45 protein-coding genes, 9 tRNA genes, 1 pseudogene and 1 riboswitch are annotated in these 56,340 nt (G+C 72.4%); of the genes and pseudogenes, 32 read left to right on the top strand and 23 right to left on the bottom strand.

Annotated elements, in window-relative coordinates:
• The first annotated feature begins 261 nt into the window (after positions 1–261).
• The 5 genes from ACFV46_RS31920 to ACFV46_RS31900 all read left to right on the top strand — a co-directional run bounded on the left by ACFV46_RS31920 (position 262) and on the right by ACFV46_RS31900 (position 6,069).
• Positions 262–2,247, top strand: a complete 1,986-nt coding sequence (locus tag ACFV46_RS31920) for a sigma-70 family RNA polymerase sigma factor (protein ID WP_385500786.1) — start codon at positions 262–264, stop codon at positions 2,245–2,247.
• A gap of 121 nt (positions 2,248–2,368) precedes the next feature.
• The gene (locus ACFV46_RS31915) at positions 2,369–2,875 is read left to right on the top strand and encodes a SigE family RNA polymerase sigma factor (protein ID WP_385500785.1); all 507 of its coding nucleotides are present in this window, start codon (positions 2,369–2,371) and stop codon (positions 2,873–2,875) included.
• A gap of 8 nt (positions 2,876–2,883) precedes the next feature.
• Positions 2,884–3,459 (top strand): hypothetical protein, encoded by a 576-nt coding sequence (locus ACFV46_RS31910; RefSeq protein ID WP_385500784.1) that lies wholly within the window; start codon positions 2,884–2,886, stop codon positions 3,457–3,459.
• Positions 3,460–3,586: 127 nt separating this feature from the next.
• Entirely contained in the window at positions 3,587–4,801 is a 1,215-nt protein-coding gene (locus ACFV46_RS31905; protein WP_385500788.1) for a glycosyltransferase, read from the top strand.
• Positions 4,798–6,069: a hypothetical protein gene (locus tag ACFV46_RS31900; RefSeq protein ID WP_376729995.1), complete on the top strand. Its 1,272-nt coding sequence runs from the start codon at positions 4,798–4,800 to the stop codon at positions 6,067–6,069. Before ACFV46_RS31905 ends, ACFV46_RS31900 begins: the two co-directional genes overlap by 4 nt.
• A 19-nt stretch (positions 6,070–6,088) precedes the next feature.
• Here ACFV46_RS31900 and ACFV46_RS31895 read toward each other — a convergent pair whose 3' ends face one another.
• On the bottom strand, positions 6,089–8,176 hold the full coding sequence (locus ACFV46_RS31895) for an asparagine synthase-related protein (protein WP_283288023.1): 2,088 nt from the start codon (positions 8,174–8,176) through the stop codon (positions 6,089–6,091).
• 736 nt (positions 8,177–8,912) lie between these two features.
• On the opposite strand from ACFV46_RS31895, the gene ACFV46_RS31890 reads away from it, so the two are divergent.
• The 4 genes from ACFV46_RS31890 (at position 8,913) to ACFV46_RS31875 (ending at position 14,046) form a co-directional block, all read left to right on the top strand.
• A complete protein-coding gene (locus ACFV46_RS31890; protein WP_361928646.1) occupies positions 8,913–10,337 on the top strand; it encodes an MFS transporter in 1,425 nt (474 codons plus the stop codon).
• A gap of 89 nt (positions 10,338–10,426) precedes the next feature.
• The gene (lhgO, locus tag ACFV46_RS31885) at positions 10,427–11,635 is read left to right on the top strand and encodes an L-2-hydroxyglutarate oxidase (RefSeq protein ID WP_376729997.1); all 1,209 of its coding nucleotides are present in this window, start codon (positions 10,427–10,429) and stop codon (positions 11,633–11,635) included.
• 88 nt (positions 11,636–11,723) lie between these two features.
• Positions 11,724–12,575 carry a tRNA (guanosine(46)-N7)-methyltransferase TrmB gene (gene trmB, locus ACFV46_RS31880; protein ID WP_376729998.1) on the top strand — a complete coding sequence of 284 codons (852 nt, stop codon included), beginning with the start codon at positions 11,724–11,726 and terminating at the stop codon, positions 12,573–12,575.
• 133 nt (positions 12,576–12,708) lie between these two features.
• Positions 12,709–14,046: a PrsW family intramembrane metalloprotease gene (locus ACFV46_RS31875; protein WP_385500783.1), complete on the top strand. Its 1,338-nt coding sequence runs from the start codon at positions 12,709–12,711 to the stop codon at positions 14,044–14,046.
• Positions 14,047–14,050: 4 nt separating this feature from the next.
• Here the strand turns inward: ACFV46_RS31875 and ACFV46_RS31870 are convergent, their stop codons facing one another.
• From ACFV46_RS31870 to ACFV46_RS31855, 4 genes are all read right to left on the bottom strand, one after another.
• Positions 14,051–14,995 (bottom strand): aldo/keto reductase, encoded by a 945-nt coding sequence (locus tag ACFV46_RS31870; RefSeq protein WP_385500782.1) that lies wholly within the window; start codon positions 14,993–14,995, stop codon positions 14,051–14,053.
• A gap of 148 nt (positions 14,996–15,143) precedes the next feature.
• Positions 15,144–16,160: a M23 family metallopeptidase gene (locus ACFV46_RS31865; protein WP_385500781.1), complete on the bottom strand. Its 1,017-nt coding sequence runs from the start codon at positions 16,158–16,160 to the stop codon at positions 15,144–15,146.
• Positions 16,161–16,171: 11 nt separating this feature from the next.
• Positions 16,172–16,329: riboswitch (cyclic di-AMP (ydaO/yuaA leader) on the bottom strand.
• Between the two features lie 313 nt (positions 16,330–16,642).
• Positions 16,643–16,716 (bottom strand) — tRNA-Met (locus ACFV46_RS31860).
• 87 nt (positions 16,717–16,803) lie between these two features.
• Positions 16,804–17,937 carry a dihydrofolate reductase family protein gene (locus tag ACFV46_RS31855; protein ID WP_385500780.1) on the bottom strand — a complete coding sequence of 378 codons (1,134 nt, stop codon included), beginning with the start codon at positions 17,935–17,937 and terminating at the stop codon, positions 16,804–16,806.
• A gap of 81 nt (positions 17,938–18,018) precedes the next feature.
• Between ACFV46_RS31855 and ACFV46_RS31850 the strand changes: the two genes are divergently transcribed.
• The 3 genes from ACFV46_RS31850 (at position 18,019) to ACFV46_RS31840 (ending at position 19,975) form a co-directional block, all read left to right on the top strand.
• The gene (locus ACFV46_RS31850) at positions 18,019–18,534 is read left to right on the top strand and encodes a MarR family transcriptional regulator (RefSeq protein WP_361928627.1); all 516 of its coding nucleotides are present in this window, start codon (positions 18,019–18,021) and stop codon (positions 18,532–18,534) included.
• 121 nt (positions 18,535–18,655) lie between these two features.
• Positions 18,656–19,300: a GTP cyclohydrolase II gene (ribA, locus tag ACFV46_RS31845; protein ID WP_385500779.1), complete on the top strand. Its 645-nt coding sequence runs from the start codon at positions 18,656–18,658 to the stop codon at positions 19,298–19,300.
• Between the two features lie 180 nt (positions 19,301–19,480).
• Complete coding sequence (locus tag ACFV46_RS31840) at positions 19,481–19,975, top strand: hypothetical protein (protein WP_385500778.1); 495 nt, start codon at positions 19,481–19,483, stop codon at positions 19,973–19,975.
• 151 nt (positions 19,976–20,126) lie between these two features.
• On the opposite strand, the gene ACFV46_RS31835 is transcribed toward ACFV46_RS31840, so the two are convergent.
• The 4 genes from ACFV46_RS31835 to ACFV46_RS31820 form a co-directional block, all read right to left on the bottom strand.
• A tRNA-Lys gene (locus ACFV46_RS31835) sits at positions 20,127–20,199 on the bottom strand.
• 236 nt (positions 20,200–20,435) lie between these two features.
• Positions 20,436–22,568, bottom strand: a complete 2,133-nt coding sequence (locus tag ACFV46_RS31830) for a DEAD/DEAH box helicase (RefSeq protein ID WP_385500777.1) — start codon at positions 22,566–22,568, stop codon at positions 20,436–20,438.
• A gap of 256 nt (positions 22,569–22,824) precedes the next feature.
• The gene (locus ACFV46_RS31825; protein WP_385500776.1) at positions 22,825–23,361 is read right to left on the bottom strand and encodes a hypothetical protein; all 537 of its coding nucleotides are present in this window, start codon (positions 23,359–23,361) and stop codon (positions 22,825–22,827) included.
• A gap of 98 nt (positions 23,362–23,459) precedes the next feature.
• On the bottom strand, positions 23,460–23,810 hold the full coding sequence (locus ACFV46_RS31820; protein ID WP_007493488.1) for a metallopeptidase family protein: 351 nt from the start codon (positions 23,808–23,810) through the stop codon (positions 23,460–23,462).
• 85 nt (positions 23,811–23,895) lie between these two features.
• On the opposite strand from ACFV46_RS31820, the gene ACFV46_RS31815 reads away from it, so the two are divergent.
• From ACFV46_RS31815 to ACFV46_RS31785, 7 genes are all read left to right on the top strand, one after another.
• Positions 23,896–25,467 (top strand): metallophosphoesterase, encoded by a 1,572-nt coding sequence (locus ACFV46_RS31815; protein ID WP_385500775.1) that lies wholly within the window; start codon positions 23,896–23,898, stop codon positions 25,465–25,467.
• A gap of 80 nt (positions 25,468–25,547) precedes the next feature.
• Positions 25,548–25,620, top strand: a tRNA-Glu gene (locus ACFV46_RS31810).
• A gap of 37 nt (positions 25,621–25,657) precedes the next feature.
• Positions 25,658–25,732: transfer RNA gene (locus ACFV46_RS31805), tRNA-Asp, on the top strand.
• A 24-nt stretch (positions 25,733–25,756) separates the two neighbouring features.
• Positions 25,757–25,830, top strand: a tRNA-Phe gene (locus ACFV46_RS31800).
• Positions 25,831–25,940: 110 nt separating this feature from the next.
• On the top strand, positions 25,941–29,918 hold the full coding sequence (gene hrpA / locus ACFV46_RS31795) for an ATP-dependent RNA helicase HrpA (RefSeq protein ID WP_385500774.1): 3,978 nt from the start codon (positions 25,941–25,943) through the stop codon (positions 29,916–29,918).
• A gap of 119 nt (positions 29,919–30,037) precedes the next feature.
• Positions 30,038–30,112: transfer RNA gene (locus tag ACFV46_RS31790), tRNA-Asp, on the top strand.
• A 290-nt stretch (positions 30,113–30,402) separates the two neighbouring features.
• Positions 30,403–30,651 (top strand): DUF6274 family protein, encoded by a 249-nt coding sequence (locus tag ACFV46_RS31785; RefSeq protein WP_385500773.1) that lies wholly within the window; start codon positions 30,403–30,405, stop codon positions 30,649–30,651.
• Positions 30,652–31,144: 493 nt separating this feature from the next.
• Here the strand turns inward: ACFV46_RS31785 and bldC are convergent, their stop codons facing one another.
• Positions 31,145–31,351: a developmental transcriptional regulator BldC gene (gene bldC / locus ACFV46_RS31780; protein WP_003949541.1), complete on the bottom strand. Its 207-nt coding sequence runs from the start codon at positions 31,349–31,351 to the stop codon at positions 31,145–31,147.
• Positions 31,352–31,943: 592 nt separating this feature from the next.
• A complete protein-coding gene (locus ACFV46_RS31775; RefSeq protein WP_385500771.1) occupies positions 31,944–32,786 on the bottom strand; it encodes a hypothetical protein in 843 nt (280 codons plus the stop codon).
• A gap of 252 nt (positions 32,787–33,038) precedes the next feature.
• Between ACFV46_RS31775 and ACFV46_RS31770 the strand changes: the two genes are divergently transcribed.
• Both ACFV46_RS31770 and ACFV46_RS31765 read left to right on the top strand, forming a co-directional pair.
• A complete protein-coding gene (locus ACFV46_RS31770) occupies positions 33,039–34,136 on the top strand; it encodes a Glu/Leu/Phe/Val dehydrogenase dimerization domain-containing protein (protein WP_361928601.1) in 1,098 nt (365 codons plus the stop codon).
• Positions 34,137–34,454: 318 nt separating this feature from the next.
• Positions 34,455–34,709: a DUF3073 domain-containing protein gene (locus ACFV46_RS31765; protein ID WP_062673355.1), complete on the top strand. Its 255-nt coding sequence runs from the start codon at positions 34,455–34,457 to the stop codon at positions 34,707–34,709.
• A 75-nt stretch (positions 34,710–34,784) separates the two neighbouring features.
• Here the strand turns inward: ACFV46_RS31765 and purM are convergent, their stop codons facing one another.
• From purM to ACFV46_RS31750, 3 genes are all read right to left on the bottom strand, one after another.
• Positions 34,785–35,873 (bottom strand): phosphoribosylformylglycinamidine cyclo-ligase, encoded by a 1,089-nt coding sequence (purM, locus tag ACFV46_RS31760; protein WP_361928599.1) that lies wholly within the window; start codon positions 35,871–35,873, stop codon positions 34,785–34,787.
• Positions 35,874–35,915: 42 nt separating this feature from the next.
• Complete coding sequence (purF, locus tag ACFV46_RS31755; RefSeq protein WP_361928596.1) at positions 35,916–37,445, bottom strand: amidophosphoribosyltransferase; 1,530 nt, start codon at positions 37,443–37,445, stop codon at positions 35,916–35,918.
• 61 nt (positions 37,446–37,506) lie between these two features.
• Positions 37,507–38,301, bottom strand: coding sequence for an META domain-containing protein (locus tag ACFV46_RS31750; RefSeq protein WP_376730010.1), 795 nt, complete (start codon positions 38,299–38,301; stop codon positions 37,507–37,509).
• Positions 38,302–38,447: 146 nt separating this feature from the next.
• Here ACFV46_RS31750 and ACFV46_RS31745 point away from each other — a divergent pair, with 146 nt between their 5' ends.
• Positions 38,448–39,179 (top strand): peptidase E, encoded by a 732-nt coding sequence (locus tag ACFV46_RS31745; RefSeq protein WP_361928590.1) that lies wholly within the window; start codon positions 38,448–38,450, stop codon positions 39,177–39,179.
• On the opposite strand, the gene ACFV46_RS31740 is transcribed toward ACFV46_RS31745, so the two are convergent.
• Complete coding sequence (locus ACFV46_RS31740; protein ID WP_361928588.1) at positions 39,169–39,966, bottom strand: sterol carrier family protein; 798 nt, start codon at positions 39,964–39,966, stop codon at positions 39,169–39,171. The genes ACFV46_RS31745 and ACFV46_RS31740 overlap by 11 nt on opposite strands.
• Positions 39,967–40,098: 132 nt before the next feature.
• Between ACFV46_RS31740 and ACFV46_RS31735 the strand changes: the two genes are divergently transcribed.
• Positions 40,099–40,683 (top strand): Uma2 family endonuclease, encoded by a 585-nt coding sequence (locus ACFV46_RS31735; protein ID WP_361928586.1) that lies wholly within the window; start codon positions 40,099–40,101, stop codon positions 40,681–40,683.
• Positions 40,684–40,736: 53 nt separating this feature from the next.
• Here ACFV46_RS31735 and purL read toward each other — a convergent pair whose 3' ends face one another.
• From purL to purS, 3 genes are read right to left on the bottom strand one after another with little or no spacing between them, the layout of a single operon-like run.
• A complete protein-coding gene (purL, locus tag ACFV46_RS31730; protein ID WP_361928583.1) occupies positions 40,737–42,995 on the bottom strand; it encodes a phosphoribosylformylglycinamidine synthase subunit PurL in 2,259 nt (752 codons plus the stop codon).
• The gene (gene purQ, locus ACFV46_RS31725; RefSeq protein ID WP_361928580.1) at positions 42,992–43,672 is read right to left on the bottom strand and encodes a phosphoribosylformylglycinamidine synthase subunit PurQ; all 681 of its coding nucleotides are present in this window, start codon (positions 43,670–43,672) and stop codon (positions 42,992–42,994) included. The genes purL and purQ overlap by 4 nt, the downstream gene beginning before the upstream one ends.
• Positions 43,669–43,932 (bottom strand): phosphoribosylformylglycinamidine synthase subunit PurS, encoded by a 264-nt coding sequence (gene purS, locus ACFV46_RS31720; RefSeq protein WP_055624957.1) that lies wholly within the window; start codon positions 43,930–43,932, stop codon positions 43,669–43,671. Before purS ends, purQ begins: the two co-directional genes overlap by 4 nt.
• A gap of 335 nt (positions 43,933–44,267) precedes the next feature.
• Between purS and ACFV46_RS31715 the strand changes: the two genes are divergently transcribed.
• From ACFV46_RS31715 to ACFV46_RS31675, 9 genes are all read left to right on the top strand, one after another.
• Complete coding sequence (locus tag ACFV46_RS31715; protein WP_062673371.1) at positions 44,268–44,585, top strand: Lsr2 family protein; 318 nt, start codon at positions 44,268–44,270, stop codon at positions 44,583–44,585.
• A gap of 158 nt (positions 44,586–44,743) precedes the next feature.
• A tRNA-Gly gene (locus tag ACFV46_RS31710) sits at positions 44,744–44,815 on the top strand.
• Positions 44,816–44,895: 80 nt separating this feature from the next.
• Positions 44,896–44,968 (top strand) — tRNA-Gly (locus ACFV46_RS31705).
• Positions 44,969–45,103: 135 nt separating this feature from the next.
• On the top strand, positions 45,104–46,063 hold the full coding sequence (locus tag ACFV46_RS31700) for an ABC transporter ATP-binding protein (protein ID WP_385500770.1): 960 nt from the start codon (positions 45,104–45,106) through the stop codon (positions 46,061–46,063).
• The gene (locus ACFV46_RS31695) at positions 46,060–46,836 is read left to right on the top strand and encodes an ABC transporter permease (protein ID WP_385500769.1); all 777 of its coding nucleotides are present in this window, start codon (positions 46,060–46,062) and stop codon (positions 46,834–46,836) included. The genes ACFV46_RS31700 and ACFV46_RS31695 overlap by 4 nt, the downstream gene beginning before the upstream one ends.
• 18 nt (positions 46,837–46,854) lie before the next feature.
• Entirely contained in the window at positions 46,855–48,081 is a 1,227-nt protein-coding gene (locus ACFV46_RS31690) for a sensor histidine kinase (RefSeq protein ID WP_385500768.1), read from the top strand.
• Positions 48,078–48,692 (top strand): response regulator transcription factor, encoded by a 615-nt coding sequence (locus ACFV46_RS31685; RefSeq protein ID WP_361928570.1) that lies wholly within the window; start codon positions 48,078–48,080, stop codon positions 48,690–48,692. The genes ACFV46_RS31690 and ACFV46_RS31685 overlap by 4 nt, the downstream gene beginning before the upstream one ends.
• 22 nt (positions 48,693–48,714) lie before the next feature.
• Positions 48,715–48,790 (top strand) — tRNA-Gly (locus tag ACFV46_RS31680).
• Between the two features lie 68 nt (positions 48,791–48,858).
• Positions 48,859–49,302, top strand: a complete 444-nt coding sequence (locus ACFV46_RS31675) for a glutaredoxin domain-containing protein (RefSeq protein WP_385500767.1) — start codon at positions 48,859–48,861, stop codon at positions 49,300–49,302.
• Positions 49,303–49,309: 7 nt separating this feature from the next.
• Here the strand turns inward: ACFV46_RS31675 and ACFV46_RS31670 are convergent, their stop codons facing one another.
• The 5 genes and pseudogenes from ACFV46_RS31670 to ACFV46_RS31650 form a co-directional block, all read right to left on the bottom strand.
• The gene (locus tag ACFV46_RS31670) at positions 49,310–50,209 is read right to left on the bottom strand and encodes a phosphoribosylaminoimidazolesuccinocarboxamide synthase (protein WP_361928564.1); all 900 of its coding nucleotides are present in this window, start codon (positions 50,207–50,209) and stop codon (positions 49,310–49,312) included.
• 105 nt (positions 50,210–50,314) lie between these two features.
• Positions 50,315–51,805: a N,N-dimethylformamidase beta subunit family domain-containing protein gene (locus ACFV46_RS31665; RefSeq protein WP_376730018.1), complete on the bottom strand. Its 1,491-nt coding sequence runs from the start codon at positions 51,803–51,805 to the stop codon at positions 50,315–50,317.
• 378 nt (positions 51,806–52,183) lie between these two features.
• Entirely contained in the window at positions 52,184–53,947 is a 1,764-nt protein-coding gene (locus ACFV46_RS31660; RefSeq protein ID WP_376730019.1) for a hypothetical protein, read from the bottom strand.
• Between the two features lie 354 nt (positions 53,948–54,301).
• A complete protein-coding gene (gene purD / locus ACFV46_RS31655) occupies positions 54,302–55,555 on the bottom strand; it encodes a phosphoribosylamine--glycine ligase (protein ID WP_385500765.1) in 1,254 nt (417 codons plus the stop codon).
• Positions 55,556–55,658: 103 nt separating this feature from the next.
• Positions 55,659–56,340: pseudogene (locus ACFV46_RS31650) on the bottom strand (DNA polymerase III subunit gamma and tau); the annotation flags it as partial.

Genomic DNA, 56,340 nt, shown 5'->3' with positions numbered 1-56,340 from the left:
TGGACGTGTACGGGGAGCACCGACCCACCGCTTCCCTCGAACACGGCCGTGGACACACCCGGGCGTTCCAGGCCGGGCCGTCAACTGCCGTGCGTGCAACGGCCGTTGAGTATTCCCCGAAGAGGGGCATGTTCATGCCGTTCCGCGGCGAGTCCCCACGGACGGGTGGTTGTCCGTCAGCGCCCGTTCCGGGCAAAACCTGATGTGGCACCCTGACCCGGTGTCCGGGACTGGTGGAGCTGGCAGCGGGGGCTTTCCGCGATGAGCGTTGACGGGTGGGACGAGTCGCGGGACGACGGCGACGCGGCGACCCCACAGGTGCCGAGTCAGGGCGGCCGTCCCGACGTCCCGTCGCAGGGTGACGCCCCGGACGACCGCGCGCCGCGCGCGGAGGGCAACGTCCCGGCGCAGCGCGACCGGCGCGAGGACAGCACCACGCCCCCGCACATGCCGCCGCCCTCGGACGTCGACCTGATCGGCCGGATGCGGGCCGGCGACGACAGCGCCTACGAGGAGCTGTACCGCCGCCACGCGCAGGCCGTCCGACGGTACGCGCGCACCTGCTGCCGTGACGCGCACACCGCCGACGACCTGACGGCCGAGGTGTTCGCCCGCATGCTCCAGGCGGTGCGCTCCGGCTCCGGCCCCGAGCACGCCGTACGCGCCTATCTGCTCACCTCGATCCGGCGGGCCGCCGCGGACTGGACGCGGTCGTCGCGCCGGGAGCAACTGGTCGACGACTTCGCCGTGTTCGCGGCGCAGTCGGCGCGGTCCGCCGAGCTGTCCGACGACGACACCCTGGACCTCGGCGCGGACGTGCGGGCCATGCACGAGGCCGAGCAGTCCCTGGCCATGCAGGCGTTCCGGTCGCTGCCCGAGCGCTGGCAGGCGGTGCTGTGGCACACCGAGGTCGAGGACGAGTCGCCGAGCGAGGTCGCCACGCTGTTCGGGCTCGACGCCAACGGCACGCGGGTGCTGGCCAGTCGGGCCCGCGAGGGGCTCAAGCAGGCCTACCTCCAGGCCCATGTCAGCGCCAGCCTGGCCCGGGACGGGGAGTGCGCCCGCTACGCCGACCGGCTCGGCGCGTTCGCCCGCGGCAGTCTGCGCACCCGGGCCGAACGCGGCCTGCGCAAGCACCTGGACGAGTGCGCCCGGTGCCGGCTGGCCGCGGGTCAGATCAAGGAGGTCGCCGGAGGCATCCCGGCGGTCGTCCCGGTCGCGGTCATCGGCTGGTTCGGGGCCGCCGGGTACGCCAAGGTGGCCGCTCTCGTCGCCGGGGGCGCCGGAGCGGGCGCGGCCGGTGCCGCGGGAGCCGCGGCGGCCGGCGGCGGGGGCGCGGCGAGCGGCGCGGGTGCGGGTGCGGGTGCCGGTGCCGCGGGCGGCGGGTCGTCCGGTGGCGCGGGCGGAGGCGGCGGGGCCGCCGCGTCCGAGGGGCTGGGTGCGCCGCTGAAGGCCGGGATCGCGGCCGGAGTCGTCGCGGTCGGTGTGGCGGCGGCGATCGTGTTCGCGCTGATCGGGCACGACAAGCCCGCCGGGAAGACGGACGCCAAGCAGCCGCCGGTGCCCTCCCCCGTCGTCGAGGGGACACCGACGGCGCGACCGCCCCGGGTCGAGAGCCCCGAGCCCTCGCGGCCGAAGGCTCCCGCGCCCGCGCCCAGGACCACGCCGGAGCCGGCCCCGTCACCCACGCCCACTCCCACCTCCACGCCGACGCGCAGGCCCGGCCCGACACCGACCCCCTCGCCCACGCCCACGCGCACCCCGGCGCCGACCAAGCCGGCACCCACCCCCACGCCCCCTCCCCCACCGGCTCCGGTCGAGTACCGGTGGAACGAGCTGGCGTACGACGTCGGCGGCGACGGCAGTGGGCCCGAGATGCGGCTGGCCGAGAGCAGCTGGGTGTGGCAGCGCCGGGGTCTGTCGATCGCGGGCCGGCGCTACGAGCACGGCGTCACCGTCCACGGCCGGTCCTCCGTCACCATCGACCTCAACCGGCGGTGCACCGCCTACGAGGCACGGGCCGGCGTCGACGACTCGACGCTGGGGCTCGGCAGGTTCACCTTCTCGGTGCGGGCCGACGGGGTCCGGTTGTGGAGCTCCGGCACGGTGAAGGCGGGGGAGGCCGCGGTGCCCGTCCAGGTGGACCTCACCGGGCGCCGGACCGTGCAGCTCGTCGTGGAGCCCCACAGCACCTTCGGCACGCTGCTCCCGGTGGACTGGGCGGACTCCACGTTCCGCTGCGCCTGACGCCGTGCGGGAGCACCCGGATCCGGTGTAACCCGGATCACACGCATCGAGTGCATCGTTTCGCGTCGCCCAGTGTCTTTCCCTGAATGTAGGGGGCCGGTGGCGACAGGGGACGGTGGGCGTGGAGCAGAGTCGGGCCGAAGGGTTCGACGGGTTCGTGGCAGCTCGCTGGTCGGCGTTGTTCCACCTGTCCCGTCTCCTCGTGGGTGGTGATCGGCACCGGGCCGAGGACCTGCTCCAGGACGCGATGGTCAAGCTGTGGTTCGTGTGGCCCCGGATCGCGGAGGAGGCGCCGGAGGCGTACGTACGGAAGGTGCTGGTGCGCGCGGCGGCCCGGTCGGCCCGGCGGCGCTGGTGGGGGGAGCGGCCGGTCGAGCAGCTGCCCGATCTGCCCGAGGCCGGGGACGAGTCCGCCGCCGTGGTGGAGCGCTCCCGGCTGGAGGCCGCGCTGGCCCAACTGCCGCCGCGGCAGCGGGCCGCGGTGGTGCTGCGGTACTACCAGGACCTGTCGGAGCGGCAGGTGGCCGAGGTGCTGGGGTGCCCGGTGGGCACCGCGCGGTCCCACGCCTCGCGGGGCGTGGCACGGCTGCGCCGCCTCCTGTCCGACGTGATCGAGCCGGTGGGGTGAAGAAGCCGATGGACCACTTCGAGCGGGAGCTGGCGCGGATGATGCGCGAGTCCCGGGAGTACATCCCCTTCGAGCCCGAGCACCGGACACGGCTGCACGCCGGGGTGCGGACCCATCGGCGCGTGCGGGCGGTGAAGCGGGCCGCCGGTTCGGTGCTGGCCGTCGTCGGCATCGGCCTCGGCTTCGCCTACTTCGCGCTGCCCCACGACCGGGGTGACGGGCACCCGCAGGGCCCGTTCCCGCGTCCGGCGACGGCCCCCGCCTCCCCGGGCCCCACGCCCTCGCCGGAGCTCTCGGCGCCCACCGAGTCACCGCCAAAGTCGCCGACCGGGCCCGCGAGCCCCTCGTCGACCCCGACCAACGCGCCGACCGTGGGCCGGGACTCCCCTACCGCCGACCCGACCAGCACCCGGTCCGAGGACCGGGACGGGGGCGGGGCCGGGACGGAGACCGAGGCCGGTTCGGACGCGGACACGAAGACCCAGCCGCCGCCGGACCGGGACACCAGCCCGCCCACGAACACCCCGGACGGCCTCCCCTCGCACACGGAGGTCTCCGCGCCGGCCTCGGGGGAGCCCTTCTAGCCCCGCCCCGCCGAGAGGGCCCCGGCCCCGACCACCTCACCCGCGGCAGGTCACCACCGTGACGCCACACGCGCCTTCGGCATGTCCTGCACCAGAGAACGAACCTGGATGGAACGTGACAAACCTGATGGATCATCTGCCGCTCCGTACGCCGCTGACGGCGCACCAGCGCGAGCCGGTCCTGGACGTGGTCGTCCCGGTCCACAACGAGCAGGCGGACCTGGAGCGCAGCGTCCGGCGGCTGCACGCCCATCTGCGCGAGACCTTCCCGTATCCGTTCCGGATCACCGTCGCGGACAACGCCAGCACGGACGCGACCCCGGCGATCGCCGCCCGGCTGGCCGCCGAACTCCCGGAGACCGAGTGGCTGCGGCTCGCCGAGAAGGGGCGGGGCCGGGCGCTGCACACGGCGTGGTCCCGGTCCCGGGCGCCGGTCCTGGCGTACCTGGACGTGGACCTGTCGACGGATCTGGCCGCGCTGCTGCCGCTGGTGGCCCCGCTGATATCCGGGCACTCCGACATCGCGATCGGGACCCGGCTCGCGCGCGGCTCGCGGGTGGTGCGCGGCCCCCGCCGGGAGGTCATCTCCCGCTGCTACAACGTCCTGTTGCGCTCGACGCTGGCCGTGGGCTTCAGCGACGCGCAGTGCGGGTTCAAGGCGGTACGGCGGGACGTGGCCGAACGGCTGCTGCCGCTGGTGCAGGACTCGGGGTGGTTCTTCGACACCGAGATGCTGGTGATCGCCGAACGCGCGGGGCTGCGCATCCACGAGGTGCCGGTGGACTGGGTCGACGACCCCGACAGCCGCGTCGACATCTGGGCCACGGCACTGGCCGATCTGCGCGGCATCGCCCGGATCGGCGCGGCGCTGGCCCGGGGCACCCTGCCCACGGCCCGGCTGCACCGGCACGAGGACGCTCAAGCCGACGGCCTGGCGGGGCAGTTGCTGCGCTTCGGCGCGGTGGGCGCCGTCAGCACCCTGGGTTACGTCCTGCTGTACGCGTTGCTGCGCCCGGCCGCGGGACCGCAGGCGGCCAACGCGGTCGCGCTGCTGGTGTGCGCGCTCGCCAACACGGCCGCGAACCGGCGGCTGACGTTCGGGGTGCGCGGCCGGGGCGGCGCGCTGCGCCATCAGGCCAAGGGGCTGCTGGTGTTCCTGGTGGGTCTGGCCCTGACCAGCGGTTCGCTGGCCGTCCTGGACCGCCTCGCGCCGGACGCCGCCCACCTCACGGAACTGGTGGTGCTCGTCGCCGCCAATCTGGCCGCGACCCTGCTGCGATTCCTGCTGCTGCGCGCCTGGGTGTTCCGCGCGGGCCGGCGCGGCACGGGGGCGCGGGCGTGAACGGCATCCTGAGCCCCGTCGGCGACCCCGGCACCGTCCAGCCCGTCCGCACCGGCCGGGACCGGCTCGACGAGGTGCGGCGCCGAGCGGCGGATCTCGCCCGCGAGCACCTGCCGGTCATCGTCCTGTACGGCGTCCTGAAACTGATCGGCTTCCTGGTCTTCCTGCACCTGCTCGACTCGTCGGGCGACTTCCGGCGCAAGCACCCCCGCTTCGGCGGCGGCGCCCACGCGTGGGACGTCCTGGCCAGCTGGGACGGCTGGTGGTACCAGCAGATCGCCGCGCACGGGTACGACCCGGCACTGGTGCGCATCCCCGACGCCACCGGGCTGATCACCCTGGAGGGCAACTCGGCGGCGTTCTTCCCGCTCTACCCGGCCACGATGCGGCTGGTCTCCGACGTCACCGGCCTCGGCCTGTACGGCGCGGGCCTGCTGGTCTCGATCGTCTCCTCGTTCGTCGCGGCCCTCGGCATCCACGCCGTCGCCGCCCGCTTCGGAGGCCGTCGCGCCGGGCTCGCCGCCGCCGGCCTGTGGGCGGTGTGGCCGGGCTCGGGCACGGAGTGGTCGGGGTACTCGGAGTCGCTGTACGTGGCCCTCGCCGTGTGGGTGTGCCACGCGGTGATGAACGACCGCTGGCTGACCGCGGGCGTCCTCACCTTCACGGCGGGACTGAGCCGCCCCACCTCGGTGGCCCTGATCGCCGCGCTCACCGTGGCCGCGCTGCGGGCGCTGCACCGCCGCCACGACGGGGACCTGACCCGCCCACTCACCGCGATCCTCCTCGCCCCCCTGGGACTGGGCACCTATCTGCTGTACGTCGGCGACCGGATGGGCCGGCTCGACGGCTACTTCGCGCTGCAGAAGGGCGCCTGGGCGCACAGCTTCGACTTCGGCGAACAGACCCTCGACGTCTTCGCCAACGTGGCGGTGGGCCGGCGCGACTACCTCTTCCCGTTCCCGGTGGAGGACCTGATCGGGGTGATCGTCGTCCTGCTGGGCCTGGCGCTGATCCCGCTGCTGATCCGGCTGCGCCCGCCGTCCGTGCTGGTCGTCTACACGGTGCTGACCTTCGTCCTGGTCCTCGGCAGCCAGCAGATCTTCGGGAACGTCTCCCGGTATCTGCTCCCGGCGTTCCCGCTGTTCCTGCCGCTCGCGAGGAAACTGCGCACGCTGAGCCTGCCGTTGCTGTGCGGGCTGCTCGGACTGGCCGCCGTGGCGTCGGGCTCGTACGCGGGCTTTGTGCTCTTCGAGCTGGGCGTGCCCTGACGGGTCCCGGCCGGTCCGGCTACCGGCCCGCCGCGCCCGCCCCGAGGGCTCCGCGCTGCGGCCGGATGCCCTCCGGTACGGCACGGGCGCGGGCCGGGGTGCCGGTCCAGCAGGTGCCGCGGCGGGACAGCAGACGGCCCAGCCACAGTTCGAGGGAGACCAGGTCGGCCAGGCCGTCCAAAGGCAGCGGCTCGCCCTCGGCGGCGGAGCGCAGGGCCTTGCGGACCACCCGCGCCTCGACCAGCCCCGCCTGGGCGAGCAGCGGGCTTCCGAAGAGGTCCATCAGGGGTTCGGCGGCCACCCTGAGTCCGGTCCGGGCCGCCACCGCCGCCGGTGCGTGCGAGGGGGCGCCCCAACCGGGCGGGAGGTCGGCCACGCCGGCGCCCTCCAGGACCGTGCGCAGGATCGAGGCGCGGGCGCCGGGCTGGACACGCAGGGCCTCCGGCAGGGCCCGGCAGGCGCGGACGACCTGGTTGTCGAGGAACGGGGTGTGCAGCCGCTGGGAGCGGATCTCGGCGGCCTGCTCCAGGACACGGATGTCGGCGGCGTGCCGGGCGAGGGCCGCCCGCGCGCGGTAGTCGCCGGGGCGCTGGCCGGGGCCGATGCCGTTGCGGCCCGTCGCCGTCTGGAGGCGAACCGATACTTCTGCCAGTGCCTCGCCGGTCAGCCAGCGGGCCGCCGGCCCGGGTCTCGCCCAGGTGAGCGCGGCGAGCGAGGCGCCCACCGCGCCGCCCGGCTCCTCGAAGCGGTGATCCATCAGACGGGCGGCCAGGGTCTCCAGGCCCGCGCGGTACGGGGTGCGGGCGAGCTTGCGGGCCGCGCCGTACACGCGCGCGGGGACCAGCACCGAGCCGTCGGCCTTGGTCAGGGCGGCGACCGGACGGACGAGGTGGCGGCGCTTGCGGTCCATCAGGAGGTCGGCGAGGCGGGCCGGATGGGCGTCCAGGACCTGCCGGGCGCCGTAGCCGGTGAAGTGGTCCGCGCTGCCGGACGCCAGGCGGGCGCGGTGCCGGGCCGCCGTCACCAGGCTGGGCCCCGGCTCGTCCGTGAGCGGTCCGTCCAGGTCGGCGTAGGGCAGGGTGTCGTCGCCGCCCGCCACCACGACGTGGTGCAGACGGGGGTTGGCCGCGAGGGCGCCGGCCCGCTCCAGCTCGGCCTCGCGGCCGCCGACGGCCAGGTCGTTGAAGGTGACCGCCAGCAGGCGCTCGCCCGCGCCGGTGCCGTGTCCCAGGACGGTGCCCGGCATACCGGGCAGGCCGGCGGCGAGCAGGGCCAGGGTGCCCGAGGCGGGCCCGCCGGACAGGTCGGCGCCGATGCCGGGGACGGGCATCCCGCGCGCGGCGCGCCGCTCGGCCGGGCCCATACCCGGTACCGGCCCCGGGTCGATGTCCGGCACATGGCGGGGCGCGGACAGACGCGCGCGTACGGCGTCCACCAGCGCGTCGCGTACGGCGTCCACCGCGCTGTCGGGGTCGGCGGGCGGTGCCGCCACCGCGAGCGAGGCGACGGGTTCGTACCCGGCGATCTCACGCGCCCCGGCGCGCAGGATCAGCGCATGCCCGGGCGGGATGCGCCGTACGCCGTCGTACGGGGTGGAGTCGTGCACCGCGGCCGGTACGTCGGGGGCGGCGAGCAGCGCCGCAAGGTGCCCGAAGTCGAGGTTGGCCTCGATGAGGTCGGCGAGCGGCAGGGCGGCGGTCGCGTAGGCGGTGCCGCCGGCCCAGGGCGTGTAGAAGACGGGCCGGGCGCCCGCGAGGTCGCCGCACACCGTGACCCGGCGGCCGACCTGCACGACGGCGGTGTAGCTGCCGGGCCAGGCCGTCAGATGGCGCAGTGCGCCCCCGCGCGCGGCGAACAGCCCGAGGCGCAGCTGCTCGTCGCTGGCTCCGCAGGTGCCGAGGACGGCGATGCGGTTCTGGGCGTCGGCCTTGACCACGCGCACCTCGTCGGGGCGCCAGTCGCCGACCGCCCACAGCGGGTCCGGGTCGCCCCACAGGAGCTGCGAGCCCACCGGGTGCACGGTCTCGCCGTCCGGCCCGGTGGCGCCGGCGGAGCCGATCCCGGCGGCCACCGCGGCGGTGCTGCTCCATCCCACCAACCACCGCATCGACGCCTCCACAGGCTGTGGACAACCAGGTGCACGGTATGAACCGGGTCACCATGCTGCCATGAAGGAGGCGCGCCGGAGCGGCGACGTAGCCGCTCGGCGTCGTCGAATGCGCCCTCGCCCGCGCCCCCCAGCCGGGTCGCGCACGACCTCAACTGCCGTACCCGGGCGGGCGATCGGGCGCGTGACCGGGGCGGATCGGCCATCATCCGCGACCTGAATGCGCCCCCGGTACGCTCCCTGAAAACGCCGTTCGCGCCCTCAACTGCCGTGGTGAGAGCGGAAATCCTTCGCGTCAGGCAGGGGCGATTTTCGGCCGAATCGGCGCTGTAGGGGCAGGCTTACGCACACTCCGTGCAACCCCTGCGGACTACGCGCCGTGCTCGTCGCGCGCGCAGTCCGGGGAACGGAGTGCGCCCCCCGGACCGTTCCGCCGCCCGCGGGGATGGAGGCGGCGGAATCCCCCAGCCCACTGGATCCAGTACAGCGGGCCGACCCACGCGAGATCCATGGAACCGCTCCCCCGGTGGCCGGAGAAGAGCGCACATGCGGGCGCACGGCCACACAGCGGGAGCACGGCACAACTGTGCGTAGGGGGTGCGCACTTGAGTGCGGACCACAATCCCGCCATCCGGAAGAATGCCCCTTAACGCTTGGGATGCGGCGAACTACGCTGGGTTTACGAATGCCGCACGGTTATGCCAGGGCGGCAGCCGTCTGTGTCGAGGGGTGGCGCATGTCCAGGGAGCAACGCGGGCCGAACGAGAAACTCGGCGCCGTTCTCGCCCTCGCGGGAATCAGCAACGCCGGCCTCGCGCGGCGCGTCAACGACCTTGGCGCCCAGCGGGGACTGACACTTCGCTACGACAAGACGTCGGTGGCGCGCTGGGTGTCGAAGGGCATGGTGCCGCAGGGCGCCGCGCCGCACCTGATCGCCGCCGCGATCGGCCAGAAACTCGGCCGCCCGGTGCCGCTCCACGAGATCGGCCTGGCGGACGCGGACCCCGCGCCGGAGGTGGGCCTCGCCTTCCCCCGGGACGTAGGACAGGCGGTGAAGTCGGCGACGGAGCTCTACCGTCTCGACCTCGCCGGACGCCGCGCCGGTTCCGGCGGCATCTGGCAGTCCCTGGCCGGCTCGTTCGCGGTGAGCGCGTACGCGACCCCCGCGTCCCGGTGGCTGATAACACCGGCCGACTCGTCGGTCGCCCGCGAGGTGAGCCCGTCGGAGGGCTCCGGGGCACCGCTCAAAGTCGGCCACAGCGATGTGCAGAAGCTCCGCGAGGCCGCCGAGGACGCCAGACGCTGGGACTCCAAGTACGGGGGCGGTGACTGGCGTTCGTCCATGGTGCCCGAGTGCTTACGGGTGGAGGCGGCCCCGCTGCTGCTCGGCTCGTACTCCGACGAAGTGGGCCGCGCCCTGTTCGGCGCCTCCGCCGAACTCACCCGGCTCGCGGGCTGGATGGCCTTCGACACCGGTCAGCAGGAGGCCGCGCAGCGGTACTACATCCAGGCGCTGCGCCTCGCCCGCGCGGCGGCCGACGTGCCGCTCGGCGGGTACGTGCTGGCGTCGATGTCCCTCCAGGCCACCTACCGGGGCTTCGGCGACGAGGGCGTCGACCTCGCGCAGGCCGCCTTGGAGCGCAACCGCGGCCTCGCCACGGCCCGCACCATGAGCTTCTTCCGCCTGGTCGAGGCCCGCGCCCACGCGCGGGCGGGCGACGCGCAGGCGGCCGGCGCCGCCCTCAAGGCGGCCGAGGGCTGGCTGGAGCGCTCCCGGGAGGGCGACCACGACCCGTCCTGGCTCGGCTTCTACTCCTATGACCGCTTCTGCGCGGACGCCGCCGAGTGCTACCGGGACCTGAAGGCGCCCCGCCAGGTGCGCAGGTTCACCGAGCAGGCCCTGTCGAAGCCGACGGAGGAGTTCGTGCGCTCGCACGGGCTGCGGCTCGTCGTGTCGGCGGTCGCCGAGCTGGAGTCGGGGAACCTCGACGCGGCGTGCGAGCAGGGCGTGCGGGCGGTGGAGGTCGCCGGGCGGATATCGTCCGCGCGCACCACCGAGTACGTGAAGGACCTGCTGCACCGCCTGGAGCCGTACGGCGACGAGCCGAGGGTGGTCGAGCTGCGGGAGCGGGCCCGCCCGCTGCTGATGACCCCCGCCTGAGCGGCCCATGGCACCCACGGGGCGCGCCTCCCGGGTTCGACCGCGCTGTCGGTGGGGCAGGGCATCATCGGAACCGGGAGGTGGTGCGGGTGCGGGCGCTCGCTCTGGACTGTGACGTGCTCGTGGTCGGCGGCGGCATCGTCGGGCTGGCCACGGCGTACGCGGTCACGCGTGCCGCACCGGGCACCCGGGTGACCGTGCTGGAGAAGGAGCCCGGCCCGGCCCGCCACCAGACGGGACGCAACAGCGGGGTGATCCACAGCGGCGTCTACTACCGCCCCGGCTCCCTCAAGGCCCGGTACGCGGTCGGGGGCGCCGCCGAGATGGTCAAGTTCTGCGCGGAGTACGGCGTCGCGCACGCGGTGACCGGCAAGCTGATCGTCGCCACCGGGCGCGAGGAGCTGCCCCGGCTGCACGCCCTGGCCCAGCGCGGCCGGGAGAACGGCATCGCGGTGCGCGAGCTGGGCGCCGCGCAGATCGCGGAGCACGAGCCCGAGGTGCGGGGCCTGGCCGCCCTCCATGTGCCGACGACCGGCGTCTGCGACTTCGCCGGGGTGGCCCGCCGGCTGGCGGAGGCGTCCGGCGCCGAGATCCGCTACGGCGCCCGCGTCGAGCGCGTGGACCGCAGGCCCTCGCGGGGGGTGGCCGTGCGCACCGCGCGCGGGGACGTCGTACGCGGCCGCGTCCTGGTGAACTGCGCGGGGCTGCACTGCGACGAGGTGGCCCGGCTGACCGGGGACGACCCGGAGGCGCGGATCGTGCCGTTCCGGGGCGAGTACTACACGCTGCAGCGGCCCGAGCTGGTGCGCGGCCTGGTGTACCCGGTGCCGGACCCGGCGTTCCCGTTCCTCGGCGTGCACCTGACGCGCGGCATCGACGACAGCGTGCACATCGGGCCGAACGCCGTCCCCGCGCTGGCCCGCGAGGGCTACCGCTGGGGCGTCGTACGGCCCCGGGAGGTCGGCACGACCCTGGCGTGGCCCGGCGCGTGGCGCATGGCCCGGCGGCACTGGCGGTACGGGGCGGGTGAGCTGCACCGGTCGCTGTCCAAGGCGGCGTTCACGGACGCGGTGCGCCGGCTGCTGCCCGCCGTGGAGCCTGGCGACCTGGTGCCGGCGGCGGCCGGGGTCCGGGCCCAGGCGGTCCTGCGGGACGGCTCGCTGGTCGACGACTTCCTGATCCGGGAGGGCCCGCGCGCGGTCCATGTCCTGAACGCGCCGAGCCCGGCGGCGACGGCCTCCCTGCCCATCGGACGCGAGGTGGCCCGCCGGGCGCTGGCGGCGCTGGCGACCGCCTGAGCGGGCCGCGACGGAGAAGGCCGCTGCCCCGGAGCCGGGCCCACGGCCCGGGGGACCGGCGCCGCCGAGCACGTAAAATCGACGCACTGTGTCTGATTCCCGCAACGCCCCCGAAGCCGCACCGCCCGGTGCCCCCGCCTCCGCCGGCGCCCCCGGCGAGCCGGGCGCCCACACCCCCGGTGTCCCCGTCCGGCACACCCGGACCAAGGGGGAGCCGCGGTTCCCCGACGGGCCCAAGGCCGACCCGGCCGGATCGCACTTCGAGCGGCGGATCCGCAGCTTCCAGCCCCGGCGCAGCCGGGTCACCGCCGGGCAGGCGGACGCGTTGCAGCGGCTGTGGCCGAAGTGGGGCCTCGACATCGACGGGCAGCGCGTCATCGACCTGCCCGAACTCTTCGGGAACGACCGCCCGGTCGTGCTGGAGATCGGGTTCGGCATGGGCGAGGCGACCGCGCAGATGGCCGCCGCCGACCCGGAAAGCAACATCCTCGCCGTCGACGTGCACACCCCCGGCCAGGGGAACCTGCTCAACCTCGCCGAGCACCACGGCCTGCGCAACATCCGCGTCGGCAACGGCGACGCCATCATCCTGCTGCGCGAGATGCTCGCGCCGGACTCGCTCGACGGGCTGCGCGTCTACTTCCCGGACCCCTGGCCGAAGAAGCGGCACCACAAGCGGCGCCTCATCCAGCCCGCGTTCCTGGACCTGGCCGCGACCCGGCTGAAGCCCGGCGCGCTGGTGCACTGCGCCACCGACTGGGAGCCGTACGCCGAGCAGATGCTCGAGGTGCTGACGGCCCACCCGGACTTCGAGAACACACGGCCCGACGGCGGTTTCGCGCCGCGTCCCGAGCACCGGCCGCTGACCCGTTTCGAGGGCCAGGGACTGGACAAGGGTCATGTGGTGAACGACCTGCTCTTCCGCCGCGTACAGCGGTAGGAGCAGCGGGCCGGCAGCACCTCCGGGAACAGCACGAGAACACCCGCAGCCCCACCGACAGCAGCCCCTCACCGGCGCCCCGGCACCCCCGCGCCGCTGCGGGCGGCGCCCCCGTCTCGTTAGGGTCGATGCCGTGGCCGACTGCCCTCCGTACCCGACGCGTCCCCCCGCCCCCGCCGGCGGCGTGCTGCGGCACGCGCACTGGTGGCAGCGGCGCTGGGTCCCCTACGCCGGGCTCAGCACCCTGCTGGCCCTGTCCGGGCTGGTCATCCTGGCCCTGGTGCGCGAGCAGACCGGCACGGAGGGCTTCCTGGTCGGGCTCGGTCTCGCGGTCCTGCCGGTCCCGCTGCTCGTCGCGTCCTTCCGCTGGCTGGACCGGGTCGAGCCGGGCCCCTGGCGCAACCTGGTGTTCTCCTTCGCCTGGGGCGCCTGCGCGGCGGCGCTCATAGCCATCGTGGCGAACAGTTTCGCCACCCGCTGGATAGCGACCGCGACCGCCGACCCGTCCCACGCGGACACCCTGGGCGCGACGGTCATAGCGCCCGTCGTGGAGGAGACGGCGAAGGCGGCGGCCGTCCTGCTGCTCTTCCTCTTCCGCCGCCGCGACTTCAGCGGGCTCCTGGACGGTGTGGTGATCGCCGGGGTCACCGCCACCGGGTTCGCCTTCACCGAGAACGTCCTCTACCTCGGCACCGCCTTCGGCACCGACCAGCTGTCCGGCGACAGCGGCATCGCGTCGGTGACCGCGGCGACCTTCTTCGTCCGCGTCGTCATGTCGCCCTTCGCGCACCCCCTGTTCACCGTGCTCACCGGCATCGGCTTCGGCGCCGCCGCGCTGTCCGGGGAGCGCCAGCGGGTGCGCCGCGTGCTGCTGCCGCTGTCCGGGCTGCTGCTGGCGATGGGCATGCACGCCCTGTGGAACGGCTCGTCGACGTTCGGCGACTTCGGGTTCTTCGCCGTGTACGCGGCGTTCATGGTGCCCGCGTTCGGGCTGCTGGTCTGGCTGGTGCTGTGGACGCGGTACCGCGAGCTGCGGACCGTGCGCGAGGAGCTGCCGGCCTACGCCGTGGCCGGATGGCTGTCCCCGGCCGAGCCGTTCGCGCTGGGCTCGATGCGGGACCGCCGGGTGGCCCGGCAGTACGCCCGCCGCCACGCGGGACGCCCCGCGGCCCGGGCGGTCGCCCAGTACGAGGCGTACGCCACCTCGCTGGCGTTCCTGAGGCGCCGGGGCCGCCGGGGCCGGGCCGGCGCCGACTACGTGGTCCGCGAGGGCGAGTTGCTGAACGAGCTGTGGCGACGCCGCGCGTGGGCCCGCCCGGCCCTGGAGCACGCGCTCGCCGCGAAGAGCCGGCCGGTCCTCGCGTACGCGCCGCCCCAGGTGCCGGGCGCCTGGTGGCCGCAGCCGTACGCCCCGCACGGGCACGCCCCCGGTGCACCGGCGGCCCCGGCCTGGAACCCGTACCAGGTCTGACGGCTCAGGCGGACGCCTCCGTGAGCCGGCGCAGCTCGTCGTCCGTCAGGGTCAGCTCGGCCACTCCGAGCAGGGCCGGCAGCTGTTCCGGGGTGCGGGCGGAGGCGATGGGGGCGACGACCGTCGGGCGGGACGCCAGCCAGGCCAGGGCCACCGTGGCGACCGGCACGCCGTGCGCGGCGGCCGCCTCGTCCAGCGCGGCCAGCACCCGCCGCCCCCGCTCGGTCTCCGCGTGCCGCCCGGCGCCCTGCGCACGCGGGCTGTCCACGGCCGCGCCGGGACGGTACTTGCCGGTGAGGAAGCCCGCCGCGAGCGCGTAGTACGGCACCGCGGCGAGGTTCTCCCGTTCGGCGAGGTCCTGGAGGGCGCCCTCGTAGGTGTCCCGGGAGACCAGGTTGTAGTGGGGCTGGAGCGCCACGTACCGGGCCAGGCCCTCGCGGTCGGAGAAGGCGAGGGAGGCCGCCAGCCGCTCGGCGGAGATGTTGGACGCGGCGATGTGCCGGACCTTGCCGGCCTTCACCAGCTCGTCCAGGGCGCCGACGATCTCCTCGACCGGCACCTCGGGCTTGTCGAAGTGCGTGTAGTAGAGGTCGATGCGGTCGGTGCCGAGGCGGCGCAGCGAGGCGTCGGCGGCGGCCTTGATGGTGGCCGCGTTCAGGCCCTGGAAGTCGGGGTGCTGGCTGACCTTGGTGGCGATCACGACGTCGTCCCGGTTGCCGCGTGCCTTGAGCCAGTTGCCGATGACGGTCTCCGACTCGCCGCCCGCGTTGCCCTCGACCCACGCCGAGTACGAGTCGGCCGTGTCGAGGAAGTTGCCGCCGGCCGCCGTGTAGGCGTCGAGGACGGCGAAGGAGTGGGCCTCGTCGGCGGTCCACCCGAAGACGTTGCCGCCGAGGCAGAGCGGGGAGACCTCGAGGTCGGAGGAGCCGAGTGTGCGCAGTGCGGTCATGCAAGGGAACAACGACGGTGGCGGTACCGCCGATTCCGCTCCCGGGATGAATTCCCTGTGAAGGGGGCGGGCCGGCGCACCGAGGACCGGCAGCCCTGACGTCGGGGGGTCGTCGTCAGGACCGCCGGGGATCAGGTGGGGAGGGTGCTCAGGGGGTGAGGCCCTTGCCGCGCAGCCAGGCCAGCGGGTCGATGCCGCTCGCGCTGCCGTCGGGGTGCACCTCGAGGTGCAGATGGGCGCCGGTCACGTTGCCCGTGGCGCCGACACGGCCGATGACGTCACCGGTGTTGACCTTCTGGCCGACGCTGACGCTGATCGAGGACTGGTGGGCGAACCAGATCTCGGTGCCGTCGTCCAGGGTCAGCTCGGTCTTGTAGCCGTAGGAGCCGTCCCAGCCGGCGAAGGTGATCGTGCCGGAGTGGACGGCCTTGATCAGGGTGCCGGTCGGCGCGGCGAAGTCGAGGCCCGTGTGGTGCCCGGACGACCAGTAGGCGCCGGCCTCACCGAAGGTGGAGGTCAGGGTGTACGAGGAGGTCGGCAGCGTGTACTGCTTGGCCAGCTCGGCGAGGCGCTCGGCCTCGGCCTTCTTGCGGGCCTCCTCCTCGGCGGCGGCCTTCGCCTCGGCGGCCTTCTCCTTGGCCTCCTTCTCCGCCTTGGCGGCCGCCTCGGCGACCTCCTTCTCGGCGGCGGCGACGGCGGCCTCGGCGGCCTTGCTGTCGACCTGGTCCTGCTGGAACTCGGCCTGGGCGATGATCCGGCTGCGCAGCGCCTCACCGGCGTCGGAGCCGCTCTGCGGGGTCTCCTGGCCGGTCTCGCCCATGGTGCTGAGGGCGGTGGCGGTGTCGTCCGCGGCGGAGTCGTCGCCGGAGATCAGGGGCAGGTCGGGCAGGGTGATGGCGACCGGCGGCTTGCCGCTCTGCGCGGTGGCCATGCCGCCCGCGCCGACGGCCGCTATGACGCCGACGCCGAGAACCGTGGAGCTGCGGGCGAGTCCCCCGCCGCGCTGCTTGGAGACGCGGTGCCTGCCTCGGACGGGACGGAGGGAGTCCGCGGTGGGGTTCCACTCCTCGAAGGGGCCGTCGTCGGTGCGGTCGTAGCCGAAGGTGTCGGCGGTGCGCTGACCGGGTACGAACGAGGCATGCGGGGCAGGACGGTTCGACGCCACGTGGGCGTACTCCTTTCCTTCCTTCTCGCCTACCGGGTTAGCTGACGGGTTCGGAGCAGGAAGGTCTCCTACGCGCGTATACGTACCGTGATGTCACGGTGGTATCCGCGCGATTCACCCCAAGGTGGTGGTTCCCCGGTTCCTTGGCAGGATTCGGCGCGTGCGCACGGAGCCGCCTCTTGTGACGGCTGGGACGACCGCGCTGCGTTATCGAACGTTAATAGACGCGGGGTACGGATTCCAAGCCGTTCCCCTTGATCATTAACGATTTCCGCCGGGACTTACGGGCCATGAGCGGTCCAAATCGGGCGAGTTGACGCCCACGAGACACCCTCACGATTGCTGACAGTGTGTCAGTTGTTATGCGGAGGGGGTTCGCGCGATCACGTACCGTGAGAACCGGTGAAGGCGTCCCGCGAGCCTGACGGGGGCCGGAAAACACTCAGGGCCGGAACTGATGAGTTCCGGCCCTGAGCCTTCAGTAGCGGGGACAGGATTTGAACCTGCGACCTCTGGGTTATGAGCCCAGCGAGCTACCGAGCTGCTCCACCCCGCGTCGATGTGTCCATAGTACGCCATCACCGGGGCCCGCCGCACACGCCTTTCCGCAGGCCCCGGTCGCGCGGGCCTCGCCGGGCGGGTGTCAGGGCGCCAGGTGGGCGTTGGGGGCCGCCGCCCGGGCCGCGTACTCGGGCAGCACCAGGACGTCCACGCCCGCGGCGGCGAGCATCCCGCTGCCGTCGGCGTCCGTCACGAAGGTGTCCGGCTCGCGCCAGGCCGTCACCACCCGGCGCACCCCGGCCGCCAGGATCAGCCGGGCGCAGGGCGTCGGCCGGGAGGCGCGGTGCGTGCAGGGCTCCAGGCTGCTGTAGACCGTGGCGCCGGCCAGCCTCGGGTCGCCGGGCGCGATCTTGGCGAGGGCCGCCTCCTCGGCGTGCACGACGGGGTCGCCGGCCTCCCGGGAGTGGCCCCGCGCCAACTCGGTGCCGTCCGCGGCGACCACGACCGCGCCGACGCTGAACGCGGTGGGCGAGGGCGGGCACTCGGCGGCCAGGTCGCACGCCAGGGCCAGCCAGTGCCGGTCGGCGGCGGCCGGGAGGACACCCGTGCCGGGCGCGGTCGGCTCGTAGCGCATCAGCACCACGTCCTCGATGCGCCGGGTCTCCACGAGCCTCAGCCGGCCCTCCTGGTATCCGCCGGGCCCGAAGAGCCGGGGCGCCCGGGGGTCGCCCACGAACAGCGGCGCGAGGACGAGCTGCAGCTCGTCGGCGAGCCCCTGGCGCAGCAGCTGCGTGTGGACGGTGCCGCCGCCCTCGACCATCAGCCGCTCGACGCCACGCACCTCGCGCAGATGCGTCAGCAGGACCCGCCAGTCCAGGTCGTCGCCGAGCGCGACGACATCGGCGGCGACGGGGTCCTCCCGCAGCCGCCGGGCGCCCTTCTCCGTCGTGTAGACGACCTTCTCGCCGCCGGTGTGCCAGAAGTTCGCCGCCGGATCCAGCTCGCCGGACGCGCTGACGGTGACCTTCAGCGGGTACGCGGGCTTGCCCTGGGCGGTGCGGGCGGCGCGGCGCTCGGCCGAGTTCACGAGCAGCCGGGGGTTGTCCGCCCGGATGGTGCCGGCGCCGACGAGGATGGCGTCCACGGAGGCCCGCACCCCGTCGACCCGGTCGAAGTCGGCCGGGCTGGACAGCAGCAGCCGGTCGGGGCCCGTGTCGTCGAGGTAGCCGTCGAGGGAGACGGCGGCGGACAGCAGGACGTAGGGGTACGACGGCATCGGCGCGCTCTCCCGCTCGGCGGATCGGGGCTGGTTTCGGCAGGGCTTGGTTCAAGTTTGAAACAAACCTACACTGGACACATGACGACTCGCTGGCTCACCCCCGAGGAGCAGCGCGCCTGGCGCGCCTACATCGCCGCCGTCGCGCTCGTGGAGGACGCGCTGGACCGGCAGCTCCAGCAGGAGGCCGGCATGCCCCATCTGTATTACTCCATTCTCGCCACCCTGTCCGACGCCCCGGAACGCCGGCTGCGCATGACCGATCTCGCCGAACGGCTGAAGATCACCCGCAGCCGGCTGACGTACGGCGTCTCGCGGCTGGAGAAGGACGGCCTGGTGCGGCGCGAGGACTGCCCCGTGGACAAGCGGGGCAGCGTCGCCGCCCTCACGGACGAGGGGATGCGGCTCCTGGAGCAGGCCGCCCCCGGACATGTGGACACCGTACGGTCGCTGATCTTCGACCGGCTCTCCCCGGAACAGGTCGGACAGCTGGAGGACATCTTCACGGCCATCGGCTCCGGCCTCCAGGGCGACTGCGGCCACGCCACGGGCGACGAGGTGCCGTGGCGCCGGCGCGCGTCCAAGAACTGTTCGTGACACACACCGCCAGGACGGGTGACACGGAGTCATTGCTTCAAAGTTAAAGCACGAGGTAGGGTCACTCTCCCGAGCTGCTTCAAATCTGAAGCAGACAGCCGCACGGAACCCGGAGACCCGCATGCCCGACTCCCTCGCAGCCGCCACCCAGCGCGCCCGTGTCCGGGTCCCGCTGCGCTTCCCCGACGGCTACACCTCCGACGCCGAACTGGTCACCTTCCACGGTCTGACCGACGGCCTGGAACACGTGGCCGTCGTCCTCGGCACCCCCGAGCCCGGCACCACCCCCCTGGTCCGCCTCCACTCCGAGTGCCTGACCGGCGACGTCTTCGGCTCGGCCCGCTGCGACTGCGGCCCCCAACTGCGCGAGGCCGTCGAGCGCATCGCCGAGCGCGGCGGCGTCCTGCTGTACCTGCGCCAGGAGGGCCGCGGCATCGGCCTCTACAACAAGCTGGACGCCTACGCCCTCCAGGACGAGGGCCTCGACACCTACGCCGCCAACGCCGCGCTGGGCCTGCCCGAGGACGCCCGCGACTACACGGCGGCCGCCCAGATGCTGACCGCCCTCGGCATCGGCGAACTGGACCTGCTCTCCAACAACCCCGACAAGGCCGACCAGTTGCGCGCCCTCGGCATCACGGTCCACCACCGCGTCCCCACCGGCGTCTTCGCCACCCCGGACAACGTCCGCTACCTGCGCGCCAAGGTCCTCCAGACCCAGCACACGCTGCCGCTGGGGGATCTGGCGGAGGCGAGCCCGGCGTAAGGGTGCCCGGCCCCTTCACGTCAGAACGGCCCGTCAGGGTCCCGCGATCAGGTCACGGCCTCCGGACGGAGGCGGACCGGATGGCCGGAACAGTCCGCCGTCACGGCGGCGCGGACGGCCGCCGCCAAGAATGCAGGCTGATCGTCCGCACAGGACGTACGACGCGAACGGGAGTCGCCAGTGACCATGGTCGGACTGTTCTGGATCACCACCGACGAGGTGTACGTGGGTGCCCCGCCGGGCACCGACGGCCTCGGTGCCCGGCTGACCGAGAAGGGCGTGGAGGCGGACGGCGCCGGGGTCCACCGGACATGGGCCTGGGAGCAACTGCGCTCGGCCACCGTCGAGGGCGCCCTCGTGCGCAGCGCCTCCCGCCGGCGCCTGACACTGGCCATGGAGGTCGTGCTCACCGCGGCCATGGGCGGCACCGCCGAGCCGGAACCGATGCTGCTGCGCCTCGAAACCGTCACCGGCGTCGAGGAGTTGACCGTGTACGCGTCGGCAGCCGGTGCGTACGAGCAGGAGGAGTTCGACCTCTCCCAGCGTCTCCTGGCCCGGTTCGTCGAGGGCGCCGAGTCCCCCCGCACGCTCATGGCCTGGAGCGGAGAGGCCGGCGACACGAACCTGAAGCCGTCCGAGCGGCGGGCGCTGCTGCGGAAGTGGACGGGCGGATGATCCCGGTCCCGCCCCGGAGCCAGGCCGTTTCGTGGCCGGGAGTTCAACCCGCGTGGCTGGTGGGCGACTTGTACCGTCCTGCGGCATGGGCCCCGGGAGGAACGACGCGGCGCCCGAGCCGGCCGAAACCGACACGGACGCCGCGTGACCGTAGGCCCTGTGGGACTCGAACCCACAACCAATGGATTAAAAGTCCACTGCTCTGCCAATTGAGCTAAGGGCCCAGGCGTGGTGCCACCCCGAGCATAGCCGCACGTGGCCGTCGAGCCGATCGGGTATCGGGGTGACGGCCCTGTCGCCGGGGTGGGCGAGCCCGTCGGGCGGGGCGCCCACGCCCGTGCGCGGGGACGTCGGAAGAGGTCCTTACGGCCTTTCCGTGCCCGTCGCCGGTCAGGTACTCCGGAACGCCGAAGGGCCCGCACGACATGAGTCGTACGGGCCCTTCGGCGATCAGCCGATGTCAGCCGTTGCGCTTCCAGCGCGGCTTGTCGTCACGGCGCCCGAAGGAGGAGCCGGTGCCCCGGTGGTCGTCACGACGGCCGTAGGGACGCTCGTGGCCGCCGGAGCGGAAGCCCGGACGGTCGTCACGGCGGTCACGGTTGAACGGGCGGTCGCTGCCCCGGTGGCCACCGCGCTCGTCACGGCGCTCGAAGGAACGGCCGGCACCGCGGTCGTCACGGCGGAAGCCGCCGCGGTCGTCACGGCGCTCGAACGAACGGCCACCGCGGTCGTCACGGCGGTCACGGTTGAACGGGCGGTCGCCACCCCGGTCGCCCCGGTCGTCGCGACGGAAACCGCCACGGTCGCCGCCGCGGTCGTCACGGCGCTCGAACGAACGGCCACCGCGGTCGTCACGGCGGTCACGGTTGAACGGGCGGTCGCCACCCCGGTCACCGCGGTCGTCGCGACGGAAACCGCCACGGTCGTCACGGCGCTCGAAGCCACGGTCGCGGTCCCGGTCACGGTTGAAGCCACCGCGGTCGTCGCGGCGCTCGAAGGAACGCCCGCCCCGGTCACGGTCGAAGGACCGCTCCCGGTCGCGGTTGAACCCGCCACGGTCACGGCGCTCGTACGGCGCCGGGGCCTCCGCGCGCTCGGCCCGGTCCACGTCCTGCGCGGCCGGCTGCTCGGGCACCGACACCTCGACGGCCTCGACCGCCGCCGCCTGCGCCTCGGCCACCGCGGCCTCCGGGTCGTCCCCGCGCTCACGGGCGACCCGGGCGACCAGACGGTCGGCCTCCTCGCGCAGCTCCGCGGCACGGCGCTGGGCGCGCTCCAGCTGCTTGGTGAGCTGGGCGACCTCACGCTCGGCCTGCTGCGCGGCGTTGCCCGCCGACTCCGCCTGGACCTCGGTCATCGACCGGGCGCCGGTGATCTCGGCGACCTCCGGGTCGAAGGCGGCACCGCCCTGGATGATGTGGCGCGAGGCGTCCACGCCCGCGTCCTCCATCAGACGGAAGATCTGACGCCGCTGGTGCGGCAGGGAGAGGGAGACGACCGTGCCGGTACGGCCGGCACGCGCGGTACGGCCCGCGCGGTGCAGGTAGTCCTTGTGGTCGCCGGCCGGGTCGACGTTCAGCACCAGGTCGATGCCGTCGACGTGGATGCCGCGCGCGGCGACGTCGGTGGCGACGAGCGCGTTGACGTAGCCGTCCTTGAAGTCGGCCAGCGTCCGGGTCCGGGCGCCCTGGGTCATGCCGCCGTGCAGCGCGTCGGCCTTCACACCCGCGTCGCGCAGCTGCTCGGCGATACGGTCGGCGCCCAGCTGGGTGCGCACGAAGATGATCGTGCGGCCCTTGCGGGAGGCGATCGCGGCCGTGACCGGCGCCTTGTCCTTGGGCTTCACGATCAGGATGTGGTGCGACATGGTCGTGACGTTGCCCTGGGCGCTGTCGACCTCGTGCGTGACCGGGTTGCTCAGGTAGCGCTTGACCAGCGTGGAGATCTCGTTCTCCATCGTGGCGGAGAACAGCATCCGCTGGCCGCCCGCCGGGACCTGGTCGAGCAGCTCGGTGACCTCGGGCAGGAAGCCCAGGTCGGACATCTGGTCGGCCTCGTCGAGGACGGCGACCTCGACGTTCTCCAGGGAGCAGGCGCCGCGGTTGATGATGTCGCGCAGCCGGCCCGGGGTGGCGACGAGGACGTCGACGCCACGCTCCAGGGCGTAGATCTGGTTGCCCATGGACGTACCGCCGCAGACGACCTTCATCTTCAGGCCGAGGACGTCGCCGTAGGGCTGGAGGGCGTCCGCCACCTGCATGGCGAGCTCACGGGTCGGGGTCAGGATGACCGCGCGCGGCTTGTGCTTCTCGGTGCGGCCGCCGGACAGGCGCGCCAGCGTCGGCAGGCCGAACGACAGCGTCTTGCCGGAGCCGGTGCGGCCGCGGCCGAGGATGTCCTTGCCGGCCAGGGCGTCCGGGATGGTCGCGGCCTGGATCGGGAAGGGGGTGGTCACGCCGTTCTGCGCGAGCTTGCGCACGACGCCCTCGGGGAGGCCGAGGTCCGCGAAGGTGACCGTGGGGGTCTCCTCGACGACGGGCTCGTTCTCGTCGTTCTCGGGCACGACGACGTGATCAGTACTGGAAATGGACATGCGTATGCGAAACCTTCCGGAGTCTCGTCGGCACGCGCCCGTCAACTCCGTGATTCGCAATAAGACCGCCTCAATGCGGTCAGCCACGGCAAGGGAGAGTACGCGCCACACGGCGCGCTCTGCGGTGGCGCCGGGCAAATGGGATCAAACGATCTACCACCATACGCACCCCTCACCCCCCAAGGCAAACCGACCGTCAACCATGTAGGCAACGTCACTCGCCGCCCACCCCCCACCGGCCCCCGCCCCGCTGTGTCTACACGGGCGCCTGCGCCGCCGGAGCGGGCTCGCGCTGCACCAGCTGCGGTGCCGTCTCCTCGTGCGCCGACGACGACGGCTCGGCCGTCGGCGGCGTGGGCGTCGGCGTCGTCGGGTCCTGCGTCGGCGTGGGGTCGGGCTGCGCCGTCCGGGTGGGCTCCTGATCGGCCGGACGGGTGGGGCCCGGCCCGTCGGTCCGCCCCGGCTGCTCGGGACCGCCCCCGGCCGGCCGCGACGCGCTCGCCCCGGCGGACGGCGAGTCCGACGGCTCGGCCGACTCGCGGCCCTTCTTCCCCCCGCCCTTGCCCTTTCTCTTCCCCCGCTTGCCGTCCACGTCCGTGTGCGGCCCGAACCCGGACCCGGCGCCCGCCCCCGCGGGCCCCCCGTCGGGCGCCTCGCCCCCGCGCTGCCCGGCGGAGTGCGAGGGCTTGGCCTTCCCCCCGCCGCCGTCGTCACCGACGCTCATACAGCCGGCGACGGCGGCCACGGCCACGGCCGTCGCGGCCAGTCGGACAGGTACGTACAGAGGGCGCACGCGAGCCACCTCCAAGGGCGGGCGAAGAAGTCAACCTGCCCAACTCCCCTCGCCCACAAGAGGACACGCGCCCCGTCCACCCCTCACCGGGCCACCCCTCACCCGTACCCGAGGGCATGCAGCCGCTCGTCGTCGATCCCGAAGTGGTGGGCGATCTCATGAACCACGGTCACCTCGGTCTCCTCGACGACCTCCTCCCGCGAGGCGCACATCCGCAGCGTCGGCCCCCGGTAGACGGTGATGCGGTCGGGGAGCACCCCGGCGTACCACTCGCCCCGCTCGGTCAGCGGCGTCCCCTCGTACAGCCCCAGCAGCTCCGGGTCGTCGGCGGGCGGCTCGTCCTCGACGAACACCGCGACGTTGTCCATCAGCCGCGTCAGCTCCGGCGGGATCCGGTCCAGCGCCTCGGCGACCAGTTCCTCGAACTCCTCGCGCGTCATCTCCAGCACAGGCCCATTGTCAGGCACTGCACCGCCCCCGAGGGGCCGCCGGCCGCCCCGCATATCCGGCGACGGACTTGGGCATACGGCACCAATGGCCCGCGTCCCCGCGATCATGAAAGTTCTCGGACACCTCCCCAGGGCACCACGCGCCCTCGCCGACCGCCACGCCGCCCGCCGACCGCGCACCGAACCCGAGCTCGCCGCCCAGCCGCATCCCTGGACGCGCGCCCTCGGTCTCGTCGCCGTCGTCCTCGTCGGCGCCTGGCTCGGCCTGCTCGTCGTCGGGAACGTCCGGGTGCCGGTCGGCCCGATGAACACCACGATGACGCTGCGGCCCTCCCTCACCGGCGGGACGAAGATCAACGTGTCGCCGCTCGGCGCGCTCCAGTTCAGCAGCCACATCGCCCCGGTCCGGCTGGACGTCAACGTCGACCAGCTCGACCCCGAGCGTGCCCAGGCCCTCGTCGACCATCCCGAGCGCCTCTCCGGCCTCCAGGAGGAAGTGACGCAGGACGTCAGCGACGGCACCCTCGACCTCGCCCTGCGCAGTGTCGTCGCCGTCGTCACGGGCGCCACCGCGCTGGGCCTCGTCGTGTACCGGCGCCCGCGCCGCGCCCTGGCCGCCGGCGGGCTCGCCCTCACCCTGCTGGCCGCGTCCGGCGGGACGGCGTACGCGACCTGGAACCCGGAGTCCGTCCTGGAGCCGAAGTTCTCCGGGCTGCTGTCCTCCGCCCCGTCGCTGGTGGGCGACGCGCGCAGCATCGTCACCGAGTTCGACGTCTACCAGAAGGAGTTGGCGCGTCTGGTCACCAATGTGACCAAGCTCTACGACGCCACGTCGACGCTCCCCGCGTACGCCCCGGACCCGAGCACCATCCGTGTCCTGCACGTCTCCGACATCCATCTCAACCCGGCGAGCTGGAAGATCATCGCCTCGCTGGTGGCGCAGTACAAGGTCGACGTGATCGTCGACTCGGGCGACACCATGGACCACGGCACGGCCGCCGAGAACGGCTTCCTCGACCCGATCGAGGACCTCGGCGCCCCCTACGTCTGGGTGCGCGGCAACCACGACTCACGGGTCACCCAGGGCTATCTGGAGGACCTGAAGCACGTCCACGTCCTCGACGACGGCGAGGCCGTGACCCTCCGGGGGCTGCGGTTCGCCGGGGTGGGCGATCCCCAGTTCACCCCCGACCGCTCCCAGGCCCCCGGCGGCGACGCGGCGAACGAGCTCGCGGGCGCCCGGCTCGCCTCCGCCCTGCGCGACCAGAAGGCCGCCGGCACCCCCGTGGACGTGGCGGTCGCCCATGAGCCCGTGGCGGCCCGCCAGACGGACGGCGAGGTCCCGCTGGCCCTGGCCGGTCACATCCACCAGGAGAAGACCGAGGTGCTGCCGTACGGCACCCGGCTGCGGGTCGAGGGCTCCACCGGGGGCAGCGGGCTGCGCGCGGTCGAGGGCAAGCACCCCGACCCCATCCAGACCTCGATCCTCTACTTCGACCGCGACACCCGGCGGCTGCAGGCGTGGGACGAGATCGAACTCGGCGGACTGGGGCTGACCACGGCGGAGGTGCGCCGGCACCTGGTGGAGGAGAACCAGCCGGGCGCCCCGGACGGTGAGAGCGCGTCTCCCAGCGCCGGCCCCAGCGTGAGCCCGTAAACCGTTTTGGCGATACCTCCCGCCATCCCATATGCTTCTCACGTCCCCGACGCGCTGAGAAGCGCCCAGGCGGGCCGATAGCCCTCATCGTCTAGCGGCCTAGGACGCCGCCCTTTCAAGGCGGTAGCACGGGTTCGAATCCCGTTGGGGGCACGCAGTACGGTGTGCGACACTGTTGCACGCATCGCAAGGTCCTGTGGAGCAGTTTGGAGTGCTCGCCACCCTGTCAAGGTGGAGGCCGCGGGTTCAAATCCCGTCAGGACCGCAGTGAAGGTCGCAAGACCCTCACGGCTGGGTAGCTCAGTTGGTACGAGCGATCGCCTGAAAAGCGATAGGTCGCCGGTTCGACCCCGGCCCCAGCCACAGAGGAAGCCCCCGTCGAGTGATCGGCGGGGGCTTCGCCGTGCCCGCCGGGACAGCCGCGACAAAAGCGTTCGCCAGGAATTTCGGCGGGATGAGATCCTGGATCGCGTATGTCCACGCACCCCGCCCCCGCCCTCGGCGCCCTCGCCCCCCGTCTGACCGAGCTGTCGCTGCGTGACGCGCAGCGCCTCGGCCGGCGGCTGGAGGGCGCGCGCAAGATCCGTAAGCCCGAGGCCCGGGCCGCCGTGCTCGCCGAGATCGAGGGGGAGATCGCCAAGGGCGAGGAGCGCGTCGCCGCGCGGCGCGCCCGGGTGCCCGCGGTCTCCTACCCGGAGCAGCTCCCGGTCAGCCAGAAGAAGGACGAGATCGCCGCGGCGATCCGCGACCACCAGGTCGTGATCGTCGCCGGTGAGACCGGTTCCGGCAAGACGACGCAGATCCCGAAGATCTGCCTGGAGCTGGGCCGCGGTGTGCGCGGCATGATCGGGCACACGCAGCCCCGCCGGATCGCCGCGCGGACGGTCGCCGAGCGGGTGGCGGAGGAGCTGGACACGCCGCTGGGCGAGGCGGTCGGCTGGAAGGTGCGGTTCACCGACCAGGTGAACCCGGAGGGCACCTTCGTCAAGCTGATGACGGACGGCATCCTGCTCGCCGAGATCCAGACGGACCGCGAGCTGCGCGCCTACGACACGATCATCATCGACGAGGCCCACGAGCGGTCCCTCAACATCGACTTCCTGCTGGGGTACCTCGCCCAGCTGCTGCCGAAGCGGCCGGATCTCAAGGTCGTCATCACCTCGGCGACGATCGACCCGGAGCGGTTCTCGCGGCATTTCGGCGACGCCCCGATCGTCGAGGTCAGCGGCCGTACCTACCCGGTGGAGGTGCGGTACCGGCCGTTGCTGGAGGAGGACTCCGAGGACGCCGACCGCGACCAGATCACGGCGATCTGCGACGCCGTCGAGGAGCTCCAGGCCGAGGGCAAGGGCGACATCCTTGTCTTCCTCTCGGGGGAGAGGGAGATCAGGGACACCGCCGACGCGCTCGTCAAGAAGAACTACCGGTTCACGGAGATCCTCCCGCTCTACGCCCGCCTCTCCCACGCCGAGCAGCACCGTGTCTTCCAGCCGCACACCGGGCGCAGGATCGTTCTGGCGACCAATGTCGCCGAGACGTCGCTGACCGTGCCGGGCATCAAGTACGTCATCGACCCCGGCTTCGCCCGGATCAGCCGGTACAGCCATCGCACCAAGGTGCAGCGGCTGCCGATCGAGCCGATCTCGCAGGCCAGCGCCAATCAGCGCAAGGGCCGCTGCGGCCGTACGTCCGACGGTGTCTGCATCCGGCTGTACTCCGAGGACGACTTCCTCGCCCGGCCGGAGTTCACCGACGCGGAGATCCTGCGCACCAACCTGGCCTCCGTCATCCTGCAGATGACCGCGGCCGGCCTCGGCGACATCGAGAAGTTCCCGTTCATCGACCCGCCGGACCACCGCAACATCCGCGACGGCGTCCAGCTGCTGCAGGAGCTCGGCGCGCTGGATCCGGCGCAGAAGGATCCCCGCAAGCGGCTCACGGAGACGGGCCGCAAGCTCGCCCAGCTCCCGGTGGACCCGCGGCTGGCCCGGATGGTCCTGGAGGCCGACCGCAACGGCTGTGTGCGGGAGGTCATGGTCATAGCGGCCGCGCTGTCCATCCAGGACCCGCGCGAGCGCCCGGCGGACAAGCAGGCCCAGGCCGACCAGCAGCACGCCCGGTTCAAGGACGAGACGAGCGACTTCCTCGCCTATCTGAACCTGTGGCGGTACATCCGTGAGCAGCAGCGCGAGCGCGGCTCGTCGTCGTTCCGCCGGATGTGCAAGCAGGAGTATCTGAACTTCCTGCGGATCCGCGAGTGGCAGGACATCTACACGCAGCTGCGGACCGTCGCCAAGCAGATGGGCATCCATCTGGACGAGGACGACGCGCCCGCGGACCGCATCCACGTCTCCCTCCTGGCGGGTCTCCTCTCCCACATCGGGATGAAGGACGTGAAGGAGTCCAAGGACTCCGCTCCGGGGGCGCGCAAGGACGGCGGACGCAACGAGTACCTGGGCGCCCGCAACGCCAAGTTCGCGATCTTCCCGGGCTCCGCGCTGTTCCGGAAGCCGCCGCGGTTTGTGATGTCGGCCGAGCTGGTGGAGACGTCCCGGCTGTGGGCCCGCGTCAACGCGAAGATCGAGCCGGAGTGGGTGGAGCCGCTCGCCGGGCACCTGCTGAAGCGGACGTACAGCGAACCGCACTGGGAGAAGGACCAGGCGGCCGTGATGGCGTACGAGAAGGTCACGCTGTACGGCGTCCCGATCGTGGCGCAGCGCAAGGTGAACTACGGCCGGATCGACCCGGAGGTCAGCCGGGAGCTGTTCATCCGCAACGCGCTGGTGGAGGGCGACTGGCGCACGCACCACAAGTTCTTCGCCGACAACCGCCGGCTGCTCAGCGAGGTCGAGGAGCTGGAGCACCGCGCCCGGCGCCGGGACATCGTCGTCGACGACGAGACGCTGTTCGACTTCTACGACGAGAAGGTTCCCGAGCACGTCGTGTCGGGGGCGCACTTCGACGCGTGGTGGAAGCGCAAGCGGCAGGAGCAGCCCGACTTCCTGGACTTCGAGCGGGAGATGCTCATCCGGGAGTCGGCCGAGGCGGTCACGAAGGCCGACTACCCGGACTCGTGGCGGCAGGGGCAGCTGAAGTTCCGGGTGACCTACCAGTTCGAGCCGGGTGCGGACGCGGACGGTGTGACCGTCCACATCCCGCTCCAGGTGCTCAACCAGGTCACCGCGGAGGGCTTCGACTGGCAGATCCCGGGTCTGCGCGAGGAGTTGGTGACGGAGCTGATCCGTTCCCTGCCGAAGCCGATCCGCCGCAACTACGTCCCGGCGCCGAACTTCGCGAAGCGGTTCCTGGACACGGCGGTCCCCGGGCAGGAGCCGCTGACGGTGACGATGGCCCGCGAGCTGAAGCGGATGGTCGGGGTGCCGTTCACCGCGGACGACTTCGACTGGGCGAAGGTCCCCGAGCATCTGCGCGTCACGTTCCGCATCGTCGACGAGCGGCGCCGCAGGCTGGCCGAGGACAAGGACCTGGAGGCGCTGCAGCTGCGCCTGAAGCCGAAGGCGCGCAAGGCGCTCTCGCAGGCCGCCGCGGCGACCGCTTCCCGGCAGGGCGGGGAGTCGCTGGAGCGTTCGGGTCTGACGGACTGGACGATCGGCACGCTCACCCGGGTCTTCGAGACGCGGCGGGCCGGGCAGCCGGTGAAGGCGTATCCGGCGCTCGTGGACGACGGCGACACGGTGTCCGTGCGGCTGTTCGACACGGAGGCGGAGCAGCAGCAGGCGATGTGGAAGGGCACCCGGCGGCTGATCCTGCGCAACATCCCGGTCAATCCGGCGAAGTTCGCGAGCGAAAAGCTGACGAACGCTCAGAAGCTGGGTCTGTCGGCGAATCCGCACGGGTCGATCCAGGCGCTGTTCGACGACTGCGCCATGGCGGCGGCGGACAAGCTGATCGGTGACTTCGGCGGCCCCGCGTGGGACGAGGAGTCGTACCGGAAGCTGTACGACAAGGTGCGCGCGGAGATCGTCGACACGACGGTGCGCGCCGTGGGGCAGGTGCAGCAGGTGCTGGCCGCCTGGCAGGCCGCCGAGCGGCGCCTGAAGGGCGTGCGCAGCCCCGCCCTGCTGCCGAACCTCGCGGATGTGCGGGCCCAGCTGGACGCCCTCGTGAAGCCCGGTTTCGTCACCGAGGCGGGGCTGCGCCGGCTGCCCGACCTGATGCGCTATCTGATCGCGGTGGACCGCCGGCTGCAGCAGATGCCGACGAACGTCCAGCGCGACACGACGCGCATGGAGAAGGTCCACGAGATGCGGGACGAGTACGCCTGGCTGCTCGAGCAGATGCCGCAGGGCCGTCCGGTGCCGCAGGCGGTGCTGGACGTCCGCTGGATGCTGGAGGAGCTGCGGGTCAGCTATTTCGCGCACGCGCTGGGGACGGCGTATCCGATCTCCGACAAGCGGATCGTGAAGGCGATCGACGCGCTGGCGCCGTGACGGACCGCGTACGGAGGGTGAGTTCGACCCGGGGCTCACCCTCCTGTACAGTCTCTTCTCGCAGCGCAACGCACGCAGTGCCGAAGATCCGGCTCCGCCGGGTGAGCGCCGCAAAGCCTGGTCCTGTGGAGCAGTTTGGAGTGCTCGCCACCCTGTCAAGGTGGAGGCCGCGGGTTCAAATCCCGTCAGGACCGCAAGTGGAGGCCCGTCCCCGTCGAGGGGGCGGGCCTTTCGCATGGCCTTTCGCGGACCTCTCGCAGAGACTTCCGTGGGCCCTCCGCGGGCCTTTCGCGGGGGGGGGGCGTACGGTCTGCGCGCCGCGCTCTCCGGGCCCCTGAGCCCCTCTGGAGGGTTCGGAGGGGCTCGGGGGGCGTCTGGGGCGGAACCGGCCTTGCCGGCCCTCCACGCCGCCTTGACGGAGTCACATTCGCTCGGTACCCAGATCTCAGGGCCCTTTTCGGCTGGCCCCCGGTGGAGGTGGCGTATGGCGGCATCGACCAGGCACGAGACGCGGGCCCTGCTCCGCGCGCACCTGTCGGCCGCCTCCTCCTACCGACATCTGACCCGGCACTGCCCGATCTGCCACCGGCTGCTGCGGCTGGCCCTCGACAGCGGATCGGGTGCCGCCGGCGCTCCCAGCGCCCTCAGCGCCTCCGGGGCATCCGACACGCCGGACACTCCCCGGCCGGCCGCGGACGAGGTGGCGCCGGAGGAGACACCGTCCCCAGCCTGACCACCACCGTCGTCAACTCCGGCTGGGGCAGCGGCTTCTGGAACACGCGGCTCCCTTTAGCGCACATACGCCAGGGGCAACAAGCACCCCGGCATGTGACGGGTGTCACCGCATGAGTTTCCGGGACCCCGGTACTTACACCCCGCCTACAACAGGTCAATTTAATATGTGCAATTGCACCAGGTTCCACGGGTCGCGCCGGCCGCTCCGGGCGCCCGTCCGGGGCCGATCGCACAGGCGATCGGACAGCGGTCCCCAGACTTCGACAAGGCCACGCACAGCCTCACGGGCAGGCGCGCGGGGGCGCACAAAAAAGATCGCGCTGGACCCGGCGGAGTCCAGCGCGATCTACGACGCACCCTTGTTGCGTGCCTGAAGTGCTCTGACGGCTTGGGCGAGGGCTCTGTTGGGGCAGAACCCGCGTCGCTTGGAGCTAGGTCCGGGCGCCGCGGCGAGTTGGGGGAACCGCCGGTTTGCCCGGTTCTGCGAGAGTTCAGGCCTCGCTGCGCTGCTGCGGAATGCCCGCGAGCAGAGCGCGGACCTCAGCCTCGCGGTAACGGCGGTGTCCGCCGAGCGTACGGATGGAAGTGAGCTTCCCGGCCTTCGCCCACCGCGTGACCGTCTTGGGGTCGACGCGGAACATCGTGGCGACCTCAGCCGGGGTCAGCAGCGGCTCGGCATCAGGGGTGCGAGCGGTCATGAGCGGCCTCCTCGGGAGAACCGAACCTTCTCGGTTCTTTCCTCTAAATTCTGCACCTTGACCCGCGTTGCCCGAAATGGCGGACGCGAGTCGAGTCGGTTATAGGACGAACGGCTTGTCCTCGGCACTACAACTACACCATCTGTCCAGCCGCGTCGGCCAAACCGATGGAATTGCCCCTCCAGGTGTTCATCAGCGACGGAAGCCGATGGACCATGCCATAGCGGACAGTCACGCCACTGTGACGATCAGTCACAGTGGCGTGCAGGAGTCCCAAGACCCCCCAAAGCGTGCAATGTCGAGACGGAGTCCTCCCCGGACTCCTTGTCCTATTTTGGCACGAGGGGGGGTTAGGGACGCAAGGGCCGTGTACGTGCGGTCCGTCACGCTTGGACGAGTTGGCTGGATCCAGTGGCATACGCCCGGATCGCGCCTTACGTCCCATGTTGACGGAACATCAGGTACTCAGACCGAGCACGAAACCCCAAAACGGGCGGATCGTCAAACGTCAGTTCGTTACCAAAGGGATGCCACCTGCCCTGCCGTGGCCTGAGCCGTGTGCTACGTCACACGGCCCGCCGCGCGGAGGGGTTCAATTCGCGGACCGCCGGTCCCGCACCGACCGCCAGCGCTCCACGAGACGCCCGTACGCTTCCCCCGCCGCCGCGCCGTCGCCCTGCCGCAGCGCCTCGATGCCCTCGGCCACGTCCGCCGCCGAGTGGTCGTCCTCCAGCTCACCGGCCGGCAGCGCGTGCACCAGGCCGCCGTAGTCCAGTTCCACCAGCGAACGCGGGTGGAAATCCTCCAGCCAGCGGCCCACGTCCAGCAGACCGTCGATGAGCGGGCCCTCGTCGATGGTCTCCTTCAGCGTCCGCAGGGCCCGCGCCACCCGGCGCCGCGCCTCCACCATCGGTGTCTGGTACCGCAGCATCGGGGGCACGTCGCCGGAGCCCTTGTCGAAGCGCCGCTCCCCGTCCGACACCAGCACGAACCAGTGCAGCGGCACCTGCCACGTCGAGGTGCGGATCCACGGCCGCGCGTCCGGGTTGCGGGCCAGCCAGCGCTCGTAGTCCTGGGCCGCCTGCCGCCGTACGACCTCCGGCAGGACCGCGTCCAGCACCGGCTTGGGCAGCTCGTCGCCCAGCTCCCCGAGCGCCTGCCAGCCCCGCAGCCGGGTGCGCCACGGGCACACGCACACCACCCCGTCCACCTCCAGCACGAAGGCGTCGCTGCTCTCGTGCACGGGCACCGGCACCGGCGGCGTGGGCAGCAAGTCGGCCAGGGAGCGGCGCAGTTCGTCCTGGTACGAGGGACGGTCGGGGCGGCGGGCGTACCGGGTCCAGTGGCCGCGTTCCGGCTCGGGGAAGGCGGCCAGTGGCTCGTACACCCGCAGGTACGTCGCATACGGGACGATCACCGAGGACACCTTGGGCACGCCTGCTCCCTCCCCCGCCGTCTGCCAGGAAAACCTGTGGACCCCGCCTGGGACGGGAGCGGGAAATCCATGCAAATCGTCGCACGGCTGTACTCCGGGAGGAGGTGATCCCCGGCACCGCGGGTTCAGGGGGCGTCCGGAGGTCTAATCTCATGCTCGAGCACCCGCCACCGTCCCCACATCGCGCCACAAGCGCGGGGGACCCCCAGGGGGCTCCGCTCCGATCGCCGCCCGTACTCAGGAGTCACCACAGTGACCGACGTAACACACGGCGTCCTGCACACCCTGTTCCACTCGGACCAGGGGGGTCATGAGCAAGTTGTGCTCTGTCAGGACCGCGCCAGCGGCCTCAAGGCCGTCATCGCCATCCACTCCACCGCCCTGGGCCCCGCCCTCGGCGGCACGCGCTTCTACCCCTACGCGACCGAGGAGGAGGCCGTCGCCGACGCCCTGAACCTCGCGCGCGGGATGTCGTACAAGAACGCCATGGCCGGGCTCGACCACGGCGGCGGGAAGGCCGTGATCATCGGCGATCCGGCCCGGATCAAGACGGAGGAGCTACTGCTGGCCTACGGCCGGTTCGTGGCCTCCCTGGGCGGCCGCTACGTCACCGCGTGCGACGTCGGCACCTATGTGGCCGACATGGACGTGGTGGCGCGCGAGAACCGCTGGACGACCGGGCGCTCCCCGGAGAACGGCGGCGCCGGCGACTCCTCGGTGCTCACCGCCTTCGGCGTCTACCAGGGCATGCGCGCCTCCGCGCAGCACCGCTGGGGCGACCCGTCGCTGCGGGACCGCACGGTCGGCGTCGCGGGCGTCGGCAAGGTGGGCCACATCCTGGTCGAGCACCTGGTGGCCGAGGGCGCCAAGGTCGTGATCACGGACGTGCGCGAGGACGTGGTCGGCCGGATCGTCGCCGCCCACCCGGGCTCGGTGACGGCCGTCGCCGACACCGCGACCCTGATCCGGGTCGAGGACCTCGACATCTACGCGCCCTGCGCGCTCGGCGGGGCCCTGAACGACGACACCGTGCCGGTGCTGACCGCGGGGATCGTGTGCGGCGCCGCCAACAACCAGCTCGCCCACCCGGGTGTCGAGAAGGACCTCGCCGACCGCGGGATCCTCTACGCGCCCGACTACGTGGTGAACGCCGGCGGGGTCATCCAGGTCGCCGACGAGCTGCACGGGTTCGACTTCGACCGCTGCAAGGTGAAGGCGGCGAAGATCTTCGACACCACGCTGGCGATATTCGCACGCGCGAAGGCTGACGGGATTCCGCCGGCCGCCGCGGCCGACCGGATCGCCGAGCAGCGGATCGCGGAGGGGCGCGAGGCCCGCGCGGGTCTCTGATCCGGCGCGCCCGGGGCCGGACCGGGTCCGCCGGCCCGGCCCCGGGCGGTACCCGCCGGTGGGCGGTTGGAGAGAACTCTCACTTCTACCGGCGGGTCGACCGCCCATAAGTGGTTAAAATCGCGGTTGACCAGCGAGGAAAGGGCACCTCGAAGGTCCTGGGCAGACGCGCGTGCTGCGGGCGACGTACCGTATGGGCGCGGGCTCAGGTACCGTGGAAGCCCTACGGATCGGCCTCTCCATGGAGAGTCCGTTCCGGATCATGAACGCGTGTCAGACTCTGGGGCCGTCGAGCCCCGTCACCGAGGGGGTCGAGCCATGGGGCGCGGCCGGGCCAAGGCCAAGCAGACGAAGGTCGCCCGCCAGCTGAAGTACAACAGCGGTGGGACGGACCTTTCACGTCTGGCCAGTGAACTGGGCGCATCGACTTCGAGCCAGCCGCCGAACGGCGAGCCGTTCGAGGACGATGAGGATGACGAGGACGATCTCTACTCTCGATACGCCGACCTCTATGAGGACGACGACGAGGACGAAGACGACGGTCCCTCTTCACAACACCGTCGCGGCGCTTGACCATGCAGTGAGCACTCACCCGGTCGGTGGCTCTGCCACCGGCCGGGTTCTGTGCTGTCCTCAGGTCCGCATCGCTCAGACCGCGTAGTCGCCGACCAGCTCCGCGCCGGTCGTGTGCTCGCCGCGGTCCGTGATCTCGCCGGTCACCCAGGCGTCGACGCCGCGGTCGCCCAGCGTGGCCAGGGCCGCGTCGACCGACTCCGCGGGCACGATCGCCATCATGCCGACGCCCATGTTCAGCGTCTTCTCCAGCTCCAGGCGCTCGACCCGGCCGGTCCTGCCGACGAGGTCGAAGACGGGCGCCGGGGTCCAGGTGGACCGGTCGACGACCGCGTGGAGCGTGTCGGGGATCACCCGGGCCAGGTTGGCGGCCAGACCGCCGCCGGTGATGTGGCTGAAGGCGTGCACCTCGGTGGTCCGGGTCAGCGCCAGGCAGTCCAGCGAGTAGATCTTCGTCGGCTCCAGCAGCTCCTCGCCGAGCGTGCGGCCGAGGTCCTCGATGTGGGCGTCCAGCGCGAGACCGGCCTGGTTCAGCAGGACGTGCCGCACCAGCGAGTACCCGTTCGAGTGAAGGCCGGAGGCCGCCATGGCGATCACGGCGTCACCCTTACGGATGCGATCCGCGCCGAGCAGCCGGTCGGCCTCCACGACGCCCGTGCCGGCGCCGGCGACGTCGAAGTCGTCCTCGCCCAGCAGGCCCGGGTGCTCGGCCGTCTCACCGCCGACCAGGGCGCAGCCGGCCAGCACACAGCCCTCGGCGATGCCCTTGACGATCGAGGCGACCCGCTCGGGGTGGACCTTGCCGACGCAGATGTAGTCGGTCATGAACAGCGGCTCGGCACCGCACACCACGATGTCGTCCATGACCATGGCGACCAGGTCGTGCCCGATCGTGTCGTAGACGCCCATCTGGCGCGCGATGTCGACCTTGGTGCCGACGCCGTCCGTGGCGGACGCGAGGAGGGGACGCTCGTACCGCTTGAGGGCGGAGGCGTCGAAGAGTCCGGCGAAGCCGCCGAGGCCGCCGAGGACCTCGGGGCGCTGGGCCTTCTTCACCCACTCCTTCATCAGCTCGACCGCGCGGTCGCCCGCCTCGATGTCGACGCCCGCCGCCGCGTAGGAGGCACCGCTGGTACCCGTCGCCGGAGGCGACTGATCTGACACAGGAGACATTGCCTGGGATCTTTCGGTTGGGAACTACGGGGCTTACGGGCGACGGATCGCGTCGGCGGCAGCCGTGGCGGCCGTACCGGCCGCGAGCTCGGTCTCCAGGAGCTGCTTGCCGAGCAGCTCCGGGTCCGGGAGGTCCATCGGGTACTCGCCGTCGAAGCAGGCGCGGCACAGGTTCGGCTTGGCGATGGTGGTCGCCTCGATCATGCCGTCGATGGAGATGTACGACAGGGAGTCGGCGCCCAGCGAGGTGCCGATCTCCTCGATCGTCATGCCGTTGGCGATGAGCTCGGCGCGGGTGGCGAAGTCGATGCCGAAGAAGCACGGCCACTTCACCGGCGGCGAGGAGATCCGGATGTGGACCTCGGCGGCGCCGGCCTCGCGGAGCATGCGGACCAGGGCGCGCTGGGTGTTGCCGCGCACGATCGAGTCGTCGACGACGACCAGGCGCTTGCCCTTGATGACTTCCTTGAGCGGGTTCAGCTTCAGGCGGATGCCGAGCTGGCGGATGGTCTGCGAGGGCTGGATGAAGGTCCGGCCGACGTAGGCGTTCTTCACCAGGCCGGCGCCGAACGGGATGCCGCTCGCCTCCGCGTAGCCGATGGCGGCCGGGGTGCCCGACTCCGGGGTCGCTATGACCAGGTCGGCCTCGACCGGGGCCTCCTTCGCCAGCCTGCGGCCCATCTCCACGCGGGAGAGGTACACGTTGCGGCCGGCGATGTCGGTGTCGGGGCGGGCCAGGTACACGTACTCGAAGACACAGCCCTTGGGCTTCGCTTCCGCGAATCGGGAGGTGCGCAGGCCGTTCTCGTCGATGGCGACGAACTCGCCCGGCTCGATCTCGCGGACGAAGCTGGCGCCGACGATGTCGAGGGCCGCGCTCTCGGAGGCGGCGACCCAGCCGCGCTCCAGCCGGCCGAGGACCAGCGGGCGGATGCCCTGCGGGTCACGGGCGGCGTAGAGGGTGTGCTCGTCCATGAAGACGAGGCTGAAGGCGCCCTGCACCTGCGGAAGGACCTCGTGGGCCGCCTCCTCGATGGTGAGCGGCTTGCCGTCCTCGTCGACCTGGGCCGCGAGCAGCGCGGTCAGCAGGTCGGTGTCGTTGGTCGCCGCGACGCGCGGGGACCGCCCGCCCTCCTGCTTGGGCAGGTCGGCGACCATCTCGGCGAGCTGGGCGGTGTTGACGAGGTTGCCGTTGTGGCCGAGCGCGATGGAGCCGTGCCCGGTGGCACGGAACGTCGGCTGGGCGTTCTCCCACACGGAGGCGCCGGTGGTCGAGTAGCGGGCGTGTCCGACCGCGATGTGACCCTGGAGCGAACCGAGCGAGGTCTCGTCGAAGACCTGGGACACGAGGCCCATGTCCTTGAAGACGAGGATCTGGGAGCCGTTGCTGACCGCGATTCCCGCGGATTCCTGGCCCCGATGCTGGAGGGCGTAGAGCCCGAAGTACGTGAGCTTTGCGACCTCTTCGCCCGGAGCCCAGACACCGAAGACGCCACACGCGTCCTGGGGGCCTTTCTCGCCGGGGAGCAGATCGTGATTGAGTCGACCGTCACCACGTGGCACGTCCCCGAGTGTAGGCGAGGTCGACCACTGGTCCGAATTGGGGATGCGCGGCCGTAAAGGATCACTTGCCGGCGGTCGCGTGGACGGTCTCGCCGTTTTCGCTGGTCAGCGTGAGGGTGCGGTCGTCGACGCGGTATTTCACGGTGCTGTCGAAGAGGCCCAGGAGCTTCTTCTCCGCTGTCATGAGTGAGGTGTCGCACATCATTCGGGTGGTGGACGCCGTGCCCAGCGTGATACTGCCGTCGCGGACCGTGGCGCTCGCCTTCACCCGGTTGCAGCCGAGGCTTCCGCTGACCTGGCCGGTCTTCGTGTCGAAGGTGAGATGGGCCCGGCCGTCCGCGTCCGGGCTGGTCACGGTCCATTCGGTGCCCTTGAGCGGGGCCGCCTCCCGCCGGGTGAGCGCCACGCGGTCGCCGTCCTTCGTGGTGAGGGTGAGCTTGTCGCCGTCCTTCTCGGTGGTCAGATTTCCGTCGGCGAGGGTGCGGGCGAGGGTCTGCTCGAAGCCGGCGGGGACGCCGTCGCAGGCCATCTCCGTCGACTGGATCCCGTCGAAGGCGACGTGGCCGTCGGCGAAGTCGGCCTGGGCGCCGAAGGCGTTGCAGCCCAGGTTGCCCTTGACCTTCCCGTCGCCGGAGATCCGCAGCCAGGCGCCGTCCGGCGCGGCCTTCTTCCGGCCGTCCACGGTCACCTGGTCGACGGCCCAGCGGGCGTCGGACAGGGACGCACGCGCCCCGGCGCCGACGGATGCGCTGCCCGCGTCCTCACTGCCGCAGGCCGCGGCGAGCGGGATCAGGGTGAGAGCGGCGAGGGCGGCCAGTCGCCGCTGCTGCGTACCGGGTGTGCCGAGAGTGTCCATGCCGGTGGGACGGGAGGGACGGAGGACCGGTTCCGCAGGGGCCTGCCCGCTGCACGGTTGCTTTTTCCGGTTGCGGCCGGGGGGCCGGCTCGGCAGGGTCGGACGTCATCCGCGCCCTGCGTCGGCGTGACCGAAGGAGGGACCGTGTGAAGACCGGCCGGGAACGTCGTCTGGCCCTCCTCGGGGGCGGGTTCTCCACCGACGACGACGGTGTGCTGGACGACTGGGTGCTCGGCCTGGTGGGCGCGGCCCGGCCCAAGGTGTGCTTCGTGCCGACGGCGAGCGGCGACGCGCCCGGCTATGTCGACCGCTTCCTCGCCGCGTTCGCGTCCCGTCCGGTCGAGGCCGGGGTGCTGCCCCTGTTCCGGCGCACGCTCGACGACGAGGCCCTGCGGACCTTCCTGCTGGGCCAGGACGTCGTGTACGTCGGCGGGGGCAACACCGCGAACCTGCTGGCCGTCTGGCGCGTGCACGGCGTGGACCGGCTGCTCCGCGAGGCGTACGACCGGGGCGTCCTGTTGTGCGGCATCAGCGCCGGTGCCAACTGCTGGGCCGAGGGCTCGCACACCGACTCCTTCGGGCCGCTGACGCACCTCGCCGACGGGCTGGGGCTGCTGCCCGGCTCGGTCTGCCCCCACTACGACGGTGAGCCCGGACGTCGGCCCTCCTACCGGGCGGCGGTGGCGAGCGGGGCGCTGCCGCCGGGCTGGGCGGTGGAGGACGGGGTCGGCGCGCTGTTCACGGAAGGGCGGCTGACGGAGGCGGTGACGCGCGTGCCGGAGGCCCGCCTGTACCGGGTCGAGCCGGACGGGGAAGGCGGGGCGGCCGAGCACGCCGTGCCCTGTCGCCCGCCTTCCGGAGGCCGGGTCAGCCCATGAGGGGGAGCAGGGCGCTCAGGTCCGCGCGTTCGCCGCTGGCGCTGACCTTGGCCTCCGCGAGAGCGTCCCGCCAGGTGAGGCGGCCGGTGGCGAGCCGGGTCCAGGTGAGCGGATCGGTCTCGACGACGTTGGGCGGGGTGCCCCGGGTGTGCCGCGGGCCCTCCACACACTGGACGACGGCGTAGGGCGGGACGCGGACCTCGGTCGAGCCGCCCGGCGCCTTCGCGGCGAGCGCGTCGGCGAGGAGCCGGGTGCAGGCGGCGAGGGCCTGCCGCTCGTACGGGATGTCGAGGCCGGGGACGGCGGCGTTCAGGTCGTCGGTGTGGACGACGAGTTCGACGGTACGGGTGACCAGGTAGTCGGCGAGGGGCAGGGCGCCGGTGCGGGTGTCGAGAAGCCGTTCGCCGGGCGCGGTCGCCAGGCGCTCGGTGAGGCGTTCCCCGGTGCGGGCGTACAGCGCGTCGAGGTCGGGGTGGGCGGCGGCCAGCTCCCGGGTGCCTTCGGCGATGTCCCCGGCGCGGGCGGCGGTGGCCGACGGCCAGTCCAGCAGGGTGAGCGTGGCCTTCGCCGGCTCGTCCCGGTCGATGTTCCGGCTGACGGTCTCGAGCGCCATGGTCACATGGGCGGCCAGGTCCCGCACGGTCCAGCCGTCCAGCCGGGTCGGCAGGGCGAGCTGCTCCTCGGTGAGGCCGCGGACGGCCTGCCGGACGTGCCCGAACTGGGCGAGCACGGCGGTCCGGATCTTGACGGGGTCGTAGGTGCGCGCGCGCTTCTTGGCCGGGGGCATGGGGAGCAGCCTATTGCGGGAGATCGCGGCTCGGATCGGCGTTCGATAACTCGTCCAAGTGATCGACTGCGGAAGACATCCCGCGTCGGCTGCCCCGGACGACACTGGTCACCGCTCAGGAGGAGGTGCAACATGACGGTTATGGCCGAGCGCACGTCTCAGATGTCGGTGGAGGAGTTCGAAACGATCGCCGCCGCCGCTCCCGAGACCGTCACGTTGGAGTTCATCGACGGACGGATCGGAGTCAAGAAGGTGACGGACGGGGACCACGACACGATCGTGTCCTGGCTGACCAAGCGCTGTATCCAAAGCCGTCCCGACCTGGACGTGTACCACGGTCGTGGACTGCGGGTGGCCGCGTACCGGCAGGGCAGGGCGAAGCCCGACGCAGTGCTGGCGCCCGAGGCCCACTTCGCCGCACACGGCGAGTGGGCCGACCCGGAAGGGGCACTCATGGTCGTGGAGGTCACCTCGTACGACTCGGACACAGACCGACGGGACCGGTACGAGAAGCCCGCCGCGTACGGTCAGGCGGAGATCCCGGTGTACCTCTTGATCGACCGCGATTCCTGCACGCTCACGGTGCACAGCTCGCCCGACCGGAAGATCGGTGGCTACCGCACCGTCCGCACCGCGAAGTTCGGCGAGAAGGTCCTCCTTCCCGAGCCCATCGGCATCGAACTCGACACGGAGATCCTCAAGAACTACGTGCGGTGAGACGAGAAGGTCCCGTCCGTGGGCCGGACGGGACCTTCATGCCGTACCGCCGGCTACGCCAGCAGTGCCGGGATCGTCGCCTCGTGCGTCTCGCGGAGTTCGGTCAGGGGGAGGGAGAACTCGCCCTGGATCTCCACCGCGTCGCCGTCCACGACACCGATGCGCGTGGCCGGCAGGCCCCGGGCGCCGCACATGTCGGTGAAGCGGAGTTCCTCCGAGCGCGGGACGGCCACGACGGCGCGGCCGGCCGACTCGGAGAACAGGAAGGTGAAGGCGTCCAGGCCGTCGGGCACGACCAGGCGGGCGCCCTTGTCCCCGAGCAGCGCCGACTCGACGACCGCCTGGATCAGACCGCCGTCGGACAGGTCGTGCGCGGAGTCGATCATGCCGTCGCGGGAGGCCGAGATCAGGATCTCGGCGAGCAGCCGCTCGCGCTCCAGGTCGACCTTGGGCGGCAGACCGCCGAGGTGGTCGTGGACGACCTGGGACCAGGCCGAGCCGCTGAACTCCTCACGGGTGTCGCCGAGGAGGTAGAGCAGCTGGCCCTCCTCCTGGAAGGCGACCGGCGTGCGGCGGGCCACGTCGTCGATCACACCGAGGACGGCGACGACCGGCGTCGGGTGGATGGCCGCCTCGCCCGTCTGGTTGTAGAGCGAGACGTTGCCGCCGGTCACCGGCGTGCCGAGCTGCTGACAGGCGTCGGCGAGACCGCGCACGGCCTCGGCGAACTGCCACATGACGGCCGGGTCCTCGGGCGAGCCGAAGTTCAGGCAGTCGGAGACGGCGAGCGGCTTGGCGCCGGTCGTCGCCACGTTGCGGTACGCCTCGGCGAGGGCCAGCTGGGCGCCGTGGTACGGGTCCAGCTTGGCGTACCGGCCGTTGCCGTCGGTCGCGAGGGCGACGCCGAGGCCGGTCTCCTCGTCGATGCGGATCATGCCGGAGTCCTCGGGCTGGGCGAGGACGGTGTTGCCCTGTACGAAGTGGTCGTACTGCGACGTGATCCACTTCTTGCTGGCCTGGTTCGGGGAGCCGACCAGCTTCAGGACCTGGTCCCTCAGCTCGTCCGAAGTCGCCGGGCGGGGCAGCTTGTTCGCGTCGTCGGCCTGCAGCTCGTCCTGCCAGGACGGGCGGGCGTAGGGGCGCTCGTAGACCGGGCCCTCGTGCGCCACCGTGCGCGGGTCGACGTCGACGATCTTGCCGCCGTGCCAGTAGATCTCCAGGCGGTCGCCGTCGGTGACCTCACCGATGACGGTGGCGATGACGTCCCACTTCTCGCAGATCTCGAGGAACCGGTCGACCTTCTCCGGCTCGACGACCGCGCACATGCGTTCCTGCGACTCGCTCATGAGGATCTCCTCGGGCGAGAGCGTGGAGTCGCGCAGCGGGACGTCGTCCAGGGTGACGCGCATGCCGCCGGAGCCGTTGGAGGCCAGCTCGGACGTGGCGCAGGACAGGCCCGCCGCGCCGAGGTCCTGGATGCCGACGACCAGCTTCTCCTGGAACGCCTCCAGGGTGCACTCGATGAGGAGCTTCTCCTGGAAGGGGTCGCCGACCTGCACGGCGGGGCGCTTCGACGGCTTGGCGTCGTCGAAGGTCTCCGAGGCGAGGATCGAGGCGCCGCCGATGCCGTCGCCGCCGGTCCGGGCCCCGTACAGGATGACCTTGTTGCCGGCGCCGGACGCCTTCGCGAGGTGGATGTCCTCGTGCCGCATCACACCGATGGCACCCGCGTTGACCAGCGGGTTGCCCTGGTAGCAGGCGTCGAAGACGACCTCGCCGCCGATGTTCGGCAGACCCAGGCAGTTGCCGTAGCCGCCGATGCCGGCGACGACGCCCGGCAGGACGCGCTTGGTGTCGGGGTGGTCGGCGGCGCCGAAGCGCAGCGGGTCCACGACGGCGACCGGGCGGGCGCCCATCGCGATGATGTCGCGGACGATGCCGCCGACGCCGGTGGCCGCGCCCTGGTAGGGCTCGACGTACGACGGGTGGTTGTGCGACTCGACCTTGAAGGTGACCGCGTAGCCCTGGCCGACGTCCACGACGCCCGCGTTCTCGCCGATGCCGACGAGCAGGGCGTCGGACTCGGGGGCCTTCTCGCCGAACTGGCGCAGGTGCACCTTGGAGGACTTGTAGGAGCAGTGCTCGGACCACATGACGGAGTACATGGCGAGCTCGGCACCGGTGGGCCGACGGCCGAGGATCTCGACCACGCGCTCGTACTCGTCCTTCTTCAGGCCCAGTTCGGCCCAGGGCAGCTCGACGTCGGGGGTCGCGGCCGCGTGCTCGACCGTGTCCAGAGGCGTCCGGCTCATGCGTTGACCAGCTTCTTGAGGATCGAGGTGAAGAACGGGAGGCCGTCGGTGCGGCCGGTGCCGATGAGCGACTCCACGGCGTGCTCCGGGTGCGGCATCAGGCCCACGACGTTGCCGGCCTCGTTGGTGATGCCGGCGATGTCGTTGAGCGAGCCGTTGGGGTTGAAGTCCAGGTAGCGGAACGCGACCCGGCCCTCGGCCTCCAGCTTGTCCAGCGTGTACTGGTCGGCCACATAGCGGCCGTCCATGTTCTTCAGCGGGATGTGGATCTCCTGGCCGGCCGTGTAGTCGGTCGTCCAGGCCGTCCCGGCGTTCTCCACGCGCAGCTTCTGGTCACGGCAGATGAAGTGCAGGTGGTCGTTGCCGAGCATGCCGCCGGGCAGCAGGTGCGCCTCGGTGAGGATCTGGAAGCCGTTGCAGATTCCGAGGACGGGAAGGCCGCCCTTCGCCTGCTCGATGAGGGTGTCCATCACCGGCGAGAAGCGGGCGATGGCTCCGGCGCGCAGATAGTCGCCATAGGAGAAACCACCGCACAACACCACGGCGTCGACCTGCTTGAGGTCTTTGTCCTTGTGCCACAGGGCGACCGGTTCGGCGCCCGCGAGGCGGATCGCGCGCTGTGTGTCACGGTCGTCGAGAGAACCCGGGAAAGTGACGACGCCAATACGAGCGGTCACTTCGCGGCCTCCGCGACTTCCTCGACACGGACGGTGAAGTCCTCGATCACGGTGTTGGCGAGGAAGGATTCCGCAAGATCGTGGATGCGGGCGAGCGCGGCATCGTCGACCGGTCCGTCAACTTCCAGTTCGAAACGCTTTCCCTGACGTACGTCCGAGATGCCCTCGAAACCCAGTCGCGGCAGTGCGCGCTGCACCGCCTGGCCCTGGGGGTCGAGGATCTCCGGCTTGAGCATGACGTCGACTACGACGCGTGCCACGTGCACTCCCGGTGGTGTGGTGCTGAGCAGGTTCCTGCAAGGTGCTTTCAGACTACCCGCACAAAATTTCTACGCGCGTCGACTTGTAGGAAGCTACGTGACCGCGCTCACGACGGGCACCGACCGGGCCACGCCGTGAAAAGTTCCGGAAAAGATCCCGGATCGACACCCGATGCCTATTGCGCGCGACGGTCTCCGCGCACCACGCTTCCACCGAAGTCGCTCCGCTCCTTCTTGCTTTTGGACACGCGGAAGGATTTAGTCGAGCTTCACATTGCATTGTCGGGCACGGTACAAATGAATTGTCAGCGTGCCGTACGAAGGGACCGATATTCGTGGCGCAGAAGGTCGTGGTCACTCTCTTTGACGACATCGACGGCTCAGAAGCGGCGGAAACGATCGCCTTCGGACTCGACGGCAAGTCGTACGAGATCGACCTGAATGAAGCCAATGCCAGCAAACTGCGTAAGGTGCTCGCGCCCTACGTGGAGGCCGGCCGCAAGCGGTCGAGGTCGGGCAAGGCGTTCAAGCAGACGGAGGTCGCCCCCGACCCGGCGGCCGTCCGCGCCTGGGCCCAGGCCAACAAGATGGAGGTGCCGGCCCGCGGCCGCATCCCCAAGAAGGTCTACGAGGCGTTCGCCTCGGCGCAGTGAGCCGGTCCGCGGGGCGGGTCCTCAGGGCCCGCCGGCGGACCCCCGGGGCGGTGCGCCCGGACCGGTGCGACAACCGACTTGCGCTACCCCCCTGCTGATCAGCTAATGTCTGGAGCACGCCAGCGGGCGGGGCCGAAAAAGTCCAGCTCGCCGAGCATGCGGGTGTAGTTCAGTAGTAGAACATCCCCCTTCCAGGGGGAAGGCGCAGTGTGCAATTCCTGTCACCCGCTCTGCACCGCCGTACCGACCATCCTTGTGGATCAGGTAGGCTGGTGCCCGCGCCGATCGGTGAGAGCCGGTCGGAGGCAATGCGGACGTAGCTCAGTTGGTAGAGCGCAACCTTGCCAAGGTTGAGGTCGCGAGTTCGAGCCTCGTCGTCCGCTCGGGAATGAGACCCCGGTCCTTCAGGACCGGGGTCTTTTCGTTGCCACGAAGCGCCCCGCCCTTCTGACATTTGTCATGCCGAGCGATGACAGCGCGCACTGCCGGCCGCCCTCGGCCGGCGGAAGGCTGTGGGCATGGACAACGACGAACACGAGCACGTGATCGAGGTCACCGACCTGCGGCGTGTCTACGGGGGCGGGTTCGAGGCGGTGCGCGGAGTCTCCTTCTCCGTGCGCCGCGGTGAGGTCTTCGCCCTGCTCGGCACCAACGGCGCCGGCAAGACGTCCACCGTGGAGCTGCTCGAAGGGCTGGCCGAGCCCGCCGGAGGGCGGGTGCGGGTGCTGGGGCACGACCCCTTCGCCGAGCGGGCCGCCGTACGGCCGCGCACCGGGGTGATGCTGCAGGAGGGCGGCTTCCCGTCCGAGCTGACGGTCGCCGAGACCGCGCGGATGTGGGCGGGATGCGTGAGCGGGGCCCGGCCGCCGCTGAAGGTGCTCGGCCTCGTCGGGCTGGCCGGGAAGACCGGCGTACGGGTCAAGCAGCTCTCCGGCGGTGAGCGGCGGCGCCTCGACCTGGCGCTCGCCCTGCTCGGGGACCCCGAGGTGCTGTTCCTGGACGAGCCGACGACGGGACTCGACGCCGAGGGGCGCCGCGACACCTGGGAGTTGGTGCGGGCGCTGCGCGACGACGGCACCACCGTGCTGCTGACCACGCACTACCTGGAGGAGGCCGAGGACCTCGCGGACCGGCTCGCGATCCTGCACGACGGGCGGATCGCGGCGGCCGGGACGCCCGCCGAGGTGACCGCTGCCCAGCCGTCGCGGATCACCTTCGAGCTGCCCGACGGCTACTTCCTGGGGGACCTGCCGCCGCTCGCCGAGCTGGGCGTGAGCGGACACGAGGTCGAGGGGCGGGCCGTAAGGCTGCGCACCCACCGGCTGCAGTGGGCGGCGACCCGGCTGCTGGTGTGGGCCGAGCAGGCCGGAGTGGAGCTGCGGCGGCTCGATGTGCGGTCGGCCTCGCTGGAGGAGGCGTTCCTCGGCATCGCGCGGGAGGCGGCGGAGGCCGCCGGGACGAAGGAGTACGCGGCATGAGCACGGCGACGACCACCCCGGCGGGGCGCATGACGTCGTTGGCCCGGGCCGAACTGACCCTGCTCGGACGCAGCAGGGGAACCCTCTTCGCGGCGCTGTTCGTGCCGCTGATCCTGCCCCTGAGCGCACGCGAGGCGGCGAAGCAGATGGATCTGGCGGAGGCGGGCCTCACCCTCGGCACGGTGATCCTGCCCGCCTCCATCGGCTTCTCGCTGCTCTACGCGGTGTACGCCACGCTCGTCAGCGTCTACACCGCCCGGCGCGAGGAACTCGTCCTCAAGCGGCTGCGCACCGGCGAGCCGCGGGACACCGAGATCCTCGCCGGGGCCGCGCTGCCGGCCGTGGCCGTCGGCCTCGCCCAGAGTGTGGTGCTGGCGATCGGCTGCACCGTCCTGCTCGACGTGGGCGCGCCCCGCGCTCCCCATCTCGCCGTGCTGGGCCTGCTGTCGGGGTTCGTGCTGTGCGCGGTGCTCGCCGCGGTGACCTCCTCCTTCACCCGTAGCGTCGAGAGCGCGCAGGTCACGACGTTGCCCGTGGTGTTCCTCTCCATGATCTTCTCCGGGATGTTCGTGCCCCTGGAGGTCCTGCCCGACCGGATGGCCTCCGTGTGCGAACTGCTCCCGCTGACACCGGTGATCACCCTGGTCCGGGGCGGCTGGACCGGCGAGCTGTCCGCGTACGAGACGCTCGGTGCGGTCACCACGGCGCTGGCCTGGACGGTTCTCGCCGTGTTTGCTGTACGGCGGTGGTTCCGGTGGGAACCGCGGCGCTGACGGAGGGGGTACGGACGTATGCGCGGGCCCGGCAGGTGGTGGCGGGGAAAGAGCACCCCGGCGAAGGTGGAGACGTACACCCGGGCGTCGTTCCACTTCTTCGCGGTGATGGAGGTCTCCTCGGCCGGGGTGCCGATGCTCCGCCAGGTCGGCGGCGCGACGGGCGCGTGGCTGATGCTCCTGGTCTGCGCGCACGCGGCGCTCTGCCTGGTGACCGTGTCGCGTGCCGTGGACTGGGTGCGCGGGAAGCGTGAGCAGCCGCTGCGGCTCATGTGCGCCCTCGGCGCCGCCACCGCCGCGATCGCCGCCGGGAGCCTCGCGGTCTCCGAGTACGGCCCGGACGACGAGGGCCTCGACGCGGCCGTGGGCGGTGTCTTCGGCGTCACCATGATCTTCGGGGTGGGCATCATCGCCCTCGGCATCCGCGAGCGCTGGCGGGTGTACGCGCTCGTCGCGGGCTTCGCCGCCGGGTCCGGGCTCCTCGTGCTCGTGATCACCGGGATTCCGCTCGAAGCGCTGGTCCTCGCGGTGATCGTGCTGCTGGGAAGTGGCTTCCTCGCCTTCACCGCCGTGTTCTCCGTCTGGCTGCTGCGGGCCGTCTACGAGCTGGACGAGGCCCGCGAGACCCGGGCCCGGCTCGCGGTCGCCGAGGAGCGGCTGCGCTTCGGCCGCGATCTGCACGACGTGATGGGCCGCAACCTGGCCGTCATCGCCCTGAAGAGCGAGCTGGCCGTACAGCTGGCCCGGCGCGGACGGCCCGAGGCCGTCGAGCAGATGATCGAGGTGCAGCGGATCGCGCAGGAGTCCCAGCGGGAGGTGCGGGATGTCGTACGCGGCTATCGGGAGGCCGACCTGGAGGTGGAACTGGCGGGTGCGCAGGGTGTGTTGACGGCGGCGGGGATCGCGTGCGAGGTGACGGGGGAGGCGGCCGGGCTGCCGGTCGACGTGCAGTCGGCGCTGGCCTGGGTCGTGCGGGAGGCGACCACGAACGTGCTGCGGCACGGGAACGCCGAGCGGTGCAGGGTGGATGTAGGGGTGCGTGAGGGACGAGTGGTGCTGACAGTGGAGAACGACGGGGCTGCCGGAGCCTCCGACGGGGGTGGGGGCTCCGGCCTCGCCGGGCTGCGGGAGCGTCTCGCCGCCGTGGACGGCACTCTGGATGCCGGACAGGTCGGCGACGGGGCGTTCCGGCTGGTCGCGGAGGTGCCGCTGGTGGCGGCCGGGGTGCCGGAGGCCGTCGTATGAGCGGGCCGGTGCGGCTGCTGCTGGCCGACGACGAGCATCTGATCCGGGGCGCGCTCGCCGCGCTGCTCTCCCTGGAGGACGACCTGGTGATCGTCGCCGAGGCGGCCGGCGGGCCCGAGGCGCTCGCCATGGCGCGGGCCCATCGGCCCGACGTGGCGGTCCTGGATCTGCAGATGCCCGGCGCCGACGGTGTGAAGGTCGCCACAACCCTGCGGGCGGAGCTGCCCGGGTGCCGGGTGCTGATCGTGACCAGTCACGGGCGGCCCGGACATCTGAAGCGGGCCCTCGAGGCGGGTGTGCGCGGATTCGTCCCGAAGACGGTCAGCGCCCAGCGGCTCGCGGAGATCATCCGGACCGTGCACCGCGGAAACCGGTACGTCGACCCCGAGTTGGCGGCCGACGCCATCGCCGCCGGGGACTCGCCCCTGACCGCGCGGGAGGCCGAGGTGCTGGAACTCGCCGCCGACGGGGCGCCCGTCGCGGAGATCGCGGAGCGCGCCGCGCTGTCCCAGGGCACCGTACGGAACTATCTGTCCTCCGCCGTCTCGAAGCTCGGTGCCGAGAACCGGCACGCGGCGGTGCGCCTCGCCCGCTCCCGCGGTTGGGTATAGTGGTTCCCGCGCCACGGCGCATGCGAACGTAGCTCAGTTGGTAGAGCGCAACCTTGCCAAGGTTGAGGTCGCGAGTTCGAACCTCGTCGTTCGCTCCAGAGCAAAGGCCCCGGTCATCGACCGGGGCCTTTGGCATGTGCCGGGGCAGCGGCTAGCGTGCGTGACCATGACACGCAGGTGGACCCTGGCGGCCCGGTTCGCGCTCGGCGGCGCCGTCCTGACGGCCGCGCTCCTCCTGAGCGGAGACCGGACCGGGGCACTGACCGCGGCAGCGGTGTCCCTGCTGATCGCGGTGGTGCACTCCCCGCTGGTCTTCCCCCGGTCCGTCGGCGCCGAGGAGGCGCGGCGGCTCAGTGACGCCGACGGCCGCCCCGTCGTCTACTGGCGGCCGGGCTGCGTCTACTGCCTTCGGCTGCGCCTCCGGCTGGGCCTGCGGGCCGGCCGGGCGCACTGGGTGGACATCTGGCGGGACCCGGCCGGGGCGGCGGAGGTCAGGGCGGCCAACGGCGGCGACGAGACCGTGCCGACGGTCGTCGTGGCCGGGCGGCCGCACACCGATCCGGATCCGCGCTGGGTGCGCGAGCGGCTCGCCCCGGCCGGCCGGGACTGAGCGTCCCTCAGCTCCAGCTCATGCCCGTCAGACGCTCGTACGCCTCCACGTACTTGGCGCGGGTCGCGTCCACGACGTCCTGCGGCAGCGGCGGCGGGGGCTGCTCGCCCGCGCGGTCCCAGCCGGAGTCCGGCGAGGTCAGCCAGTCCCGCACGAACTGCTTGTCGTACGACGGCTGCGGGCGGCCCGGCTCCCACTGCTCGGCCGGCCAGAAGCGCGAGGAGTCCGGGGTGAGGACCTCGTCGGCGAGGACCAGGGTGTCCCCGTCGAAGCCGAACTCGAACTTGGTGTCCGCGAGGATGATGCCGCGCTCGCGGGCGATGTCCCGGCCGCGCGCGTACACGGCGAGCGTCGTCTGCCGCAGCCGGGCGGCGGTGTCGGCGCCGACCTGGCGGGCGACCTCCTCGTAGGAGACGTTCTCGTCGTGCTCGCCGACGGCGGCCTTGGTGGCCGGGGTGAAGATCGGCGCCGGCAGTTCCGAGCCGTCGACCAGGCCCTCGGGGAGGGCCAGCCCGCAGACCGTCCGGGTGTCGTTGTACTCGGCGAGCCCGGAGCCGGTGAGGTAGCCGCGGGCCACCGCCTCGACCGGGACCATCCGCAGCGACTTGCAGACGAGGGTGCGGCCGGCCCAGTCGGCGGGGGCGCCGTCGGGCACGTCGGTGCTCAGCACATGGTTGGGGACCAGGTCGGCGAGCTGGTCGAACCACCACAGGGAGAGCTGGGTGAGGATGCGGCCCTTGTCCGGGATCTCGGTGGGCAGCACCCAGTCGTAGGCGGACAGGCGATCGCTGGCGACCATCACGAGGTCACCGGCCTCGTTGCGGTACAGCTCGCGCACCTTGCCGGTGTGCAGGTGCACCAGGCCCGGAACCTGAAGCGGTTCGGGCTTTTCTACGAATCCGGACACGGTTCCTCCCCGTAAGTCTGTCCAATGCGTCGATTGTCCCGTACGGGGCGCGGGCCGTGGACCGGGGGTGGGGCGGGGGGACCGCCGGGGCCGTGCCGCGTGAGGTCAGTCACGCTTGCAGATGCGGTCCAGGAGATTGGCGGTGGCGCGCTGGACCCGGGGATCGACATGGCCCGGGCGGTCGAGCGCCGGGGACCAGGCGAAGGTGCCGGAGGCGAAGACCAGGGCGCCCGAGTGCGCCCGGTATAGCGAGGTCTCCTGGTGGCGGAGCACCCCGTCGCGGTCGGCGTACGGGGAGTGCGCCAGCAGGATGCGCTCCTCGTGGCCGGGCAGCGGGGTGCGCGGGAAGTAGCGGTCGGCCTCGCCGGCCACCAGGCCCGGGATCTCGTCGCCCTCGTGGGCGCCGGTGGCCTCCCACAGCCAGTGGTCGGCGTTGCGGACGATCAGCGGGTGCGGCTCGGGGACCTGCCCTGCGTACTGGATGCCGATGAGCTCCTGCTCGGGGCGGTCGATCTCCCGCCAGAGCACCGGGCGCCCCGGTCCCCTGCGCTTGCGGCAGGTGAGCAGGCGGTCGGGAACGCCGGACGGGGAGGGGCCCAGCTCCACCTGCCAGTACATGGAGTTGGCGGAGAGGAACACCAGCGAGGTGCCGTTCTCCCGGGCGAGCTCGACCGTGCGGCGCATGTTCGCCGACCAGTACTCGTCGTGGCCGGGGAAGACCAGGCCCCGGTACCGGGTCGGGTCGACGTGTCCGCCGTGCAGGTCGCGGGCGTCGGCGTAGGCGATGTCGTAGCCGTAGCGCTCGGCCCAGCGGATGAAGTCGTAGGCGTGGCCGACGTGCAGGGGCAGGCCGGCGCCCGCGTAGGGGCGGTCGAAGGAGACGGTGGTCGCGGCGTCGTCCTCGCCGAGCAGCCGGCCGTCCTCGTCCCAGGCGTGGTACAGGCTGGCGCCGAGGCGGCCGTCCTCCGGGTAGAGGTTGTACGCCTGCCAGGTGACGTCGGGCAGGAGCAGGAGCAGGTCCGCCGGGTGGCTGTCGCGGACGGTGAACGGGATGTGGGAGCGGTAGCCGTCGTGGGTGGTGAGGACGGCGACATAGGCACCGTTGCTCCAGTAGCTGGGGACCTGGAGGCGCCAGGACAGCCACCAGTGGTGGCAGGAGACGGTGCGGTCGGCGGTGAGCGGCGCGGGCTGCACGATGCCGGACAGCCGGGGGCTCGTGGTGATCTTGGCGGCGCCGTCCCCGCCGTAGTGGCCGATGCGGTAGATGTCGACGGCGAACTCCTGGGGCGGGTCGACCGTGATGTGGAAGTCGACCGCCTCGCCGGGCGCGACCGCGCCGGTGGAGGTGAACCCCTTGATCTGCCGGTGGACGTCGTCGGCGGACCGGGGTCCGGCGCTGCGGGGCGCGGGGACCCTCGGGGTGCCGGGCGTCGGCGGGTGGGCCTGGCCGTCGACGTACCAGGGGACCACCTGGCCGGTGTCGTCGAAGTACGTCACGTTGCCGCGCAGCCAGGGGACCGGGCCCTGGCCGAAGGGGTCCGTCACGGCGTGCGCGAGAGCTCCCGACTCCCAGCGGCGGATCTGCTCCGATCCCATGGCCGTACCCCTCCCTTGTCCCCGTGTGCGCACATCGGGCGTCGTGTCCTGGCCGTGGCGCGCCGGGCGTACGCCGTGCCGGTGGTGCGGTGGTGCACGTTTGCTCACGGTGCCGGGTGGTGCGCGTCGTGCTCGTCCGGTGCCGGTGGTGCCTGTCGTACGCCGATGCGCCTGCCCGGTGGTGCCGCCGTGCGGCAGGGCTTCACCGGCTGTCGTGGCGTAAGCCCTTGCCATATGCGCTATCGACCCCAGCACATCACATTGCGCTCGCTTCCTGTCACTATTCGTTGCGAATTGGCCGAAAGTGGAACCGGGGGCTCCGACTGAGTTCCGTCGCTGCGGGACGGGCGGCCGGGGCGGCTGCCGCGTCCTCGCCCGTCAGACCAGGCGGACCGGCTTCTCGGGGCGTATCCCGGACTCCACGAGCCAGGCGCGCAAGGGCGCCGGATCGCCGTCCTCGATGAGGCGCAGGACCCGGGGGGTGAGGTCGGTGGCCCGTTCGCCGTCGATGAGCAGCGTGGGCCCGTCGAGCCAGTCCAGACCGGGTGTCGCGCCCGCGGTGTCCATGGCCGCGCAGCAGACCATCGCGGTCACGTGGTCGGTGAGCAGCTCGCGGGAGCTGCGGGGCGGCTGGAGCGGGAAGAGCGGAAGGGTGCCGATGTCCAGCAGCGAGGTCTCGGGGGCGGGCGCGGCCGGCGACCCGGCGGGCGCCGCGGCCTCCTCCCGGGCCAGCTCGGCGGTGATCCCGGCGGCCAGGGCCGAACTCCGCTCGGTCTCCTGGTCCTCGTAGGGGTCGAGGTCGTCGGCGGGGGCACGGGGCGGGACGGGTGCTTCCGGGACCGGGGCCGGCTGCGGTGCCGTCAGGTGGTCGAGGACCCGGGAGAGGGTGGGGCCGTCGGAGCCGGGGGACGCGTCGCCCGGGCCGCGGCGGACGCCGAGGGTGTCGAGGACGCGGTGGAGGCGGGCGGCGTCCGTACGCCAGGTGCGGTCCACGACCTCCTCCGGATACTCCTGCCAGCCCACCGGCGACCAGTCCTGGCCGGTCTCGGCCGGGCCGCCGTGGAACAGCCGGGCGGCCAGCAGGGAGGCGGCCTCGTCGACCGCGCCGGGCTCCTCCAGAAGGTCGCAGGCGGGGCGCTCGCCCAGCCGGGAGGCGAAGCCCTCCGCCAGCCGGTCCCGCCGGGAGAGCTCGGTGAGGGCGGCGACCACGCCCGCGTCCAGCCGGGACGGCCAGCGGCCCATCCGCCAGGCCGGCAGCGCGACCCGCGTCAGCAGCCGGTCCCAGCCCGCGTAGGCCAGGCCGACCTGCTCCTGGGCGACGATCCGCAGACCGTAGTCCACAGCCTGTGCGCGCTCGGCGGCCGCCGCGGCCACCCCCCGTTCCATCTCTGCCGCGTGCTCGCGGCAGCTCCGCAGCAGCAGGCGCGCCACCCGGCCGAGGCCCGCGCACACCGCCCGCGACCCCGGACAGCGGCCGCCCGTGGCGGCGACGGCCACGGCGGCGTCCAGGCCCCGGACGAAGCGCCGGGCCTGGGCTATGTCGGGGTGCGCGGAGGGCCCGGTGCCGGCGACGACCGGGGCGAGCACGGCCCGCAGCTCCCCGACCCGCATCCACCACAGGAAAGGGGAACCGATGACGAGGACGGGCGCGGCCGGTGTACGGCGGTGGGGGCCGCGCCCGCCTCCGCGCAGGCCGTTGAGTCCGTCGTCCGCGTGCTCCTCGGGCGGGGGCGGGCCGTGGGACCGATGGGTGCGGTCCTCCAGCCAGCTGTCGCAGTCGGGCGTGAGCGCTATCGCGGAGGGGGCGGGGACGTCGAGCCGGTCGGCGAGGTCGCGGACCAGTCGGTAGAGGTCCGGGGCCTGCTCCTCGCCGATCGTCACGGTGGGTGTGACGGCAGGACGGGCGCGGGCGACGACCAGCGCGACGACCCCGGCGGCCAGCAGCACCAGGGCGGCGACCGGGGTGAGCACCCAGCGCACGGCGTCCCAGCCGGGGCCGGTGAGGTGTCCGGTGGACGGTCCGGCGAGCAGCACCACGGCGAACGCCGCGGGCAGCAGGGCGACGGCGAGCGCGCGGCTGCGGACGCGCAGCACCGCCAGGGCCCGGGCACGCGCGGCCTGGGCCCCCGCTTCCATCCCCATCCCGGTCACGGCCGGACCTCACCCCCTCCGCGCTGCCCTGGTCGTCGGAACTGTCCTGGCTCTGCTCACTCCCCCACTGTGGCACCCGCCACCGACATCGCAATGCCGGTGGGCCAAGTGCCGGAACGCTTGCGCGGCACCATAGTTGGGGCGTCGACCCACGTCAGTCGGTTGGGCCATCGCTCACTCGATGGAATGGCTTTGGGGAAAGGTGGATGACGGACAGCGAGGATCACCCCTCTGATCACAGCGCTCGTGCCCGCACGCGTCCGGGTGTGCGTCGGGCCCCGGATCCTGAGACGGATCCGGGGCCCGGACGGTTGGCTCGCGGGAGCGGCTGGGGCGAAACACGGCCTACGCGTCGGCGGCGGCCTTCGCGGCGATGTCCGTACGGTGCTGGGAGCCGTCCAGCCCGATCCGGCCCACCGCGCGGTAGGCGCGGGTGCGGGCCTCGGTGAGGTCGCCGCCGGTCGCGGTGACGGACAGCACACGGCCGCCGGCGCTCACGACCGCCTCGCCGTCGCGACGGGTGCCGGCGTGCAGCACGTAGGCGTGCGGGGCGTCCTCGGCGGCCACCTCGTCGAGGCCGCTGATCGGGTCGCCGGTGCGGGGGGTGCCCGGGTAGTTGTGGGAGGCGACGACCACGGTGACCGCGGCGTCGTCGCTCCAGCGCAGCGGCTCCAGGTCGGCCAGGCGGCCCTGGGCGGAGGCCAGCAGGACACCGGCCAGCGGGGTCTTCAGCCGGGCCAGGACGACCTGCGTCTCCGGGTCGCCGAAGCGGGCGTTGAACTCGATCACGCGCACACCTCGCGAGGTGATCGCGAGACCGGCGTAGAGCAGTCCGGAGAACGGGGTGCCGCGGCGGCGCATCTCGTCGACGGTCGGCTGGAGGACCGTCTCCAGGACCTCCTCGACCAGCTTCGGGTCCGCCCACGGCAGCGGTGAGTACGCGCCCATGCCGCCGGTGTTCGGGCCCTCGTCGCCGTCCAGGGCGCGCTTGAAGTCCTGGGCGGGCTGCAGCGGCAGGACGGTCCGGCCGTCGGTGACGGCGAAGAGGGAGACCTCCGGGCCGTCGAGGTACTCCTCGATGACGACGCGCTCGCAGGCGTTGGCGTGCGCGCGGGCCGCGTCGAGGTCGGCGGTCACGACGACGCCCTTGCCGGCCGCCAGACCGTCGTCCTTGACGACATAGGGGGCGCCGAAGGCGTCCAGGGCCTCGTCGACCTCGGCGGGGGTGGCGCAGACGTAGGAGCGGGCCGTGGGGACGCCGGCCGAGGCCATGACGTCCTTGGCGAACGCCTTGGAACCCTCGAGCTGCGCGGCCTCCTTGGACGGGCCGAACACCGGGATACCCGCCTCGCGCACGGCGTCGGCGACCCCCGCGACGAGGGGGGCCTCCGGTCCGACGACCACGAGATCGGCGCCGAGCCGTTCGGCCAGCGCGGAGACGGCCTCGCCGTCGAGGGCGTCGACCTGGTGCAGTTCGGCGACCTCGGCGATGCCGGCGTTGCCGGGGGCGCAGTGCAGCGCGGTGACGTCGGGGTCGAGGGACAGGGAGCGGCACAGGGCGTGTTCGCGGGCGCCGCTACCGATGACGAGGACCTTCACGGGGTCAGCCTAACGGCCTTCTTGTGCGGGACGCCGAGGGGCCGGGGACGGAGGAGCTGTGCGTTCCTCCAAAACCGGCCCGCCGTGACGGAGGGCCGGGGGCCTAGTCGTTCGTGATCTCCTCGACGACCGTCGCGCCCAGCTCCCGCACGATCAGTTCGCGGCCGGACAGCGCCGACTCGTTGAGGTCGGGGTCGTCGTCCTCGGGGATGTCGTCCTCGATGGAGACGGAGGGCGGCTCCGGGGCGCTGGGCCGCGAGGCCGGGGCGGGGGCCGGTGCCGACGGGGCCGCCGGTGCCGCGGACGGGCCGGGGGCCGGGCGCGGGGCGGCCTGACCGCCGTAGCCGCCGGGGGCCGGGGCGGCGCCGCCTCCGCCGAAGCCGGGGGAACCGCCCGGGGCCGGGGGCGCCGAACCGCCGCCCGACGGGTCGACGATCGCCTCGATCTTCCACTGCACGTGGAACTGCTCGGCCAGGGCCTGCCGCAGCACGTCCTCGCTGCCGCTGCTCGCGAAGTTGTCGCGCGCGCCGGCGTTCACGAAGCCGAGTTGGAGCGTGGTGCCGTCGAAGCCGGCGACCTGGGCGTTCTGGCTGAGCAGGATCCAGGTGAAGCGGCGGCGGTTCTTGACCGCCTCCAGGATGTTCGGCCAGAGCTGGCGGGGGTCCAGGCCACCGCTCGGGGGCGCGGAGGACGGCGGCGCCGCCTGTCCGCCTCCCGCGGCGGGCGCGGGCGTGGACGCGGGGGCGCTGGGCCCGGGCGCCGGGGCACCGCCGCCCGCCGGGGCC

Origin of the sequence: Streptomyces sp. NPDC059852 (assembly GCF_042731455.1) — a bacterium.
Classification (GTDB): domain Bacteria; phylum Actinomycetota; class Actinomycetes; order Streptomycetales; family Streptomycetaceae; genus Streptomyces.
Note: the sequence above shows the minus strand (reverse complement) of the source record. Positions and strands in the feature narration are given on the sequence as shown.

What these genes read in the sequence shown, in the direction of transcription:
- ACFV46_RS31920 (WP_385500786.1), top strand. Translation starts at nt 262, where the DNA reads ATGAGCGTTGACGGGTGGGACGAGTCGCGGGACGACGGCGACGCGGCG.
- ACFV46_RS31910 (WP_385500784.1), top strand. Translation starts at nt 2,884, where the DNA reads ATGGACCACTTCGAGCGGGAGCTGGCGCGGATGATGCGCGAGTCCCGG.
- ACFV46_RS31905 (WP_385500788.1), top strand. Translation starts at nt 3,587, where the DNA reads ATGGATCATCTGCCGCTCCGTACGCCGCTGACGGCGCACCAGCGCGAG.
- ACFV46_RS31895 (WP_283288023.1), bottom strand. Translation starts at nt 8,176, where the DNA reads ATGCGGTGGTTGGTGGGATGGAGCAGCACCGCCGCGGTGGCCGCCGGG.
- ACFV46_RS31890 (WP_361928646.1), top strand. Translation starts at nt 8,913, where the DNA reads ATGTCCAGGGAGCAACGCGGGCCGAACGAGAAACTCGGCGCCGTTCTC.
- ACFV46_RS31870 (WP_385500782.1), bottom strand. Translation starts at nt 14,995, where the DNA reads ATGACCGCACTGCGCACACTCGGCTCCTCCGACCTCGAGGTCTCCCCG.
- ACFV46_RS31855 (WP_385500780.1), bottom strand. Translation starts at nt 17,937, where the DNA reads ATGCCGTCGTACCCCTACGTCCTGCTGTCCGCCGCCGTCTCCCTCGAC.
- ACFV46_RS31850 (WP_361928627.1), top strand. Translation starts at nt 18,019, where the DNA reads ATGACGACTCGCTGGCTCACCCCCGAGGAGCAGCGCGCCTGGCGCGCC.
- ribA (WP_385500779.1), top strand. Translation starts at nt 18,656, where the DNA reads ATGCCCGACTCCCTCGCAGCCGCCACCCAGCGCGCCCGTGTCCGGGTC.
- ACFV46_RS31830 (WP_385500777.1), bottom strand. Translation starts at nt 22,568, where the DNA reads ATGTCCATTTCCAGTACTGATCACGTCGTCGTGCCCGAGAACGACGAG.
- ACFV46_RS31815 (WP_385500775.1), top strand. Translation starts at nt 23,896, where the DNA reads ATGGCCCGCGTCCCCGCGATCATGAAAGTTCTCGGACACCTCCCCAGG.
- hrpA (WP_385500774.1), top strand. Translation starts at nt 25,941, where the DNA reads ATGTCCACGCACCCCGCCCCCGCCCTCGGCGCCCTCGCCCCCCGTCTG.
- ACFV46_RS31785 (WP_385500773.1), top strand. Translation starts at nt 30,403, where the DNA reads ATGGCGGCATCGACCAGGCACGAGACGCGGGCCCTGCTCCGCGCGCAC.
- bldC (WP_003949541.1), bottom strand. Translation starts at nt 31,351, where the DNA reads ATGACCGCTCGCACCCCTGATGCCGAGCCGCTGCTGACCCCGGCTGAG.
- ACFV46_RS31765 (WP_062673355.1), top strand. Translation starts at nt 34,455, where the DNA reads ATGGGGCGCGGCCGGGCCAAGGCCAAGCAGACGAAGGTCGCCCGCCAG.
- ACFV46_RS31750 (WP_376730010.1), bottom strand. Translation starts at nt 38,301, where the DNA reads ATGGACACTCTCGGCACACCCGGTACGCAGCAGCGGCGACTGGCCGCC.
- ACFV46_RS31740 (WP_361928588.1), bottom strand. Translation starts at nt 39,966, where the DNA reads ATGCCCCCGGCCAAGAAGCGCGCGCGCACCTACGACCCCGTCAAGATC.
- ACFV46_RS31735 (WP_361928586.1), top strand. Translation starts at nt 40,099, where the DNA reads ATGACGGTTATGGCCGAGCGCACGTCTCAGATGTCGGTGGAGGAGTTC.
- purL (WP_361928583.1), bottom strand. Translation starts at nt 42,995, where the DNA reads ATGAGCCGGACGCCTCTGGACACGGTCGAGCACGCGGCCGCGACCCCC.
- ACFV46_RS31700 (WP_385500770.1), top strand. Translation starts at nt 45,104, where the DNA reads ATGGACAACGACGAACACGAGCACGTGATCGAGGTCACCGACCTGCGG.
- ACFV46_RS31695 (WP_385500769.1), top strand. Translation starts at nt 46,060, where the DNA reads ATGAGCACGGCGACGACCACCCCGGCGGGGCGCATGACGTCGTTGGCC.
- ACFV46_RS31690 (WP_385500768.1), top strand. Translation starts at nt 46,855, where the DNA reads ATGCGCGGGCCCGGCAGGTGGTGGCGGGGAAAGAGCACCCCGGCGAAG.
- ACFV46_RS31685 (WP_361928570.1), top strand. Translation starts at nt 48,078, where the DNA reads ATGAGCGGGCCGGTGCGGCTGCTGCTGGCCGACGACGAGCATCTGATC.
- ACFV46_RS31675 (WP_385500767.1), top strand. Translation starts at nt 48,859, where the DNA reads ATGACACGCAGGTGGACCCTGGCGGCCCGGTTCGCGCTCGGCGGCGCC.
- ACFV46_RS31665 (WP_376730018.1), bottom strand. Translation starts at nt 51,805, where the DNA reads ATGGGATCGGAGCAGATCCGCCGCTGGGAGTCGGGAGCTCTCGCGCAC.
- ACFV46_RS31660 (WP_376730019.1), bottom strand. Translation starts at nt 53,947, where the DNA reads ATGGGGATGGAAGCGGGGGCCCAGGCCGCGCGTGCCCGGGCCCTGGCG.